At 54.4% G+C, this 51906-nt stretch carries 39 protein-coding genes, 16 tRNA genes, 1 rRNA gene and 1 riboswitch (1 of these 57 cut by a window edge); of the genes, 11 read left to right on the plus strand and 45 right to left on the minus strand.

Annotation, left to right across the window (positions count from 1 at the left end):
• Nucleotides 1–126, minus strand: the 5' portion of a protein-coding gene (locus ET33_RS00600; RefSeq protein WP_036675159.1) for an ABC transporter permease. The gene continues 684 nt to the left of window position 1, outside the view; 126 of the gene's 810 nt are visible here — the first part of the coding sequence; the start codon lies at nt 124–126; the stop codon falls past the left edge of the window.
• Nucleotides 127–361: 235 nt separating this feature from the next.
• Here ET33_RS00600 and ET33_RS00605 point away from each other — a divergent pair, with 235 nt between their 5' ends.
• Nucleotides 362–2845, plus strand: a complete 2484-nt coding sequence (locus tag ET33_RS00605) for an O-antigen ligase family protein (protein WP_051774994.1) — start codon at nt 362–364, stop codon at nt 2843–2845.
• A 152-nt stretch (nt 2846–2997) separates the two neighbouring features.
• On the plus strand, nt 2998–4659 hold the full coding sequence (locus tag ET33_RS00610; RefSeq protein WP_051774995.1) for an S-layer homology domain-containing protein: 1662 nt from the start codon (nt 2998–3000) through the stop codon (nt 4657–4659).
• Between the two features lie 214 nt (nt 4660–4873).
• Here the strand turns inward: ET33_RS00610 and groL are convergent, their stop codons facing one another.
• From groL to ET33_RS00655, 9 genes are all read right to left on the minus strand, one after another.
• Nucleotides 4874–6508: a chaperonin GroEL gene (groL, locus tag ET33_RS00615; protein WP_036675160.1), complete on the minus strand. Its 1635-nt coding sequence runs from the start codon at nt 6506–6508 to the stop codon at nt 4874–4876.
• A 99-nt stretch (nt 6509–6607) separates the two neighbouring features.
• Complete coding sequence (gene groES / locus ET33_RS00620; RefSeq protein WP_036675162.1) at nt 6608–6889, minus strand: co-chaperone GroES; 282 nt, start codon at nt 6887–6889, stop codon at nt 6608–6610.
• A 198-nt stretch (nt 6890–7087) separates the two neighbouring features.
• Nucleotides 7088–7855, minus strand: a complete 768-nt coding sequence (gene tatC, locus ET33_RS00625) for a twin-arginine translocase subunit TatC (RefSeq protein WP_036675163.1) — start codon at nt 7853–7855, stop codon at nt 7088–7090.
• 46 nt (nt 7856–7901) lie between these two features.
• The gene (gene tatA, locus ET33_RS00630; protein ID WP_036675164.1) at nt 7902–8165 is read right to left on the minus strand and encodes a twin-arginine translocase TatA/TatE family subunit; all 264 of its coding nucleotides are present in this window, start codon (nt 8163–8165) and stop codon (nt 7902–7904) included.
• 42 nt (nt 8166–8207) lie between these two features.
• Complete coding sequence (locus ET33_RS00635) at nt 8208–9212, minus strand: molybdopterin-binding protein (protein ID WP_036675165.1); 1005 nt, start codon at nt 9210–9212, stop codon at nt 8208–8210.
• The gene (mog, locus tag ET33_RS00640; RefSeq protein ID WP_036675168.1) at nt 9202–9702 is read right to left on the minus strand and encodes a molybdopterin adenylyltransferase; all 501 of its coding nucleotides are present in this window, start codon (nt 9700–9702) and stop codon (nt 9202–9204) included. Before mog ends, ET33_RS00635 begins: the two co-directional genes overlap by 11 nt.
• 33 nt (nt 9703–9735) lie before the next feature.
• Nucleotides 9736–10224, minus strand: coding sequence for a cyclic pyranopterin monophosphate synthase MoaC (gene moaC / locus ET33_RS00645; protein WP_010494502.1), 489 nt, complete (start codon nt 10222–10224; stop codon nt 9736–9738).
• Nucleotides 10217–10852, minus strand: coding sequence for a 5-formyltetrahydrofolate cyclo-ligase (locus tag ET33_RS00650; RefSeq protein WP_036675169.1), 636 nt, complete (start codon nt 10850–10852; stop codon nt 10217–10219). Before ET33_RS00650 ends, moaC begins: the two co-directional genes overlap by 8 nt.
• A 268-nt stretch (nt 10853–11120) precedes the next feature.
• Nucleotides 11121–11696: a biotin transporter BioY gene (locus tag ET33_RS00655; RefSeq protein WP_036675171.1), complete on the minus strand. Its 576-nt coding sequence runs from the start codon at nt 11694–11696 to the stop codon at nt 11121–11123.
• Nucleotides 11697–11821: 125 nt separating this feature from the next.
• Between ET33_RS00655 and ET33_RS00660 the strand changes: the two genes are divergently transcribed.
• Together ET33_RS00660 and ET33_RS00665 are read left to right on the plus strand one after the other, a co-directional pair.
• Nucleotides 11822–12652 carry an ATP-binding cassette domain-containing protein gene (locus ET33_RS00660; RefSeq protein WP_036675173.1) on the plus strand — a complete coding sequence of 277 codons (831 nt, stop codon included), beginning with the start codon at nt 11822–11824 and terminating at the stop codon, nt 12650–12652.
• Complete coding sequence (locus ET33_RS00665) at nt 12643–14400, plus strand: ATP-binding cassette domain-containing protein (RefSeq protein ID WP_036675175.1); 1758 nt, start codon at nt 12643–12645, stop codon at nt 14398–14400. Before ET33_RS00660 ends, ET33_RS00665 begins: the two co-directional genes overlap by 10 nt.
• A 41-nt stretch (nt 14401–14441) precedes the next feature.
• On the opposite strand, the gene ET33_RS36105 is transcribed toward ET33_RS00665, so the two are convergent.
• A complete protein-coding gene (locus ET33_RS36105) occupies nt 14442–15344 on the minus strand; it encodes an endonuclease/exonuclease/phosphatase family protein (RefSeq protein WP_051774996.1) in 903 nt (300 codons plus the stop codon).
• A 185-nt stretch (nt 15345–15529) separates the two neighbouring features.
• Here ET33_RS36105 and ET33_RS00675 point away from each other — a divergent pair, with 185 nt between their 5' ends.
• Nucleotides 15530–17503 (plus strand): ABC-F family ATP-binding cassette domain-containing protein, encoded by a 1974-nt coding sequence (locus ET33_RS00675; RefSeq protein WP_036675177.1) that lies wholly within the window; start codon nt 15530–15532, stop codon nt 17501–17503.
• Nucleotides 17504–17527: 24 nt separating this feature from the next.
• Here ET33_RS00675 and ET33_RS00680 read toward each other — a convergent pair whose 3' ends face one another.
• The 7 genes from ET33_RS00680 to ET33_RS00715 all read right to left on the minus strand — a co-directional run bounded on the left by ET33_RS00680 (nt 17528) and on the right by ET33_RS00715 (nt 30751).
• On the minus strand, nt 17528–20122 hold the full coding sequence (locus ET33_RS00680) for a hypothetical protein (protein ID WP_036675179.1): 2595 nt from the start codon (nt 20120–20122) through the stop codon (nt 17528–17530).
• A 545-nt stretch (nt 20123–20667) separates the two neighbouring features.
• Nucleotides 20668–22080, minus strand: a complete 1413-nt coding sequence (locus ET33_RS00685) for an NCS2 family permease (protein WP_036675180.1) — start codon at nt 22078–22080, stop codon at nt 20668–20670.
• Between the two features lie 100 nt (nt 22081–22180).
• Nucleotides 22181–22281, minus strand: a riboswitch (purine riboswitch).
• Between the two features lie 171 nt (nt 22282–22452).
• Complete coding sequence (guaA, locus tag ET33_RS00690) at nt 22453–23991, minus strand: glutamine-hydrolyzing GMP synthase (RefSeq protein WP_036675182.1); 1539 nt, start codon at nt 23989–23991, stop codon at nt 22453–22455.
• Nucleotides 23992–24411: 420 nt separating this feature from the next.
• Nucleotides 24412–26955, minus strand: coding sequence for a transglutaminase family protein (locus tag ET33_RS00695; RefSeq protein ID WP_051774997.1), 2544 nt, complete (start codon nt 26953–26955; stop codon nt 24412–24414).
• The gene (locus ET33_RS00700; protein WP_051774998.1) at nt 26936–28231 is read right to left on the minus strand and encodes a DUF58 domain-containing protein; all 1296 of its coding nucleotides are present in this window, start codon (nt 28229–28231) and stop codon (nt 26936–26938) included. The genes ET33_RS00695 and ET33_RS00700 overlap by 20 nt, the downstream gene beginning before the upstream one ends.
• 15 nt (nt 28232–28246) lie before the next feature.
• Nucleotides 28247–29221, minus strand: coding sequence for an AAA family ATPase (locus ET33_RS00710; protein ID WP_036675187.1), 975 nt, complete (start codon nt 29219–29221; stop codon nt 28247–28249).
• A gap of 87 nt (nt 29222–29308) precedes the next feature.
• On the minus strand, nt 29309–30751 hold the full coding sequence (locus tag ET33_RS00715; protein WP_051774999.1) for a polysaccharide deacetylase: 1443 nt from the start codon (nt 30749–30751) through the stop codon (nt 29309–29311).
• A 179-nt stretch (nt 30752–30930) separates the two neighbouring features.
• Between ET33_RS00715 and ET33_RS00720 the strand changes: the two genes are divergently transcribed.
• Nucleotides 30931–31941, plus strand: a complete 1011-nt coding sequence (locus ET33_RS00720; protein WP_051775000.1) for an ABC transporter substrate-binding protein — start codon at nt 30931–30933, stop codon at nt 31939–31941.
• Between the two features lie 12 nt (nt 31942–31953).
• On the opposite strand, the gene ET33_RS00725 is transcribed toward ET33_RS00720, so the two are convergent.
• The 3 genes from ET33_RS00725 to ET33_RS00735 form a co-directional block, all read right to left on the minus strand.
• Nucleotides 31954–33039: a lactonase family protein gene (locus ET33_RS00725; RefSeq protein ID WP_036675188.1), complete on the minus strand. Its 1086-nt coding sequence runs from the start codon at nt 33037–33039 to the stop codon at nt 31954–31956.
• Between the two features lie 145 nt (nt 33040–33184).
• Nucleotides 33185–33673 (minus strand): thioredoxin-dependent thiol peroxidase, encoded by a 489-nt coding sequence (bcp, locus tag ET33_RS00730; protein WP_036675190.1) that lies wholly within the window; start codon nt 33671–33673, stop codon nt 33185–33187.
• A gap of 156 nt (nt 33674–33829) precedes the next feature.
• Nucleotides 33830–34498, minus strand: coding sequence for a hypothetical protein (locus tag ET33_RS00735; protein WP_036675191.1), 669 nt, complete (start codon nt 34496–34498; stop codon nt 33830–33832).
• Nucleotides 34499–34881: 383 nt separating this feature from the next.
• On the opposite strand from ET33_RS00735, the gene ET33_RS00740 reads away from it, so the two are divergent.
• Nucleotides 34882–35094 carry a hypothetical protein gene (locus tag ET33_RS00740; RefSeq protein ID WP_036675193.1) on the plus strand — a complete coding sequence of 71 codons (213 nt, stop codon included), beginning with the start codon at nt 34882–34884 and terminating at the stop codon, nt 35092–35094.
• Nucleotides 35095–35201: 107 nt separating this feature from the next.
• Here the strand turns inward: ET33_RS00740 and ET33_RS00745 are convergent, their stop codons facing one another.
• The 3 genes from ET33_RS00745 to ET33_RS00755 are packed head-to-tail and all read right to left on the minus strand — an operon-like array spanning nt 35202 to nt 37833.
• Nucleotides 35202–35987 carry an ABC transporter permease gene (locus tag ET33_RS00745; RefSeq protein ID WP_036675195.1) on the minus strand — a complete coding sequence of 262 codons (786 nt, stop codon included), beginning with the start codon at nt 35985–35987 and terminating at the stop codon, nt 35202–35204.
• 6 nt (nt 35988–35993) lie between these two features.
• Nucleotides 35994–36788, minus strand: a complete 795-nt coding sequence (locus tag ET33_RS00750) for an ABC transporter permease (RefSeq protein ID WP_036675196.1) — start codon at nt 36786–36788, stop codon at nt 35994–35996.
• A complete protein-coding gene (locus ET33_RS00755; RefSeq protein ID WP_036675198.1) occupies nt 36781–37833 on the minus strand; it encodes an ABC transporter ATP-binding protein in 1053 nt (350 codons plus the stop codon). The genes ET33_RS00750 and ET33_RS00755 overlap by 8 nt, the downstream gene beginning before the upstream one ends.
• 188 nt (nt 37834–38021) lie before the next feature.
• Between ET33_RS00755 and ET33_RS00760 the strand changes: the two genes are divergently transcribed.
• The 4 genes from ET33_RS00760 (at nt 38022) to ET33_RS00775 (ending at nt 46436) form a co-directional block, all read left to right on the plus strand.
• Nucleotides 38022–39059 (plus strand): LCP family protein, encoded by a 1038-nt coding sequence (locus ET33_RS00760; protein ID WP_036675199.1) that lies wholly within the window; start codon nt 38022–38024, stop codon nt 39057–39059.
• 69 nt (nt 39060–39128) lie between these two features.
• On the plus strand, nt 39129–40049 hold the full coding sequence (locus ET33_RS00765; RefSeq protein WP_235206607.1) for a PhzF family phenazine biosynthesis protein: 921 nt from the start codon (nt 39129–39131) through the stop codon (nt 40047–40049).
• A complete protein-coding gene (locus tag ET33_RS00770) occupies nt 40027–41382 on the plus strand; it encodes a glutamate-1-semialdehyde 2,1-aminomutase (protein WP_036675201.1) in 1356 nt (451 codons plus the stop codon). The genes ET33_RS00765 and ET33_RS00770 overlap by 23 nt, the downstream gene beginning before the upstream one ends.
• A gap of 515 nt (nt 41383–41897) precedes the next feature.
• Complete coding sequence (locus tag ET33_RS00775; RefSeq protein WP_051775007.1) at nt 41898–46436, plus strand: glutamate synthase-related protein; 4539 nt, start codon at nt 41898–41900, stop codon at nt 46434–46436.
• A 109-nt stretch (nt 46437–46545) separates the two neighbouring features.
• Here the strand turns inward: ET33_RS00775 and ET33_RS00780 are convergent, their stop codons facing one another.
• From ET33_RS00780 to rrf, 21 genes are all read right to left on the minus strand, one after another.
• Entirely contained in the window at nt 46546–47208 is a 663-nt protein-coding gene (locus ET33_RS00780; protein WP_036675205.1) for a bifunctional 2-keto-4-hydroxyglutarate aldolase/2-keto-3-deoxy-6-phosphogluconate aldolase, read from the minus strand.
• Nucleotides 47209–47266: 58 nt separating this feature from the next.
• Nucleotides 47267–48265: a sugar kinase gene (locus ET33_RS00785; protein WP_407668065.1), complete on the minus strand. Its 999-nt coding sequence runs from the start codon at nt 48263–48265 to the stop codon at nt 47267–47269.
• A complete protein-coding gene (gene kduD / locus ET33_RS00790; RefSeq protein WP_036675209.1) occupies nt 48250–49005 on the minus strand; it encodes a 2-dehydro-3-deoxy-D-gluconate 5-dehydrogenase KduD in 756 nt (251 codons plus the stop codon). Before kduD ends, ET33_RS00785 begins: the two co-directional genes overlap by 16 nt.
• 242 nt (nt 49006–49247) lie before the next feature.
• A complete protein-coding gene (locus tag ET33_RS00795; protein WP_036675210.1) occupies nt 49248–49709 on the minus strand; it encodes a GreA/GreB family elongation factor in 462 nt (153 codons plus the stop codon).
• A 299-nt stretch (nt 49710–50008) separates the two neighbouring features.
• Nucleotides 50009–50082: transfer RNA gene (locus ET33_RS00800), tRNA-Arg, on the minus strand.
• Nucleotides 50083–50089: 7 nt separating this feature from the next.
• Nucleotides 50090–50163 (minus strand) — tRNA-Gly (locus tag ET33_RS00805).
• Between the two features lie 14 nt (nt 50164–50177).
• Nucleotides 50178–50254 (minus strand) — tRNA-Pro (locus tag ET33_RS00810).
• Between the two features lie 7 nt (nt 50255–50261).
• Nucleotides 50262–50341: transfer RNA gene (locus ET33_RS00815), tRNA-Leu, on the minus strand.
• Between the two features lie 10 nt (nt 50342–50351).
• Nucleotides 50352–50426 (minus strand) — tRNA-Gly (locus ET33_RS00820).
• A gap of 62 nt (nt 50427–50488) precedes the next feature.
• Nucleotides 50489–50563: transfer RNA gene (locus tag ET33_RS00825), tRNA-Gly, on the minus strand.
• Nucleotides 50564–50584: 21 nt separating this feature from the next.
• Nucleotides 50585–50657 (minus strand) — tRNA-Lys (locus tag ET33_RS00830).
• 12 nt (nt 50658–50669) lie between these two features.
• Nucleotides 50670–50741: transfer RNA gene (locus ET33_RS00835), tRNA-Gln, on the minus strand.
• A 6-nt stretch (nt 50742–50747) separates the two neighbouring features.
• Nucleotides 50748–50823: transfer RNA gene (locus ET33_RS00840), tRNA-His, on the minus strand.
• A 25-nt stretch (nt 50824–50848) separates the two neighbouring features.
• Nucleotides 50849–50923 (minus strand) — tRNA-Thr (locus tag ET33_RS00845).
• Between the two features lie 72 nt (nt 50924–50995).
• A tRNA-Asp gene (locus ET33_RS00850) sits at nt 50996–51072 on the minus strand.
• A gap of 13 nt (nt 51073–51085) precedes the next feature.
• Nucleotides 51086–51162: transfer RNA gene (locus ET33_RS00855), tRNA-Met, on the minus strand.
• A gap of 16 nt (nt 51163–51178) precedes the next feature.
• A tRNA-Val gene (locus ET33_RS00860) sits at nt 51179–51254 on the minus strand.
• Nucleotides 51255–51263: 9 nt separating this feature from the next.
• Nucleotides 51264–51338 (minus strand) — tRNA-Glu (locus ET33_RS00865).
• 34 nt (nt 51339–51372) lie between these two features.
• A tRNA-Ser gene (locus ET33_RS00870) sits at nt 51373–51461 on the minus strand.
• Nucleotides 51462–51466: 5 nt separating this feature from the next.
• A tRNA-Asn gene (locus tag ET33_RS00875) sits at nt 51467–51542 on the minus strand.
• A 40-nt stretch (nt 51543–51582) separates the two neighbouring features.
• Nucleotides 51583–51699: ribosomal RNA gene (rrf, locus tag ET33_RS00880) — 5S ribosomal RNA — on the minus strand.
• Nucleotides 51700–51906: the final 207 nt, after the last annotated feature.

Raw genomic sequence — 51906 nt, forward strand, 5'->3', positions numbered from 1 at the left:
CCAGAGTATGCCTAAATAGGAACCTAGAAACTTCGTCTTAAAGTCTTTTTTCGCAAGTTCAAAAATTAGCTTTTGATTACGCAGCACGTCTATTATAAACCTATAAAGCGCAACAATCTGATGCAAAACTAACAATCCCTTCTCAATTTTAGAAGCCTGTTATAAAAATTGACGAAATTTGTAGTTAAATTGTTTCGTCAGTAATTTTATCAAATAAGCCATCTAAATACTAGCGAAAGATACTTTAAACCCAAATATTGTAGTATAAATCGTACATATTCATGTTACAATTGTCGTCTCCCCCCAAACTATGATAAGATTTTGTCGTAATTCCAAGAATTCAAAAGGAGAATTCCCAATCATGAGTATGAAAAAAAGCCAGCATGTGTATGCTGCTCATCTAAAGAAGTCATCTGAATCCAGTGACAAAAGTTCGATCCTATTCTGGATGCTATCAGGAATTGCTTTGATCTTCCTGCTTTGGGCGCCGTTTCAACGGGGGTTATTTAATGGTAATAACTTTGACTTTGAAAGACCGCTCTATTCCTCCTTCGTTTGGGCCTCGGTCGTTTTGATCCTGCTTTCTATCTATTTGTACTTCCACTGGAGGTTAAAAGAAAAATCGGATCTTTCAATAATTATAGCCTGGCTGTTGCCTATTACCTATTTCATTTCTACATTCGTAGCAGCTTCAACTAATTATGCTGCAAACTCGGTATATATTCAAATTATTTATGTTGCATTCTTTTCGTTAGCATATTATCTAACAAAAGAGGATCTAGGCCTCACGATACTCAAGTATGGCTTCATTAGCACTTCCTATTTTGTCGTCATTTTCGGGATCATGAACTGGTTTGGCAATAAAGAAGCCGCTTTTGCGCTGGTAAAATGGTTCGCTGCCAACATGGAGCCTAATACCTCTTATCTTCACGCGGTGATGTCGGATTCCAACGGTCCTCGTTTGACATCGGTTTTTCAGTATGCCAACTCTTATGCAGCTTTTCTTATTGCAGTCTTGCTTGTCGCCATATTCTTAGTTATCACCTCTTCAAAATGGTATTCGATAGGCATCCATGCTTTTATGGTCATTCCTATTATCATTTCTTTTTTCGTTACACTATCGCGCGGCGCTTTGGTCATTTTGCCAATCGTTTTGTTATTGGTTCTGCCGTTTCTTAAACCGCGTAAGCAAGTTGCCTACCTAATTCATTTTGTCTTATCTTTTGGACTATCCGTTGTCATTCTAAATAAAGTAACGACAATCGGCGTTACTTTGTTTCAAGGATTTAAATCGGACTTATCTATTTCGGGTTGGACCAATCTATTGGTGATTTCTCTAATTTATGCGGTATTAGCAGTGCTTATCCAAAGGTTTGCTTCTCCATGGATCGAAAAGTTAACAAGTCGTTTCGAAGAAAAACGTTTCGCTTTCCTAGCTATACCCGTTGTTGCCGTCATCGTTGGTGGAATAGGGGCCGTATTGTTATTTACTGATACCGGAGTAACAAAGTTGCTTCCGGAAAATATCCGTACTCGTATTGAAAACATCAACTTCCAACAGCATAGTGTCTTGGAACGTGGCACGTTTTACAAAGATGCTATGAAATTATTTGAAGATTACCCCGTTTTCGGGGCGGGTGGGGGAGCTTGGCCGGCACTTTATGAAAAATACCAGAACAACCCATATATCAGTCGACAAGCTCACAACTTTTTTCTTCAGTATTTAACAGACGTAGGTATCGTTGGAATTGTTGTATTCCTAACTTTCCTTATTTTCATTTATTATATTTACATCCGCAATTTCATCTATCAAGATGAACAAACGCGAAACAAACGTTTCATTTTCTATATTGTGTCGATTTCTCTTCTTGTTCACAGCATTATAGATTTTGACATGAGTTTTGTTTACTTGGGAATGCTTTTATTCTTGAGCTTTGGAATCATGATCTCAAACGATACTATGGAGCTAGGCGGTCAGTGGAAAGAAGTATTGAATTCAAAAAAATGGGCTTATCCTTCAGTAGTACTTCTTGTTTCTATGCTTCTTTTCTTCACTTCCGTTAAGCTGCTGAGCGCTGACAGCCAATTCAACCAATCTAAAGCTATCGCCGCCAGTGGTAACAATAACTTGAACGACATTTTAGCGCCGTTAGACAATGCCTTATCGCAGCATCCGAATCATCCGGATTATGTATACCAAAAAGTCTCTATTCTTTTTCAAGTTTATAACCAGACCAAGGATGAAAAATATTTTACGGAAGCTACGAATTTGCTGGATCAAGCATTGCAAAAAGAGCCCTTTAACTTTCCTTTGGTAGATAGAAAGATTTATAGCTTGATTCTAAAAGATAAAACAGAAGAAACTCTGCAATTTACAAACGAGAAGCTTCACAGTTTTCCATGGAAAGTGTACCTCTACGAAGTTGCGATATCTTTAAACACAGATCTAGGCCATAAAGCGCGTGAGTCGAAGAATACTCAAAAGCAAGATGAGTATTGGAATCAAGCTTTTGAACTTTACAATCAATTCGAAGCTCGCAAAAAGGAACTCGCTTTGCTACCCAAAGAACAAGGCCAAGGTCAAGCTTTTGATGAGACCGGCAAAATGGGTTTAGCCTTAGGTCAGATTCAGTTCGTACGTGGTAAATATGATGCCGCGGAAGCGATGTTCCGGATTGGCATTGGCGGCCCTCTAGAGAATCAAACAACGAAGCAAAACATTCGCTGGTACTTAGCTTCCTTGCAAAAACAAGGAAAGGCTGATCAGGCACTTTATGATAAGCTGATAGCACAAGATCCGAACGAGCGCCAAGAAATTCAAAACCTAATAAACGCAAAGTTTTAAAAAAATCTTCATAAAAAATGGTAGCTAAATTTACACTACAATTTGCTACCATTTTTTTGTCTATGATGCTAAAATAGATTCTAGGCCTTAAAGACGATTTTTTAATCGAGAAGGTATTTTTATTCTGCTCAGGGAGGGAGGTGAAATGCGAAATGAGTCAAATAGAGAAAAAAAATGTTTACAATCGTGAAAGGAGCAAGACCCAAGTGAAATCATCTGTATTGAAAAAAACATCCCAAGCGTTGGCCGGAATCATGATCGCTTCGACGCTGGTGCCTGTGCTTGCATTTGCTGGTATTGATTTTGGTAGTTTGAAGTATGATAAGTACACCAAAACTGTTTCTGGTTCCGTATATACTGATACCTATAACAAAGATAATAGTGTATCTTTAAGCGTATATTCGGATGCCTACCACAAAGATCTGCTTATCACGACTTCCAACGTAACCTACAGAACGGTTGATAAGGTTACATACTTCGATTTTAACTTTAGCTGGACAAATCCTACCGTTCCGGATAGCGTCTATGTGGTAACCTACTACGGTAACGACCGTAATCAAACTTACGCACTAAACAGCGGCCAAACTCCGATTAACTCCTCCGGTTCTGGCGGATGGGGCGGCGGCGGCGGCGGCGGTTCTATCTCCAACGACGGCGTGATTGAAGTATTCGGAGATTCTGTAGATGCCTTCACTCTGCAAAGAGCTTTTGAAAACTCCAAAGAAGTGAAACTCAAAATCAAAGGTGAGAAGCTGGCTATCCCGGCTGACACACTGGCAGAAGCGCTGAAAAAAGGCGGAGTTTCTGTAACGATCATCAACGACAACGGCACTTATACTCTTCCGCTGGCAGCTATGAAATTCGAAGCACTCGCGAAAGAATTGGGCGCTGAACTGAAAGATACGAAAATCAACGTAACAATTGCTAAAGTTGCTGACGCTACTGCTGAAGACGTAACGAAAGCCGTTTATGCTGCAGGCGGCAGCCCAATTAAGAACGCTGTTGACTTCAACGTAACAGCTTCCGGCAACAGCAAGTCTGTTAATGTTGATTTCGGCAGCACTTATGTTTCCCGTACGTTGAACGTGAACAAAAACCTGGATGCTAAAAAAGCAACTGGCGCTCTTTACAATGAAACAACAAAGAAGCTGAGCTTTGTTCCTTCTACGTTCCAATCGAAAGACGGTCAAACCGTTGCTACGTTGAAACGTAACGGCAACAGCATCTACACAGTAATCGAAGCAAACAAATCGTTTGAAGATCTCGCTTCCCACTGGTCCAAAGCAGACGTTGAAATGCTTGCTAACAAATTGGTGGTTGAAGGCGTATCCGACAAACAATTCCAACCGGACCGTAACATCACTCGTGCAGAATTTGCAGCATTGGTTGTTCGTTCCTTGGGTCTGAACTCTGTAACGGCTAATACGTATTTCACTGACATTAACTCTTCCGCTTGGTACGCTGGCGTAGTAGCATCGGCATCCAAAGCAGGTATTATCAATGGCTATGAAGACAATACGTTCCGTCCGGATGCACAAATCACTCGTGAAGAACTGGCTGCTATGATCATCCGTTCCCTGAATTATGCAGGCGTAGCTTCCGAAGTTTCCGAGTCGAACCAAGCTCAACAGCTTGCGAAATTCAAAGACTCTTCCAAAATCGTTTGGGCTAAGAAAGAAATTGCTGCTGCCGTGAACGCTGGCATCATCAATGGTCTGACTGACGACACCATCGGTTCTGCTGAGAAAGCAACTCGTTCGCAAGCAGCTACGATGCTGAAACGTTACCTCAAACTTGCTGGTTTCATTGATTAATCTTTAATGCTTCAGGAGACCTGGTACCTTGGTACCGGGTCTTTATTTTTTAACCTTAAAAAGTGTGATGCTTTACGGGCCTATTGTATTAATTAGCCTTTAAAACAGAGCATCACCTCAAAGAATCAACTCTTTATAGTACATACACCCAAACAAAACAAAAACGGCAGCCATCCCAAAGGATGCTGCCGTTTCTATCCGGGCTAAGGTCGGATTAGAATCCGCCCATGCCGCCCATTCCACCCATGCCGCCCATGTCAGGCATAGCAGGTTTGTCTTTTTCCGGTTTGTCTGCGATAACGGCTTCGGTTGTCAGGAACATAGCTGCAACGGAAGCTGCGTTTTGCAGAGCGGAGCGAGTTACTTTTGCAGGGTCAACGATACCTGCATCGATCATGTTCACCCAATCGCCGGTAGCGGCGTTGTAGCCGATGCCAACGGATTCTTTTTTCAGGCGCTCGACGATAACGGAGCCTTCTTGACCTGCGTTTGCTGCGATCGTACGAACAGGCTCTTCCAGAGCGCGCAGAACGATGCTTACGCCCGTTTTCTCGTCCCCTTCAGCTTGCACAGCTGCTACAGCTCCGAAGACGTTCACGAGGGCCGTACCGCCGCCTGCTACGATACCTTCTTCTACTGCTGCACGCGTAGCGTTCAAAGCGTCTTCGATGCGCAGTTTGCGCTCTTTCAGCTCGGTTTCGGTAGCTGCACCGACTTTTACGACAGCTACGCCGCCAGCCAATTTTGCAAGGCGCTCTTGCAGTTTTTCTTTATCGAAATCGGAAGTGGTTTCTTCCAGTTGAGCACGGATTTGCGATACGCGTGTACCGATGTCTTTTTTGTCGCCTGCGCCGTCAACGATGATCGTGTTTTCTTTCGTTACACGGATTTGACGAGCGGAACCGAGTTGGTCCGGAGTCGTGGATTTCAGCTCAAGACCGAGCTCTTCGGTGATCACTTGGCCGCCAGTCAGGGCAGCGATGTCGCCGAGCATTGCTTTGCGGCGGTCGCCAAAGCCAGGAGCTTTAACCGCTACGCAAGTGAACGTGCCGCGCAGTCTGTTCACGACGAGAGTCGCCAGAGCTTCGCCTTCTACGTCTTCTGCGATGATCAGAAGCTGCTTGCCGGATTGAACGACTTTCTCCAGTACAGGCAGGATTTCTTGAATGTTGGTGATCTTTTTGTCCGTGATCAGGATGTACGGGTTATCCAGAACAGCTTCCATTTTGTCCGTGTCTGTGATCATGTACGGGGAGATGTAACCGCGGTCGAACTGCATGCCTTCAACCACTTCCAGCTCCGTTGCGAAGCCTTTGGACTCTTCTACGGTGATTACGCCGTCTTTGCCCACTTTTTCCATAGCTTCTGCGATCAGTTGGCCTACTTCGTCGTCAGCAGCGGAGATTGCCGCTACTTGAGCGATGGATTGTTTGCCTTCGACCGTTTTGGAGATTTTCGCGAGCTCTTCTACCGCTGCACGAACGGCTTTGTCGATGCCTTTGCGGATAACCATCGGGTTAGCGCCGGCCGTTACGTTTTTCAGACCTTCGCGGATGATCGCTTGAGCCAGAACCGTAGCCGTCGTCGTACCGTCACCGGCAACGTCGTTCGTCTTGGTCGCTACTTCTTTCACGAGTTGAGCGCCCATGTTCTCGAAAGCATCTTCGAGTTCGATTTCTTTCGCGATCGTCACACCGTCATTGGTGATGAGCGGGCTGCCGAATTTTTTCTCAAGTACGACGTTGCGGCCTTTCGGTCCCAAGGTAACTTTTACGGCATTCGCAAGCGCGTCAACCCCGCGAAGCATCGCGCGGCGAGCGTCTTCACTGAACTTAATTTCTTTTGCCATGAATGAACCCTCCCGAGAATTAATCGTATATTTTTAACGTTTCGAATATTTTCGTAAGTAAATTACCAATACTTAAGTATCGAATCGAGGCGTTGGTTCTTAAGCCAGAACGGCCAGAACGTCGCTCTCACGCATAATCAGCAGCTCGCGGCCTTCGTATTTCACTTCAGTACCGGCGTACTTGGAGAAAATCACGCGGTCGCCTTCTTTCAGCTCAAGCGCAACGCGCTCGCCGTCTTTGAGTGTACCGCTGCCTACAGCTACGACTTTGCCTTCTTGCGGCTTCTCTTTCGCCGTATCAGGCAGTACGATACCGCTTGCGGTCGTTTCCTCCTTAGCGATGGCTTCAATGACTACGCGATCACCCAACGGTTTGATCATGAGAAAATAGCCTCCTTTTGAAATTAGGGTAACGATGGTTTATCTTATTAGCACTCAAACGTCTTTAGTGCTAACAACAATTCTTATGATAACTATTTCCCATCAATTTTGCAAGTGGTTTTACAACATTTTCACACCTCAATCATTGTCTCCAGCCCTTTCCAAAATATACGACAAACTGACAAACAAAAAAGCCTGTCATTCGACAGACTTTGCGGAGCTTTCCGCCTCCCAGGCTTGATCCTGCTGCAGCTGCTTCCGGTAGACGAGCGCCGATAGATAGACGCTGAACTCGTATAGAATAATCATCGGCACAGCTACGATAATGGCGGACACGGCATCCGGCGGCGTAATCATCGTGGCGATCACGACGAGCGCCAAATACGCGTAGCGGCGCAGTTTACGGAGAAGCAGCGGATTGAGCAGGCGGATTTTGGTCAAAAACATCACGACAATCGGCAGCTCGAAGACGAGCGCGATCGGGATCAATATATTGAACATAAACGAAAAATATTGCGAAATGCCGAAGTTTTCTTTAAGCTCCATGCTCTGGCTGATCGCAGTAGTAAATAACAGCGCCATTTTAAACACGATAAAATAGCCGAACGCCAGACCGAGCAAAAACATAAGAAACGCAAAGGGAATGAAGATTAAAGAAGCTTTTTGTTCTACTTCACGGAGTCCTGGCTTCAGAAAAGCCCAGATCTGGTATAAAGCGAACGGAAGCGTGACCAGAAGGCCGGTAACCAGAGAAAAGCTCATATACATTTTAATTGCATCCCATGGGGAAAACACATACCAGTCCAGGTTTGCGATCGGAGATACGCTTTTCAAATAATTAATTAACGGCTTAGCCACGAGCAGCCCGATCACCATCCCGACGATCAGGACAAGCAGCACCCAAATAATTCGTTTGCGCAGCTCCGTCAGATGCTCCACCAGCGTCATGCCTTCATCATGTTCCATAACGGTTCACCTTCCACACGGTCAAAATCGGGAGACAAGAGTCTCCCTAATCCGGCAAACGACGCGAGTCTTGTTTCGCTTCTGGCTGTACAGCATGCGGCTGTGGCTGCTGCGCAGGCGCCGGCGGCGTAACGTCTTGACGCGGCGGCTGAGGCGCATCCGTCTCCATCAGATCGCGGGCGCCCTGCTTGAACTCGCGCAGCGTCTTGCCTAGCGCCCGGCCAAGCTCCGGCAGCTTGTTCGGACCGAACAATAATAGAGCAATGAGTCCGATAAGCAAAATTTCGCTGAATCCTATATTTCCGAGCATATCGATTACCCTCCTTCAGTGGAGATGTTGCCTGTTCATCAGCTAGCAGCCGTAAAGCCCGCCATAACCGAGCTCGGTAATGTCCGCCCGGGTAATCGTTTCTCCCGCGCAAATGCGCGGCAGCAGAACGTCAAACGACGTGTACGGGTCGTGCATGACGCAGCCGGGCAGCCCCATAATCGGAATGTCGTCCAGATAGCCCATCAAAAGCATGGACCCGGGAAGCATCGGGGTGCCGTAGCTGATAACGGACGCTCCGGCACGTTTGATGGCGCCGGGCGTCCGATCGTCCGGGTCTACGGACATGCCGCCGGTAACGAGAATAAGATCCGCACGGTCTTCCTCCAGGAAGCGGCGGATTTCCTGTACGATCGTTTCGCTGTCGTCCGGCGCAAACCGCTGCTCGATTACTTCCGAGCCGAGCGCCGCGAGCTTGCTGCGTACGACGGGACCGAACTTGTCCTCAATCCGGCCCTTGAACACTTCGCTGCCTGTTGTGATCAGTCCTGCCCGCAGTGGGCGGAACGGCTTAACCTCGACCATAGGCTGTCCCAAGGAAGCGGCGATACGCTCGACTGCTGTAATGCGGTCTTCTTCTATAACAAGCGGAATGACGCGGGTCCCCATCAAGGAACGGCCGGGCTCCGCCACCGTATTCGTCTTTACAGTCGACATGATGACTTGATCCAGCGAATTGACCTGGTCGATCCGGTCTTTGTCGATCTTGACCAGACCGTGGATCGCGGACTTGAGCGTGACTTTGCCTTCATGCGGCTCGCTCAACGTAACGCCGGCTCCCTGCGCGGCCTTCGCCATCCGCAGAGCCGCTTCGTCTTCGTGCAGATAGTCTTGCTGCAGACGAAGCGTGTAAATATGCTCCTTGCCGATGCTGAGCAGCGCAGGGATGTCCTCCTCGCGGATCACGTGACCTTTTTTAAACAGGCGGCCCTTGAACTTGCCGGGAATAATCTGAGTCAAGTCGTGGGCAAGCACCATGCCGACGGCTTGTTCCACAGGAACCTCTTCGAGCATCGAATCATGCTTCATCGCCGTGGTCTCCCTCGCGTCCGGTCAGAATGGCAAGAGCGTGAGGCAACTGGTCGATAACAGCCGATAAATTTTCCGAAACCCCCTTGGGGCTGCCAGGCAAGTTCAGGATCAGCGTCTTGCCGCGAATCCCGGACACGGCCCGGGAGAGCATCGCGCGCGGCGTCTTTTGCACCGAATACATGCGCATCGCTTCGGCAAAGCCCGGAGCGTGACGATCGATGACGCTCAAGGTCGCTTCCGGCGTGACATCCCGCACCGCGAGGCCCGTGCCTCCGGTTGTCAAAATGAGATCGGCCCGGAAATAATCCGTCATTTCGATCAACGCCGCCATAATTTCGTCTTTCTCGTCAGGCACGACACGGTATTCGATAATTTCGCCGTTCATTTCTTCTTCAATCAATTCCCGAATGACCTGTGCACTCGTGTCTTCCCGCTCTCCGCGCGAACCGCGGTCGCTAGCGGTTAAGATAGCCACTTTCCAGCGCATACATCTGCTCCTCTCCCGGATCTCATTAAGTCTCTATGGGACTGCGTGAAAATCTCCGCTCTTGCCGCCGGTTTTGCTCAGCAGCAGCGTCGGTCCGATCTGCATCGTTTTCTCCGCAGCCTTGCACATATCGTAGACCGTCAGCGCCGCGGCGGATACGGCCGTGAGTGCCTCCATCTCCACACCGGTCTGTCCCTTCGTGCGGACGGTCGCTTCGATGTATAATTGCCCTTCCCCGTTATCGCTAAACCGGACATCGACGCCGGTCAATGCAATCGGATGGCACATCGGAATCCAATCCGACGTTTTTTTGGCAGCCATAACCGCGGCAACCTGCGCTACGGCCAGCACGTCCCCTTTGCCGATGCCTCCCTGCCGGATCAGCTCCAGCGTAGCCGGAAGCATCGTAACGGTCGTGCGGGCCGTCGCCGTACGGACGGTTTCCTGCTTGTCCGAAATGTCCACCATGCGCGCACGGCCCTGCTCGTTCAGATGGGTAAGCGGCTGCCGCTCCTCAGTCATGGACTTCCGCTCCCTTCTCCGTCACAATGCGGGTTTCCGTCACCAACTCGTCGATCCGGAAATCGAACAGTCCCATCGGGACTTCCGGGATCAACTGCTCCTCGTACGCCGCCGCCAAAATATAAGGCTTCGGCAGGCCGGTACGGACATACTGCTGCATAAAACGGTCGTAGAAGCCACCGCCGTAGCCAAGCCGGCCCATATTGGCATCGAACGCCAGTCCCGGAACCAGCGCGACATCCACCTGCCGGATATCGAATAGCTGCTGCGCTTTGGCTATCGGCTCGCGGATTCCCCACGTTCCGCGCTCCAGGTCGGCGTACGAACGCACCTCGAACAGCTTCATCTGCTTATAGGCGGGCACGACCTTCGGGACGACGACGCGCCAAGGACGGTCCCAGCAGGCCTCCATGACCGGGGTTACATCCACTTCGGTTTTGACCGGCATATAGGTAAGCAGCGTCGGACGTCTTCTCATCGACGGCTCGGGACGAAGCAGCGCTTCCAACCGTTCGATCAGCTTGTCGCTGATGATCTCGGACTTGCGCTTCCGTTCGTCCTCCGGGATGGCTGAACGAACCGCTTCGGCCTGGCGGCGAAGTTCGATTTTTTTCTCTTTAATATTCATGAAACGGCCTCATTTCATCGGGTCGATTCTGGATTAACAACATTCTAATGGGTACCATGCTCGATGGCAAACCCCTTTTGGGGCATTTTCTCCTAGTTTAACATAAATCGAAGCAAAATAACGAATTTCTACGATTTTACCCAAAAACTCGCGGCAAAATAAAAAATGTTCTTACATAATAAAAAAGCCTGCCCGAAGGCAGACGTATTATGTAAAGAGGAAGCTTCGTAGATTAATGTGAAAATGAAAAAATCCCACCGAAAAATTCCTACTCTTGGGGAATTCCTTCACCTGTTAACCGTTCCGGTGGAAACACTTGACGCACGGAAGCGATAATCAGGGTGGCCGCGGCAACCTTAATCGCATCGCCGATCAGATAAGGGTAGCAGCCGGCAACCATCGCTTTGGAGAACGACATGCCCGTCACATAGGCGAGCCATGGCACTCCGCTTACATACAGCAGCAGCGAGCCGAACAGCTCGAGCACAAGAAACGAGACAGCGTATCCCCATACGCCTCGAATACGTATCCGCGGCAGCAGCCAGCCGATCAGGAGCGCGGAGATCGGCCACATAAATACATAGCCTCCGGTCGGCCCGAGCAGAACACTCAATCCTCCTGTGCCGTGCAGCAGCGGAAATCCGATGGCCGTCAGCACCACGATAAGCGCCATGCTAAAAAAGCCGTACCGCGCGCCGAGCAGCCCGCCTGCCAGCATAACGGCCAGCGTCTGCAGGGTGATAGGCACGGGCGTAAAGCCGAGCGGAATGCTGATAAATCCAAAAAGCACGACGAGCGCAGCAAACAGAGCACTAAAAACAATGCCTCGAAGCGTAAGCTTCATATTGATGAATGCCTCCTTTTTTGGTATGGTTATGATGGACAAATCGTCAACCAATAACTATTATATATGGTTAACAATTGAGGATTATAGCACACGGTTTTTAAAAACGAAAGGATTTTTTACCTATGTCTTCTTCATTCTTCATAGCCTTGCAGGAAACATCCGTGAAGTACCCGACCGGCTCGGGCGCGCATAAAGCTTTGGCCAACGTCACGCTGCTCATCGAGCCTGGGGAGTGGGTAACCGTTGCAGGTCCGAACGGAAGCGGCAAAAGCACGCTGGCCAGCGTGCTGCTTGGTACGTGCCGGCTTACGGCGGGGCGGATGGTCCGGAAAGAGCGCATAGACATCCGCGGCGTGCTGCAGCATCCGGAATCCCAGCATACTGGCGATACGCCGGCCGAAGAGCTCGCTTTCGCCTTGAGCGACCGTCATTTGAGCAAAGAGGAGCTGGGGCAGATTCAAAAGCAAGCGCTGCTTCGGGTCGGGCTCGAATTGTCACCCGAAACGCCTCTGAACTCCTTGTCCGGAGGGCAAAAGCAGCTCGTCAACATTGCCGCGGCACTCGCAACCGCTCCCGATGTGCTGGTACTGGACGAGCCGACCGCCATGCTCGATCCCGCTGCAAGAGAATTAGTGCTGCGGGTCGTTCGGCAAGCTCATCTTCAAGGAACGACCGTCATATGGATTACGCACCGGCTGGAAGAAGCGGTCCACGCAAGCCGCATTGTCGCTTTTCAGGAAGGTGAGGTAGCGTTTGACGGGGCGCCGGAGACGTTCTTTTATGGAGACCCTGCTACGGCTTCCGATTCGGAGACGCCATGCGAGCGAATTGGACTTGACCCTCCCTTCGTCGTGCAGACGGCGCTGCATTTAAAGAAAAAGGGACTTGGCCTGACGGCCCGCCCCTTAAGCTACGACGATTTGGCGAAGGCGGTGAGCCGCTTATGCCTCTGACGCTGCATAACGTAAGCGTGGCAGCTCCGGACGAGCCAAACCGCCGCTTGCTAAGCGAAGTCAATCTTACATTCGAAGACGGAACCATCACGCTGCTCGTCGGACATACCGGCTCCGGCAAGTCCACACTGCTTCACCTGCTGGCAGGCATGCGGCCGCCCTCTTCGGGCGACATTCGTCTGGATGACGAGCCGTTATGGCGCCGCAACCGGGTCACCCGGCCGTTTCTTCTTCGGCTCGGCTTGACGTTCCAGTTTCCGGAGCAGCAATTGTTCGCACGAAGCCTTCGGCAGGAGTTCGGCTATTCACTTCGTCCTTATGGGCTGACGGTGATGGAAAAGGAACGCCGCATTCAATCCGCTTGTGAAGACCTCGGCCTCGGCGCCGCGTTCGACCCGGACCGTTCTCCATTCGCGCTAAGCGGAGGCCAGCGGCGCAGGCTTGCTTTAGCCACAACAATCGCTACCTCGCCCGATTGGCTTCTGATGGATGAGCCTACCGCGGGTCTTGAATCGGCGGCAGCCAAAGAGCTGCTCCGGTACGTGCAAGCCCGCAGAGCGGCCAAAGGCGGCATGATTATCGCGACTCATGATTTGGACTTGTTTCTTCCTCTGGCGGACCGCGTGATCGTGCTCGACCACGGTACGATCGCAGCCGATGGGACACCCGCCGCTCTATGCGGCAATCCCGAACCGTTCGTGCAAGCGGGAGTTGGGCTCCCCAGCTGCGTCCTGCTTTCGCACGCGCTGGCGCGAAACGGCATTGCCGTGATGGACGAAGGCAAGCTTTCGCCCGAGGATTTGGCCGATGCGATAGCTGAGCGGCTGAAGGAGCGACGCCGCGTTGCGGTAAAATCTGCGCTGCCTGAAGAACATCCAGACGGCATACCGCAGATTGAATCCCAGTCAGATGAATCTGCGCTGCACGTACCGCTTCCACCGCAGAGCCAAGCGGCCGGCCTGTCCCAGGAAGGCGCACATCCGCCTGCCGCTGCCAACTCGCTCTGGTATCGGCTCGATCCGCGCACGAAATGGCTGCTGTATCTTTTCATTGTCATAGGCACGATGCTGCAAAGCAGCTGGCTCGGACTTGCCTGCGCCGCATTGCCGATTGCCGCCGCCTATATCGGACTGTCCCGCTCTGCGCTGCTCGGTGCGGCCAAACTCCTAAAACCGTTAGCATGGTTCATGCTGATCTCCGTCGGCTTGGCCGGGTTGGAGTGGACGGTAAGCGGCAGCTTTCCCTTCGTCGGGTTTTCCCTGGAGCACTCGCTTGCTACCGGCTTGAATGTGTTCCGCCTGTTTCTGATCACGCTCGCAAGCTACTGGTTTGCGGCTGCAACACCTTACGGGCGTATGGTGCAGGGGCTTGCTTGGGGGCTCGGATATGCGAAGCGGTTGAGGCTTCGAACGGATTCGTTTGCTTTGGCGGTATCGCTCATGTTCAAATTTATTCCGATGATCGTGCGCGAATGGCAGCGGTTCTCAGATATCGTTCGGGCAAGAGGCAAAGCGGCCGTTCGACCTGGAGCCGTACGGGGACGCGATATGCCGGCGTTAGTCGTCCCGCTCCTGCTGGCGCTGTTCCACCGGGCGGAGGAAATAACCTCCGCTCTGGAGATGAAAAAAATCGGCCGCCGAACCGCGCTCTTGGGCCATACCGATTCTCTTCGTCTGACCCGCGCCGACGGAATCGCCATCATCTCAGGTATCCTTCTTCTTGCCGGGCTTGCCGTCTTACGCGGCTGACTTAACAAACATCCCCCTTCGTCGCACGTGAAGCCGGCAGCTTAACGTGTGTGAAGGGGGATTTCGTTTTCGTTCAACGAGGCAAATACGGGCCTATGATCGGAAGCGCGACTGTCTCTGACAAGCGCGGGCCGCTCCGTCGGCAAATTGGTAAAAATGTGGTCGATCCTGCCTCCATGGGCAACCGTCGGCAAGGAGGAAGGTTTCGGCCTGATTTCCTGCAGTCCAAGTCCGCGGACGGTCTCCTGAAGCTCGGGGCTGGAAGACGGGCTGTTAAAGTCGCCGAGCAAAATCAGAGGCGTCGGCCCGTTCCGCAGCGCGGCAAGCAGCTGCGGCCATTCGCGCGTGCGCCCTTCGGCTTCGACGCTGAGATGCGTGGTCGCAACCGTCACGGTGCGATCCGGCAAGCGCAGCTCGGCCGTCAACAGCAGCCGCGGTTCGCGTCCGCCGGTAAGCCGGTGAATCTGCGGCGCTTCGAGCGGATAGCGGCTCAGCAGAGCGACGCCGTACTGCGACACGCCGCGACGGATCGCGGGAGCATAAATACAATGCATGCCCATAGCTTGGGCAAAATAGCGGGCTTGATCCTGCAAACCGCTGCGCCACTGCAGCCGGTCCACTTCCTGCAGTGCAATGACGTCCGCATTGGCGGCTTTTAGATCCCGCAGTACCGCTTGCGGGTTGACGCGGCCGTCCATTCCTTCGGCGTGGCGAATATTGTACGTCATCACTTGAAGCGGCCGGTATTTGCCCGAATCGGGTCCCGTAAACGAGACGGCCGGTACCGGGTGGGACTTCGCACCGGAAGGCGTCGGCTGCAAGAAGCCGGTATTCGGAACGAGGAACGCCATCAGCAGCAATGCGCTCCATATGGCAAGCCACACACGGCGGGACGGCGCGCCGCGTCGGAGGTTAGCTTTTTTCGGTAAGGGCACCGGAAGCACAATAATCGCCTCCTCTCACTCTCTTGGATCACGATTCAGAAGCATGCGTATAAAAGCATAAGACAAGCAGGGCGCTTTTGTATACCGGGGAACGGATGGAAATCGAAATCGGCGGGCAAATATGCTAAACTGAGGGAGATTGTCGCCTTTTTTCAGGACTTTGATTTCAGGAGGCTTTATTCATTATGCTGCTTCAAGTTTCAGCCATCACGAAAAGCTACGGCGTCAGCACCGTACTTTCCAATATATCGCTTCAAATCGAGGCGCGGGAACGCATCGGACTCGTCGGCGTCAACGGCGCAGGCAAATCGACGCTGCTTCAGATCATCGCAGGCGAGCTGTCTTACGATTCGGGGAGCATTTTTAAGGCAAAAGAGACGAAAATCGGCTATTTAAAACAAAACAGCGGATTAACGTCGGATCGCTCCATCTGGAACGAGCTTATGAGCGTATTCGACCGTTTGCTGGAAATGGAAGAGGAGCTGCGGCGGCTGGAAGCGCGCATGTCCGATCCGGACGTGCTGGCCGATGAGAAAAAAACGGAGGAAACGATGCGCCGCTATGCCGAGCTGTCGGATGCGTTCCGCGAACGCGGCGGCTACGAGATCGAGGCGAGAATTCGCGGAATCTTGAGCGGGATGGGCTTCGGACATATGGACCCGGCTACCCCGGTGCAAACGTTGAGCGGAGGACAGAAAACGCGGCTCGCGCTGGCCAAAATGCTGCTCGAAGCGCCGGACCTGCTGCTGTTGGACGAGCCGACGAACCATTTGGACATTCCGACGCTGACGTGGCTGGAGCAATATTTGCGCTCCTATCCCGGAGCCATCCTGGTCGTCTCCCACGACCGTTATTTTCTCGATTCGCTTGTCGGCGCCATCTATGAGATCGAACGAACTTCGTCGCGCCGATACACCGGAAATTATTCGCGGTACATCGAGCTGAAAGCGGCGGATTACGATGTGCAGCTTAAGCAATACGAAAAACAGCAAGAAGAAATTTCGAAAATGGAAGACTTCATCCAGCGCAATCTGGTCCGCGCTTCCACGACCAAACGGGCGCAAAGCCGCCGCAAAGCGCTGGATAAAATGGATCGGCTCGACAAGCCGCTCGGCGAGCTGAAGCGGGCCAGCTTCTCCTTTGAGGTCGAGGCGCCTACGGGCCGGGAAGTGCTCGACGTACGGGGTCTGTCCGTATCTTACGATCGGCAGCAACCGCTGGCGCAAGGCATTACGTTCCAATTGCGCCGCGGCGACACGGCCGCCTTGATCGGTCCGAACGGGATCGGCAAATCGACCCTGCTGAAGACGCTGATCGGGCAGCATACGCAGGACCGCGGGGCTTTCGATTGGGGAACGAACGTTAAGATCGGCTACTACGATCAGGAGCAGACGGGCCTGAACCCGAACCAAACCGTGCTGGAAGAAGTATGGAACGCCTTCTCTCATCTGGAAGAAGCGCGCATCCGCACGGTGCTCGGCAACTTTTTGTTCAGCGGCGAGGATGTGTTCAAGAAGGTCGGCTCGCTCAGCGGCGGCGAGAAAGCCCGGGTCGCGCTGGCGAAGCTAATGCTGCAAAAAGCGAACGTGCTCATTCTCGACGAGCCTACGAACCATTTGGATTTGTACAGTAAGGAAGTGCTCGAATCGGCCCTGATAGAGTACGAGGGCACGCTGCTGTTCATTTCCCACGACCGTTATTTCTTGAACAAAATGGCCGAGAATATGCTCGAATTGGACAAGGACGGAGTAACCGTCTACCTGGGCAACTACGACGATTATGTGGAAAAGAAGCTGGAGCTGGCCGAGATGGAGCAGCAGCGGCTGGCGGAAGCGGCAAGCCGCGGAGGCGCGGAAGCCGCCAAAGGCCGTGGACATGCGGAAGGCAGCGCGGCGAAAACGGCTGAACCGGGAGCCGGCAGCGATTACGAGGCCGGGAAGCAGGCGAAGCGCGAAGAGCGCACCCGCCAGCGCAAGCTGGAGCAATTGGAGCAGCAGATTGCGCAGCTGGAGGAGGCTATCGGCGGCTTGGAAGCCGAGCTGACCGACCCGGACGTGTATAATAACTACGTGCTCGTGCAGGAGAAAAACGCAGCGTTGGAAGCAAAGCGCGAACAGCTTGCGGAATGCTACGAGCAGTGGGAACAGCTAGCAGAATAATATGGAGGGCGCCTGTCGTTGCGATCAGGCGCCCTCTAGTTTTAACAGCAGCAGCGGCACGCTGCTGTAGACGATCATCGCCGCGGCGGCGACAATGCCGGAATCGTTCAAGACGAGCGCGGCCAGCGCACCGATGACGTTGGCATAGCACCCGTGCATCAGGTACGGGTAGCGCTGCTCCCACAGGCGCAGCCGTCCTGAGGGCCGGAGCACCAGCACGGCCATCACGGCCAGGGCCGTAAGCAGCACTTTGCTCCAAGCGGAGACGCGGATCAGGTGAACGTTCATCGCCAGCTTGCGGGCGATGATCGCGCCGATCACGTCGTAGCGCCCGTGGCGCAGGTCATCGAAGGCACGGCCGATATGGCTGCTTGGGGCGGCCAGGGCGGAGCTGGCCGCGGGCGGTGCAGCAGCGGCGGGCGCGTTCACGGTTGCGGCGGCGCTTGGTTCCCCGGCCGGGCCGGGGAGCCAAGCGGCGTTCAGCAGCCAGAGGCCCGCCAGCGCCGCGCCGAGCGGCAGCGCGACCGCCAGCGCGAGCCGGCGCAGGCGCAGGGCGCCACCAGCGGCGAGCCGGGCCGCCAGCGCGCCGAAGGCGGCGGCCGAGGCGAGCGCGCCGCCGGCCTCGCTGCCGAGCGCAGGCGCTGCGAGGCAGCCCGCGACGGCTGCTCCGACGACGGCGGCAGGCGCAGCCTCGCGCCAGGCGCTGAGGCGGGCGACGGCGTGGGTGCGCCCCAGACCGCCGGGGCTTGCCTCCAGCGCGGCCGCGTTGCCGGGCTGGAGCGCTCCTTCCCCTGTGCCATAGCCCTTAAACACCCGCGTCCGCATCCGCCTGACCTGCAGCCACGCGCTCAACCCAAGCAGCGAGGCGCCGAGCAATACGCCCATAAACTCGTTGCCGATCCCGTAATAACGCGCGCCGACGATCGGATCGTACCCGAGCACCGAACGCTTCATCGCTTCGGCGCCGGTGTAGCCGTCAAACAAGATCAGCGCCCCGGTCCCCGCTCCGATCCATCCAAGCGTGCGCATAAGCTGCGGAATTTCCCGGGAGCCTACTGCGGCAAGCATTCCGAGCGCGAGAGGAGCGGCAAGCGCCAAGCCCGCCAATAGCAGCTTGTTCATATACGCCGCCCAGCCCAGCGCTAGCATGACGCCGGGCGCAAGCAGCACCGAAAACAGCAAACCGCGCATCCATCTCCTCAAGCGACCCGTCGGCTTCGCCCACCACAGCGTAATAAGCCCCAGCAGCATAACGGCCACTTCGTACCCGGCAAGCCCGTACAATAGCGTAGGCCGCAGCGCGTAGACGTTAGCCATCTGACGCATATCGTTTAGCAGCACAGCAAGCGGTGACCTGCTGTCGCGTCCCGATTCGGCGCTCACGATAGGCAATCCGATCATGCCCTCCGGCCGCGCCAGCCCGAATTCGCCCAGCAGCGACGGAGCCACATCGACAGCTGCAACCAGCCCGGGACGCCGCGTCGTAGCCGAAGACATCAGTATGCCTTCCGTTGTGGCCACAGACCAGCGGATGACCGGGGTGAGCTGCCATTTTTCTTTCCATGCCTCCGAATGCACCTTCGGGCTGACCAGCCACAGTACATGACGTCTGCCGGACGCTTCCATCTCGCCCGTAAGCTCCGATAACAGCCGGTCCGTCTGCTCTAGCACCGCTCTTTTCCGTTCGACAAACCGGCCGGGCTCGTACCAAGCCTTCTCTGCGTACAACCGATACCAATCGCCAAGCTCCATCACCGCGAGCGTACCGCGATCCGTCCCCTCCGCAGGCCACGCCTTACGTCCGGTAACAAACGCTCTCCATTCCTCGACCAGCCGTTCCGTATCCGTCCTGATAGCCGAAGGCATGGCGGCATCGGCGGTGAGCGTGCCCCGGCCTACATCCCCTGCCGCTACCGTTCCCTGACCGTCCATGATCATAAGCGGAGCAGGCCGCTTGAAGCGATCCGTTCCTCCTCCCGGCTCATCGAGATTGCCCCACACGCCCAAGCGGACGCCATGGCGTTTCAAAGTTTCTCCGAGCAAGCCTGGCCGGGCCAAGTAAGTCCCTTCCGCGTTCTCCCGTTTGAGCGAAGGGTAAGCCGGAACAAGCACCGAGACGCTCGAAGCGGCAGCTTCCGCTCCGTCAGCGGCAAACCTGCGCACGAGCGCTAAGGCGGACTGCCCGTCCCGCCGCTCAGCACGGTTCCACCCTTCGCCTCCTTTGCCATCCGCCGGCGTTCCCGCCCCCCAAGTCGCGTATACCGACTCGAGTCCTTTATAGGGGACACGCACATTCATTGCGGCCAGTCCCCCCGTTGTCGCAAGCTTCCGCAAGGCCGGAAGACGGTCCAACCACTCCGGCAGCAGCTCCATAAACGATAACCCGGGTATGGAAATCACCGTAACGATCGGAGAATTTTCAGAATTGGGGATAACTTCTGATTTTTCCTCTGTAATGGGGATAACCTGACCTTGAGCAATGGAATTTATCCCCAGCCCATAAGCCGGGGAGGCGCCATAGGATACACTCATCCACATACACGATACGGCTGCCATGATACAAACGATCCCTTTGGCATACAGCCTGGAGGCTTTTCGACGAATCGTTCCATTGCGCATGATGTTCCGCCTCTCCCTTGCCAATCGCTCATCAGGGAATTCGTCGTATGCAGCGTATCGCACGTGCAATAGCGTCGAAATTTTGCATGCTCCGCCGAACTCCTCGCAAAAGACCTCTTTTTCGTACTTTGCCCAATTCGTTCCGCTTTATCCAGCTTATCCCCTGTAACGGAGCTATTCACTCTATCCACAACATTATCCCCATAAAAACTTGTCACTTTCTCTAGAAAAATCAAGCTTTTTTAAGGAATCCACAAACTTATTCACATTATCCACATATTCAATGTGAAAAACTTATCCACTCCCTCTTGGGAAAACGAAGCACGTTAAACGTTCTTCTGACGCGGATTTCCCGAATTACCCACATTATGCACAAAGGCTGTGGATAACTATATCCACAGCCTCTACTCCAGCTGTTTGCCTCTCATATCCGCTCAAGGCTGGCGATTTTTTGCTTTCGGTTCGGCTCGCCGTATTCGTTTTCACCAACGAAAAAAGCCCGCCGTCTCATGTAAGAGACGACAGGCAAATTTACCATCGCAAGCTTATTCTCCGCCGACAAACATATAGCGCGCAATCACGAGCACCGCCAGCAGCCACATCAGCCAATGCACTTTATATTGGCCCTTGCCGCCCAATTTGGCGACCGTCGCCAGCAGCACGTAGCTGACGATCCCGAACGAAATTCCGTTCGCGATATTATACGTGAACGGCATAAGCGCCACGATCAGAAAAGCCGGAATGCCGTAAACCAGATCTTGAAAATCGATCTCCCGCACCGCCTGCATCATCAGCACCCCGACGATGATCAAAGCCGCCGCCGTTGCCGGCCCCGGAATAAGCGCCGCAATTGGTGCCAGGAAGAGCGCCAGCAGGAAGCATACGCCCGTTGTAACCGCCGTAAGACCTGTGCGTCCGCCTTCGGCAACCCCCGCAGAGCTTTCGACAAACGCAGTCACCGTACTCGTTCCGACCAATGCACCGGCGCTGACGCCAACGGCGTCGACCATCATCGCTTTGCCGACTTTTTTGTTGCCTTCTTCCTTGTTCTTCATGAAACCCGCCCGGTTGGCTGTGCCTACGAGCGTGCCGAACGTATCGAACATCTCGACAAACGTGAACGTCGCAATGACCGAGATGATTCCCGCATGCATAATACCGGCGAAATCGAAATGAGCGAATGCCAGCTTGCTCATGTCCGGCACCCACGTCGTTTTGGCGCTTGTCAGGTTGGCGAAATTGACCATGGGCGAGCCGTCCGGATTGTGCATGAACACGCCGACGAACGTCGTGAGCAAAATCCCGAACAAAATCGCTCCCCGCACGCGCAGCACCATCAGAACGGAGATGAGCGCCAAGCCGATAATGCAGAGCAGCACGCTCGGATCTTTCATACTGCCGATATGGAATACCGTTTCAAACGAAAGAACATCCGTGTATTTATGCGCCGGAATGTCTTTGCCCGCTTCCACCGCAACGGTCAACAGGCCGCTGTTCTTCACTCCAATGATCGCAATGAAGAGCCCGATCCCTACGGTAATCGCGTGCTTAAGGCTGTCCGGTACGGCGACCAGCAGCAGCTGCCGCACTTTGGTTACCGTCAATACGATGAAAATTAAGCCTGAAATGAAAACCGCCGTCAATCCCATTTGATATGTGAATTGACCTTGCGATGCTAAAATAACCGTTGCAAAATACGCATTGAGCCCCATCCCCGGCGCAAGCGCAACCGGAAAGTTGACGAACAAGCCCATCGCGATCGTCATCACGCCTGCGGCAATCGCCGTGGCAAGAAACACCGCCGTCCAGTCCATGCCTGTCGCCCCGGAACCGAACGCACTAAGAATGTTCGGATTCACGGCCAAAATGTAGGCCATCGTCATAAACGTCGTCAGCCCGGCCATGATCTCGGTACGTACGGTGGTACCGTTTTCCTTCAGTTTAAAAAACCGGTCCATTCTAGAAATCCTCCCACATATTTAATCGGAACAACGACGAAAAACCCGGGTAAAGACCCCGGGCTATCAAGCAAAAGAAGGCTCCACGGATATATCCGTGAACCATCCTATCCTTGTTCGTAGCCAGATCATTTACGGTGATCTCGTAGAAACTTCCAGGCCGATTCCCGGAATTATACGAAACGGTTATTCCTATTTTGTCAACAATCCTTATTCTAAAATCGGGAGCGGCGATTGTCAATTATTTTTCCGAACAATCTGCGTATCTGTTATAAATTCGTTCGGAATCGTGACAGGCAGTCCGAGTTCGGCAGACGGGCTGCACATCAAAAAAAGCCCGTCCTCTTCATTCGAAGAAAACGGGCTTGCCGATTATTCCCACTCGATGGTAGCCGGCGGCTTGGAGGTGATATCGTACACGATGCGGTTGACATTATCGACTTCGTTAACGATCCGTACCGATATTTTCTCCAGCACGTCCCACGGAATACGCGCCCAGTCGGCGGTCATGCCGTCGATCGACGTGACGGCGCGGATGCCGACGGTGTACGAATACGTACGCTCGTCCCCCATGACGCCGACGCTTTTCATGTTCGGGAGCGCGGTAAAATATTGCCAAATTTCGCGGTCAAGACCGGCTTTGGCGATTTCGTCGCGAAGAATCGCGTCGGATTCGCGCACGATGTGCAGCTTCTCCTCCGTTACTTCGCCAAGCACGCGGATCGCAAGTCCAGGACCCGGGAACGGCTGGCGCCATACGATAGCCGCCGGAAGGCCGCATTCCTCGCCGACCTTGCGGACCTCGTCCTTGAACAGCGCTTTGAGCGGCTCCACGAGCTCGAACTTCATGTCTTCCGGCAAACCGCCAACGTTATGGTGTGATTTGATCGTTTGTGCCGTTGCCGTGCCGCTTTCCACAATATCCGTGTACAGCGTACCTTGGGCAAGGAAAGCGAAATCGCCGAGCTTGGCCGATTCTTCTTCAAAGACGCGGATGAATTCCGTGCCGATGATTTTGCGTTTTTGCTCCGGATCATCCACGCCGGCGAGCTTGCCGAGGAACCGTTCGCGCGCGTCGATTTTGACGACATGCATATCGAATTTGCCGACAAACGTATCCATGACGCCTTCCGCTTCGTCTTTGCGCAGCAGACCGTGATCGATGAACATACAGGTCAATTGGTCGCCGACCGCTTTATGGATGAGCGCCGCCACGACGGACGAATCGACGCCGCCGCTGAGCGCGCAGAGCACTTTTTTGTCGCCGACCTGATTGCGGATGTCGCGGATCGTATCCTCGATGAACGTTTCCATGCTCCACTTGCCTTCGCAGCCGCAGATATGATACAGGAAGTTGCGGATGATATCGTTGCCGTAGACGGAGTGACGCACTTCCGGATGGAATTGAACGGCGAACATTTTTTTCTCCGGATGGCTCATGGCCGCTACGGGAGCGTGCTCGGTGCTTGCGTCAATGACGAACCCTTCCGGCGCCTGGACGACAAGGTCGCTGTGACTCATCCAAACCGTTTGTTTTTTGTCGAGGCCATGCACCAAACCGCACGCGTCGGTGAAATCAACCTCGGCTTTGCCGTACTCCCGCTTCGATGCCCGTTCCACCTTGCCCTGCAATTGATGCGCCATCAGCTGCATGCCGTAGCAAATTCCGAAAATCGGCACGCCAATCTCGTACACGGCCGGGTCAACCAGCGGCGATGCTTCTCCGTACACGCTAGCGGGGCCTCCCGAGAAAACGATGCCTTTCGGCTGCAGCGCTCTGATTTTTTCAATCGGGGTGTTGTAAGGGAGCAATTCGCTGTAAACGCCCAAGTCGCGGATCCGACGGGCGATGAGTTGGTTGTACTGTCCGCCAAAGTCGAGCACCACAATGATTTCGTTCGGCTTGTCCATGTTAAGTAAGTTCCTCCTGGCTTCTTCGTTCGTTTTCAATGAAACTTATTATAAACTTCTGCCCGGCAAAGGGCAATGCCTGAGCGGAAAGTCACGCCGCAGCGCCGATGTAAGCGTTATAACTCTTCCATTATGCCCCAAAAAAGGGTTTTGAGGAAAGGAAAGCCGACTCCAGGAGTATTCGGATTCGGTTTGTCCCCGGGATGTGTACAAAGCGCGGCATCGAATATGTTGCTGGGAATATGTACATAAACGAAACAATGGCGCATGCCGTTGGGGATATGTGGACGATACGACGTTCCTCTATTCGGATGTGCATTGTGGGTAAGCTGTGAACGGTTTGCATGTAGTCACCTGCACGGACCGACCGGACGTAAGAGAAAAGCCCGAAACAGGAGGCGGCTCTTCGTGGAAGAGCGCCTACGGTTCCAGGCTCCGGTTTTGACGCAGGCGCCGCCATGCGTCCGTGAGCATACGGCGGGTGACCTGCTCCTGCGGGCCATCCGGATCGGCATAGCGCACCGTTTCAAGCAGCTGCGCCAGTTGGAACAGCATGATGCGCTGCGCCTCGCTGCGGCAGCGGCGGGAATTCGCGTATTCGCGCAGCGTTTGCTGCGGCGCCGCACGGCCGTACGAGCGCTGCAGCCGCCGCCACAGCCGGTCGGCAAAGCGGTGCAGCGAGACCCGGCGCAGGCTGCCGCGGCAGTCGGAAGTCTGCGTGGGATCAAGCTGACGGACTCGACGCCTGCTGAGCAACGCCAGAAGGAAGCCGCCAGCAAGGAGCAGCGCTATCGGCCAGAGGAAAAGCGCGCTCTCTAAAAAGGGTACTGCGGCGCGCATCCACCCTTCGACCGAGGCGACAGCCGCGGATAACGTGGCTTTTGCACAATCCAATGCGGTATTTGCGAAATCTGTCATTGATGTAGTCCATTGGGATACGAGCGACCGCTTGCCCGCTTCGGTATTTGCCGCCAGAGCGGCGGTTGAAGCAGCCGCAGGAGCCGCATCGGCGGAAGCTCCTCCCGTAAGGGCATAGCCCGGAGTCGGCTCGAACGGAACCCAACCGACCGATGGAAAATAGGCTTCGACCCAAGAATGCGCATGCTTTTGGCGCACTTGGACCATGTAGCGCTCGTCTCCGTCGGCGGCCGTCCGGGATACCACCTCGCCAGGCGCGAATCCTTTGACCCAGCGGGTCGGTACTCCGGCTGAGCGGAGCAGCACGGCCATCGCGGTGGAAAAGTGATCACAATACCCGGTTTTTTGCTCAAACAGGAACCGGTCAACGAAGTCCTCGTTCTCACCCGCGGCTCGCGTCCCTTCCAAGCTGTAGGGATAATGCTCCCTTAAATAGCGCTCGATCGCCTCTGCTTTTGCATAAGGCGTATGCAATCCCGCGGTTAGCTGCTCCGCGAGGCGGCGGACCCGATCCGGCAGCGAGGCGGGAAGCTGCAAGTACCGGGTCCGCATGTCTTCGGCATAACCGTTCCCCGTATCGGCCGCCGGCACTGTACGATCAGTCAGCACCAAAGTCTCGATCTCGTAGGAAACGACCGGGTCCGTTAAGGCCGGGACCGTATACCGGTCTGTCGCGTCCTGCTTCCAGACCCACTCGGTCGGAATCGGTTTTCCTTCGGCCGACTGCATCGACGCCACTCGTTTAAGTTCGCCACCCGCGAAGAGTTGGCGGTTCAAGCTCGGAGAAGCGATGCGGATCTCCTGCCGGACAAGAGCATAAGCCGCCGATCGCGATCGGCTGTCCTCTTGCCTTGTCGCCTGATTGGGAACGAACGGGGCCGGCGGGTCATCCGCTCTCGCCCAGCCTTGGCCGGTGTAGAAGCTTTTCGCCTCGCCTCGCCAGTAGGTAAGCCTGGGGGTAACCGCCGTAAACGCAAGGCTGTCGTCCTGCTGCAAAGGCTGCCCGAGCTTGCCGTCGTCAGAGCCGTACCCCGTCCGGGCTCTCGTCTCCGACGCCCATCCGTGCCGCTGCAGCCAAGCACTGCCCAGAAAGCGGTTTTCGAGCGATCGGACATACCCGGACCAATCGGGTGTCCGCATATCCTGCGGGTGCAGCGTCGCTCCAAGCAGACCAGCGCCAAGACAGGTAGCGGTCAGCAGCAGCGCGGGAAGGATGAGCATCCGTTTCCCGGATGCGGGAGCGGCAGAGGCCGCTTCGCCCCGCCAGCGGAGCGCCCGTCCCGGCTGAAGCATCGCTTGTAGCAGCAGGCCGAAGCCCGTGCAGCGCAGCACGGCGTAAAACATATCCAAGGCCAACACCGCCTGAAAGAACGTCAAATAGCCCAGTGTCAAGCCAAGAAACCAAATCAGCTGCCGACGCTCCAAAATGAACGTTTGCACGACAGACACAAAGAATGCCCAGCCCGCCATAAAACAAAGCGTCCGTGTTGCGGGCTCCCAATTCGCCACCTTCCCCTGCAAGCCTTCGGCGGCATCGACAGCCAGCTCGCGGCCCCACTGCACCCACCAGGAGGGAGAAGGCATTGCTTGTCCGTTATGAATCCAAGCCGTTAGGATAACGATCCATAACGCTTTGGCCGACCATGCCGCCGGGCCCGGCAGACGGAACGTATCCAACAGCATGAACGCTGCAAAAGTAAACGCGAACGGAGCGATACTGTATATCTCGGTAAGCTCCGACAATCTACGCAGCGGGTACAGCCACTCGAGCAGCAGCAGAAGCAGCAGCACGCTGAGGGCGGCGTCTCCCGCCCACTTGGCGGGAGTTCGCGGCGCCTCGCGGTTCGCGGCCGCGACGCGGGAGCTTGCCGAAGCGGCTGCGGCGGAGGCGGAAGCCGCCACCTCGCGGAAGACGCTGGCGCAGGCTGCGAACGCGGCGCAGAGGTCGGAAGCGACAGCCTCGGCCTTGCCGCCGGACGCGGGAGAGGCAGGATCCTTCGCCGGCTGAGCGGCGCGAGGATCGGTGTCAGGTGCCGATAGCGGCATCGGCGGCACCTCCTTTCGGCGCAGCAGCGGACGCTTGCGGCGCCAGGATCGTGACCCGGCAGCCGAGCGCTTCGAGCTGCCGCACCCATGCGTGCGCGGGCCCAGGCCAAGCCGCCCCGGGCCCGTGCACGTAAACGACGCGCGCGACGCCCCGCGGCAGCCCGCGCAGAGCCGCGGCCAGCTGCGCATCGGCGCGGGCTGTGACGAGCGTCAGCGCCCCGCCGCCCGCAAGCCGCGCTTCGCGCAGCGCGAGCTCGGCAAACGCGTCGGCGCGCGTCTCGCCGCGCGGCACCGCCGCGAGCAGCCGCAGCAGCTCGCCGTCGCGCCCGCGCCCCTGCGCCTCCGCGGCGCCGGACTGGCCGTCACTGACGGCCAGTCGCACCCGCGCGCCCTGCTCGAGCGCGCGCAGCGCAAGCCCCGCCGCGGCCTCCACCGCTGCCGCGAGCGCAGGATCCGCCCACAGGGCGGCTCCCGCGCTCCCTCCGGCTCCGGCCGCGTCAAGCACGATGAGCTGCCGCCCGGCGGCAGGCAGCTCCGTCTCTTTCGCGCGCAGCTCGCCCGTGCGCGCGCTGCTGCGCCAATGGATCCGGCGAAGCGGATCCCCTGGCGCGTAAGGCCGCGTGCCGCTCACCTGCGGCACGGGGTCCGAACCCGGCGGCCGTCGGGAAGCCGGACGCGCCCCTTCCGGGGCCGTGCCCGGCAGCGGCGACGCCGTACCCGAACCTCCGGGCAGCACCCACAGCTGCCCGCCGCCTGCGCTTTCGCGCTTCGCCTGCACAAGCCCGAAAGCGTCCACGGCGCTCACGATCAGCGCCTCCTGACGGTACACGCCGCGGTCAAGCCCTTGCATCGTACAGCGCATGACCTCGGCGCGCAGGAACCCCGTCTCGGCCGTACCTCGCCGAATGATCCGCTCGCCGGTTCCCTCATGTACCCAGCGCTCCTCTACCCGCAGCCGCCCTCCGAACCACGGCAGCCAGGCCGCAGAAAGGCGGTAGGCCATCGTAACCGGTTCCCCGCTATAGACGAACCGGTCATCGCTCGGCCCGCACTGGATATGCTCCGGAGCGGCGGACGGTGTGGCCTCCATCCCAGCGGGCAGTCTTTCTGCCCGCAGCCCGCGTCCGGCCGCAGCGCGAAACAACCCGAGATAAACAACGAAAAAAGCCCAGACATAAACCAAAAACCAAGCCGTCCGGCCGCCCCAGCCAAACGCCCACCAGCCGAGAAGCGCCCCGCATCCCCCAATCCATCCGACTGCCAATAAGCTCCGCATGCTTGCCGCCTTTCTTCAGCCTGCGGCATGCCGGCGGACCGGCAGCGACGCGCTAGCGATGACCGAAGCGACAAGAGCTTCCGCCTGACGACCGGACAGCAGCGCAGACGGCGCTAACGTCAAGCGATGCGCCAGTACGGGAACGGCCAGCTCCTTCACGTCATCCGGGATGACATAGCTGCGACCCTTTAAGAAAGCCTGCGCCTGGGAGGCCCGCATCAATGCGATCGAAGCCCGTGGGCTGGCGCCCAGCGATACGTCCGGATGCGTGCGGGTTGCCGTCGCAAGCTGGACAATGTACTGCTTGATCGTATCGTCGACATGAACGGCGCGGGCTTCTTTTTGAAGGGAGACGAACTCCTCCTGCAGGACAACCGTACGAATTTGAGCGAGCGGGAACGGCTCCTCCATACGACCCAACATCTCCACCTCGCCAAGCGGGTCGGGATAACCGAGACGCAGTTTCACCATAAACCGGTCGAGTTGGGCTTCGGGCAGCGAGAACGTGCCTTCGAAGTCGACGGGATTTTGCGTCGCCAGAATAAAAAACGGCTCCGGCAGCGGATAGGTCGTTCCGTCGACCGTCACCCGCTTCTCTTCCATCGCCTCCAGCATGGCGGCTTGCGTCCGCGGCGATGCGCGGTTCAACTCGTCGGCCAATACGATATGGGCAAGCAGAGGCCCCGGACGGAATTCAAATTCGCCGCTGCGTTGGTTGTACACCGAAACCCCGGTCAGATCGGACGGCAGCAAATCCGGGGTGCATTGAATCCGCTTGAAGCTGCCGTCGATCGTTCTCGCCAGCGCGCGCACAAGCATCGTTTTGCCTACGCCTGGGACGTCTTCCAGCAGCACATGTCCGCCGCAAAGCAGCGCTACGAGCAGCTTTTCGATGACCTCCCGTTTGCCTACGATGACCTTCTCCACTTGATACACGATCCGTTCAAGCACCGCCTGCGGCGCATCCGTCAGATTCACCGATTTTGTCACCCTGAAAACCTCCTGACCTGAATCTTGGTATGCAAGTTTTTCCGAATCTTGCATTCTAGCATTCAGTATGTCCGGTTTTCATAGCTTTTAGACTTGATCGGGAGGCTTCCTCGTGCTCGTCAAATGTATCCATCCGGTCCGGTAGCCGCCATAGACTGCCGCCTGCACCTCCACGGCACCCCGTTCGTGCGGAAGGTCGCTGGACAGCATCCGGTCGCCCAGCAGCTCCAGCGTTTGACGGAGCGGCACATACAGCGTCCCGTTCGCTAGCTCCATTTCAGGAAACGGGTGAATGCGCTCTTTCGCTTCGGCATTCCATTCCGCTGCAGGACGCCGCACCCTCAGCTCCTGCCGGGCCAAATCGTATTCGGCCGCAGTCGCTCCATAGCGGACGACAGCCGTTCGTCGCTCGGCGTTCCACTCTACGGTTCCGCCCATCGCTGCGATCAATGGTCTCAGAGGTACACTGTAGCTTCCGTCCCGAAAACGGAACTGCTCCTTCGTTAAAGCAAGCGTGCGGTCACCCAAATACACATTCAAACGTTCCGGCCCTCCCCTTTGACCGGCTTCCGTATAAGCGATAGCCGCGGGCGAGCCAGGAAGCGCTTTCGGAGCGTTTTCCTTGCCCGGAGTATCCTCTGCAGCCCAAAGCTCCCGATGTTCGTGCACAGCAGCTAGCAGGCTGTCGAACGATTCGCGAGTTTCCGTCCTGGACCATTTCGGTTTCCCGCTGGAAAACTGTACCGGCTTCACCTCCGGGGTGAGCGAAGCGAAAGCATAGCCCTTCTCTTTAAATAACCGGATGATCCGGGGAAGCGCTTTTACAGATTCTTCATGCCCCGAACCGTCGTGCATCAGCACAATGACCTCGTTTCCGAACGGTCCTTTTTCCACCGTACGGAAAATTTGGTCCGCTGTCATCCCAGGACGCCTTGCATCTTCGCTGTCGATGGACCAATCGTAAATCTCGTAGCCGGCCTGCCCCAAATAATAGAAATAAAAAGCGTCAAAATTGCCGTACGTCCCGCCCGGTGCACGGATAAAACGCGGCCTGACGCCCGTCGTCTCCTGCAATATATTTTCCGTCTTCTGAACCTGCTCCCAAAATGCGCGAAAGTCGGAGTACAGCTCCCGGTAGACGTGATTGTAGGTATGATTGCCGAGGGCATGGCCGTCCTCCACGATACGCTTCGCGATATTCGGGCGCTCCTGCACCTGCTCGCCCAACACGAAGAAGGTGGCCCGGACGTCCTCCTCCCGCAAAATGTCCAGCACCTTCGGGGTCAGCTTGCTCGGCCCGTCGTCGAAGGTCAGGTACACCGTCGGCTTTTCCGCAGGGGTATAGTATTTTTCGGTTGCCATACGTTTGCCCGATTTCAGCTGCGTAAACAAAGCTTCCTCTCCTTCATGACCGGGTGCCGCCCCTGCCGTGTTCGTCAAGACCGTAAGCCACAGGATCGTGAGGAAAAGCATGGATGTCCAAACGGTGCTAATCATGCGGAACGAATAAGCTTGCGGTCTGCACTTCATTGAGAGATCCCTCCGTATAGTTCTATGAAATGGGTATTGATAGAATATATGGATGGTTTTTCTCTTTTATGACCGGAGGACTGCATGAGAATTCGCCGGGTGCCATGCAAGAAAACATTGACAAGGGTGGTGGAACGAGGTAGAATTTTTCACGATAATGATAATCATTTTCATTTATAATGAGAGGGGCATCATCTTTGTTTACATCCTTACGTTTGAAATGGAAATCCGCTGCTGCGCTCTTGGCCTGCGTAACCACCTTAGGTGCGATACTGAGCGGCTGCGGCGCGGCTAACCCTCCAGCCTCGACTAACGATACAGCCCAGAAACAGCCGGCTGCGGCAGCCGTATCGGAACTAACGATCAACCATGCGATGGGCTCTTCCAAAATTCCCGCTCAACCTAAACGGATCGTCGTCCTGACTAATGAAGGAACGGAGGCCGTGCTTGCTCTTGGCTTTAAGCCGGTGGGAGCGGTTAAATCCTGGTCCGGCAGCCCGTGGTACGACCATTTGAAGAAAGATCTGGATGGCGTTGAAGTCGTCGGAGACGAGAACCAGCCGAATCTTGAGGCAATCGCCAAGCTGAAGCCCGATCTGATTCTCGGCAATAAACTGCGTCAGGAAAAAGTATACACGCAGCTCGCAGCCATCGCGCCGACGGTATTTACGGAACGTCTGCAATCCGACTGGCAGAAAAACTTCCGGGTATATGCCGAAGCCGTTAACAAAAAAGCCGAGGGCGAGCAGCTTTTGCAGCAATATGACAAACGCATCGCCGACATGAAGGCTAAAGCAGGAGATAAGCTCCATACGAAAGTATCTCTTGTTCGTTTTATTCCGGGGAAAGCCCGGCTTTATATGAAAGATACGTTTGCAGGACTTGCGCTCAGCAAAATCGGCTTCGAACGTCCGGCTGCACAGGACAAGGACGAATTTATGGCCGAGATCAACAAGGAACGTCTTCCGGATATGGACGGGGACATCCTATTTTATTACGTGTGGGATAACGATAAAAAAGAAGCGAGCGCCGTCGAGAAAGACTGGACGGGCGACCCGCTTTGGAAAAACTTAAACGTCGTGAAAAACAACAAAGTGATTAAAGTGAGCGACGATATTTGGAACTCCTCCGGCGGGATCATTGCCGCCAATAAGATGCTGGACGAAGTGGATCAATACCTGCTGAAATAAACCTGCCGCCTGCTACTCGAAAAATCGGATGCACACCGGTTTCGGTATGCGGAGCTCATGACCTGTGGGCTCCAGCCGGCCGGTGTTTTCATTTACGGCTAAGGTGACAATGGAATCCGAATTTTGATTGGCGGCCAACACGAATTTCCCATCCGGCGTAACGGCAAAATTTCTCGGCCATGCTCCGCCGGTCGGCTCGTGCTGGATCAGCGTCAGCTTGCCGTTGGTCCGGTCGATGCGGTAGACGGCTATGCTGTCATGCCCGCGGTTGGAGCCGTACAAGTAGTCCCCGGATACCCCAATGTGGATATCGGCGCAGTAGCTCTCCCCGGCAAACCCATCCGGCAGCGCGGACACCGTCTGGATTTCCCGAAGCGTTCCGGCTTCTTGACTGTAAGCGAACGCCGTAATCGTAGAATCCAGCTCGTTAATGACGTACGCATACGGAAGCTCAGAATGAAATGCGATATGGCGCGGGCCTGCCCCGGCATGCACCTGCACTTCGCCATGCAAAACAAGCGCCGGTTTTTCTCCGTTCTCTTGAATGTTGTAGATCATAATTTTGTCCATTCCGAGATCTGCGACAAAAATGCGGGAATCTTTCAGTACGGTGCAATGCGCATGAGCCGCTTCCTGCCGGTCGCTGCGAACGCTGTGCCCTTCATGCTGTTTCCGATCCGCCAACGGACCGATACTGCCATCTTCCGAGATTGGGTACAGGCTCACGCTGCCGCTTGTATAATTGGCAACGACAAGCCGCTTCCCCTCACGGTCCGTTACCAAATGGCACGGCGAAGCGCCGAAAGAAGGCTGTTTGCCGATATAGCGCAAAGCCCCGGTCTCCGGTTCCACGGCGTAAGAAGCCACTTCCCCGCCTTCCTTGCCTGCCTCATCCTGCAGTTCGCTTACCGCAAACACCCTGCCGCGTTCCGTATCAACCGTCAAAAAGGAAGGCATCTCGACTTCCGCATAAGCGCCGATCGCAGACAGCTCCCCGGTTGACTTATCCATGCTTAGCACATATAAAGAATCGTTTCCGCCGCCATTATAAGTCCCTACGTAGACGATCCGATTGGACTGTTTTTCATACCGCTGCATTCACGACCGCTCCCTTACTGGAAATTTATTGCTAAGGTTTGTTTTTCGCCATCCCCAGTATGCATTCCTGCTTCTACCAACTTGATGCTAATTTAAAAGCCGGGGTTGCTTTGCGTTGCTCCCGGCCTTTAGAGATGAACGGCTGCTATGGGGTCTCTACTCCTGCTTGAGTCTCCTTGACGGCTTCCAGCACCTGCTCGACGTGGCCCTTGATCCGAACGCCGCGCCATTCGCGAACAAGCTTGCCTTGCGGATCGATGACAAACGTCGAGCGAACCACGCCCATATATTCGCGTCCGTACATCTTTTTCAGCTGCCAAACGCCGAACAACTCGCATACCTCGTGGTCGGGATCAGAGAGCAGCGGGAACGGCAGCTCGTATTTGGCGGCGAACTTCTCATGGGACTTCAGGTCGTCCGGGCTAATCCCGATCACTTCGGTGTTCAACGACTCGAATTGTCCGTTGTAATCGCGGAACTGGCAGGACTCCTCCGTACATGTCGGCGTCATATCCTTGGGGTAGAAGTACAGAACGACGTATTTGCCCCGAAACTGCGATAGCGTTACGGATTCCCCGCTTCCGGCGGTCAGATTAAAATCCGGAACAGGTTGTCCGGGTTGAAGCTGCGGCATAGTTATTCATCTCCTCGCATCCGTGTTTGTCAATTTTTTCTTTGTACAAGCATTATACGAAACTCCACCGCCGCAAAACAACCTGACCCTCCTAATCTAGGAAATGAAAAAGCCGCCCTCATAAAGGACGGCTTTGCGATAGATGTTTTGAAGCTCTTACTTCTTATTGATGAATGCTTTCAGGGAAGCGTTCAGCTCATCCTTCAAGCCTGCAATAACTTGATCTTCGTTGAGGCCTTTTTCTTTCGCGATATCGGCAATCGTTTTGCCGTTGTTGAAATAGGTGCTCAACTCATCTTCAGTAATACCAAGTACTTTTGCTACGGACTCTTCGTCAACTTGAGCTTTCAGCTTGAGCTTTTTGCCGTAAGCGCCTTGCAGTTTGTCTTTATAGCCGCCTTTGCTGACAGCCGCAGTAACCGTGTCGTTTACTTCTTGTTTCAGTTGGTTGGCTTCATCCGAAGTAATGACTTTTTGGCTTAAAGCACTATCCACTCTTTCAAGCATAGGATTGACCAATCGGTTAAACAAATCTGTATGAGTTACCCCGTGGAGGTTGGCCACTTCCGAGATCGTTTTGCCTTTTTGGAGTTCATCCTTCAAATCATCCACGCTCATATCAATAATACCGGATGCTTGAACAACAATGGCATTCAAACCAAGATTTACACGCTTGTGCAAAGGAATGGAAGCATCCGGAACGACCGTGTACGTAATTTCGTCATCCGCAAAAGCCTTAGGGGCCGTTGCTAATCCGCCGATTCCACCAAACAATACTGCTGCTGCCACCGTACCTGCCATAACTTTACCTGTCCATTTTTTCATAATTCTCTCCACCTTATCCTTTTTTTATATTTCGAACATACGCTTGAACATTTGTTTTGAACAAACGTTTTGAACATATGTTCAACTCCCTATGATTTGTATCATACCACTGGATAAACCTCCCTGTCAACTCGCTCGAAATCATCAAGTATGTACATTTTTTGAACGAACCAGTTTGTGGTAAGGGACTTATTGCTAGTATAGGATGGAAATATGAACTCAACGTTACGTCAAGCTTAAAGGGAAATGAAAGAAAGCTTAAAAAAATCTTAAAACAAAGAGACCTTGATTTTTTAAATTTTTGCCGAACTGGGGAACTGCCCAGTCCACTAGACATTTCTCACATACTATAAAGTAAATCCAACCCGAAAGGAGCCGCTTATATGCACGATTACGATTGCTACTCCCCATGCCCGACCAAGACCGTTTACGATCCGCCCGTCCGGATCTACCGGGATTTTTTCCATCCCCAGCTCGTTCAGGTCGTTCGTCCCGTCGAAATCGTCAATCGCCATCATTGCGTCCCTTGCCCGCAGCACGTTTACTCTTATTCCGAAAGAGACGAATGGGTCAAAGACGGGCACAAAGGCTACTAAATGGTAGCCTTCTCCGCGGCGCCGTCCCGGTACGCAAAAGAGGAGCTTGCCTGTCGGCAGCTCCTCGCGATCCCCATATGTTACTTTGTTACATAGTATTCCGCACTCTATGATCCTGCTCCGCGGTACCGTTTCACCCCGTAATTCCACACCGTCAGCCCGAAGGTCAGGAAGACGAGCCCCACCAGCGGGGTAAGTAAGGCGAACGTTCCCCAATTTGCCCGGTCCAGAAAATAGGCGGCCGGATAAAACCCGACGAAGCCGAACGGCAGCACCCAAGTCAGCATGATGTTCAGAAGACGGTTGTAAATCGTCATCGGGTACCGCCCGTAGTTTTGCAGGTTCCACAGCAGCGGCAAAATGCCGGTAGGCGAATCCGAGAAAAACGACAGCGATGTAAAGAAAATGTACACGCCCCCGTAAATCATGATCGAACCGAGCACCAACACAAGCAGGATGAACGGATCGTACCACATCAGCCCGAGGTCAAGCTGCGTCCAGGAATAGATCATGATGATCAGGCCAACCAGCGCGCTGAACAGCGAGGACGGGTCCATATTTTCCAGCATCAGCTGCACCAGATTATGCGCCGGCCGGGTCAAGATCCGGTCCATCTCGCCTTTGACGATGTAACGCTCGGTGAATCCCCAGAGATTAAAAAACGTAATAAACAAGCCGTAAGGCACCATAAAATAGCCGTAGATAAACAAAATCTGCTGCTCGTTCCATTCGCCGATCGCCGCGGTATGCTGGAACACGACAAGAATGAAAAATAAATTCAACCCGTTAAACAACAGATCGGACAGCACCTCGATCCAAAAATCGGAACGGTAGGTGAGCCGCGTTTTCATGTAATTTTTCAAATAATCGACAAACAAGCCCGCATAGAACATGCGCCATCACCCTCCCTGCACGAACAGCCGCGTTCGTGCGCCCCGCCAAAGTACATAGAGCGGCACAATTAACAGCACGAACCAGACGATTTGGATGGCAAATACGTTGTAAACGGCGCTGCCGGCTACTTTGCCGGTGAAGACGGAGCCAGGCAAGTACGTGATCGCCGGAAACGGCAGCAGATTCATCAGATCCTGCGCCCAGCCCGGGAAGAATGACATCGGCACGACCAGTCCGGAGAACAAATCGACGGTTACCCGCTTCATCCGCATCATGCCTTCGTTGTTTTCAAGGAAAAAGGCGAACAGGCCGGTAATGATATTAATCTGCGTATTGATCAGGAAGCTGAAAAACAGCATGGCGAGAAAAATAACCCAGGTTAGCGGATCGGACGGCAGCTGCACCGGAAACAGGAACGCGACGATCACCATGCCCGGCACGGAAAATAGAAAGAACCGGAACAAGCCTTCGCCGAGACCCTGCATCATTTTGACGACGATGTAATTGTACGGGCGGATGAACTGGATCGCGACGCTACCGTCTTTGATCTCATTGGCAATTTCCCGGTCCAGATTGTTAAAATAAAACGCCCGCGCCATCCACGACACGGCCACGTAGGTCGTCATCTGTGTGACGGTCATCCCGCCGAGCAGCTCTTTCGTACCGTAAATCGCCTTCCATAGAAAATAATACGCCCCAATATTAAGGGCATAAATAATAATCCCGCTGTAATAATTGACCCGGTAAGCGAGCATCATCAGGAAGCGGATGCGGATAATGTCCAGATAGGCGCTAACCATGCAGCGTCACTTCCTGTTCTTCGCGCAGCTCCTTTTTCGCTTCCGCCGATCCGGACTTGTAAATTTCGCGCACGATGTCGTCCGTGTTCGTTTCAAGGATTTTAATGTCCTCGATCGTCGTTATACCGACAACCCGGCTAAGCACCTCAGAGACGCTTGCCGCCTGCTGCGGAATCCATACTTTAGCCGTCAGCTCGTTGTCGAGCGACCAGTCTACTTGCAGTCCTGCGGTCAGCTCCTGCAAACGGGGCAGCGATACCGGCTCCGAGAAACGGAGAATGACTTCCTTGCCTTTGCCCCAGCGCTCTTTCAGCTCCTCAAGTCCTCCGTCGTAAATGATCCGGCCGTCGTCGAGCATAATGACCCGGGAACACAGCGCTTCAATGTCCTGAAGATCATGGGTTGTCAGCAGAATGGTCGTACCGTACCGTTTGTTCATGGATTTTAGAAACTCGCGGATTTCCGTCTTGACCATAATATCCAAACCAATCGTAGGCTCGTCCAGAAACAAAATTTCCGGATTGTGAATGAGCGACGCGGCAAGCTCGCAGCGCATCCGCTGGCCTAGACTCAGCTTGCGCACAGGCCGGTTCAACAGCTCGCCAAGCTGCAGCCGCTCCACCAGTTCGTCCATGCGGCTGCGGTATTCCGCTTCCGGGACGCGGTACACTTTCTTGAGCAGCTGGAACGATTCGATCACGCCGATGTCCCACCAAAGCTGGCTGCGCTGGCCGAATACGACGCCGATGTTCCGGACGAATTTTTCCCTCTCTTTATAAGGAACGAAGCCGCCTACGCGAATATCGCCGGAGGTCGGGACGAGAATGCCGGTCAGCATTTTGATCGTAGTCGATTTACCCGCTCCGTTCTCGCCGATGTAGCCGCAAATCTCGCCCTGCGGAATTTGGAAGCTGATGTCTTTCACCGCGGCGACTTGGTTATACTCTCTCCTGAACAGGTCGCGCACAGCGCCTTTCAAGCCTTCCCGGTTTTTTTGCACTTTGAATTCTTTTCTCAGCCGATGCACGTCGATGGCGAGATTCATAGGTGAAGGTCCTCCTGTCAAAATATGCCGAAGCTTGCAGGCGCGGATTGAAACCTTTTATAATAATGAAATAGTTTCCTGCCCTAACGCATGCATGATCCTGCGGCATTGTCAAAACCTATACCCGTTATGATACACCAACCTTACGATCAGGAAAAGCGAACGCAACCAGAGGAGGGAAAATTCCCATGGTCCGTACGATAAAATGGTTTTTCATTTCGCTGCTGCTGCTGTTGCTTGCAGGAATCGGCTATTTTACATATTCTTTCGTTCAATTTGCCAACAACATTCAAAGTCATCCCGACACGACCAAATTCGGCGGGCTAACCCCGAAGCAGCTCAGCGTGTCGGACAGCTACACCCCGCCCAAATGGGAGGGCAATTCACGGGTAAACGTGCTCATTCTCGGCGGCGATTCCCGGGGACTCAAAAAGAACGAAGTTCCCCGTTCCGATTCGATCATGATCGCCTCCATCGATCCGGTGACGAAGAAAGCGTACTTATTCTCGATTCTGCGCGATACGTACGTGAAAATTCCGGGGCATGGCGAGGAACGCATCAATACGGCACTTGCCATCGGCGGGCCGAATCTGGCTATGCGCACGGTCAGCGACCTGCTCGGTATTCCGATTCAATATTTTTTCTATACCGATTTCAAGGGCTTTATCGCGCTGACCGACGCCATCGGCGGCATCGATCTCGAAGTGGAGAAGGATATGAAGTACCGCGATTCGGAAGACGGCCACGAGTACGATATCGATCTGAAAAAGGGCATGCAGCATCTCGACGGAAAAATGGCGCTCCAGTACGTCCGGTTTCGTCACGACGCCATGAGCGACTTTTCCCGGACCGAGCGGCAGCGCAAATTTTTGCAGGCCGTCGCGCAAAAAATGCAGACGACCGGTTCCCTGATCCGGTTGCCGAAAATATTGAACAGCATCGATCCTTACCTCGAAACGAACTTGACGACGACCGACATGCTGAAGCTCGGCACGCTCGCCTTCGAGGCCAAAACCGAGGGCATGGTCAGCCAGCAAATTCCGCCTTCCGAGCTGCTGATCGAAAAACGGGTCGGCGGCGCCGAAGTCCTCAGCGTAAACCGCACCAAGCTGCAGGATTACATTAAAGCGCTGTTCGAAGGCCGGGACCCTCTGGCCCCTGCCGGCAAGTCTGCCGAGAGCGGCAATAAAAGCACGACCGGCAACGCTCCGGTCAAAAAAAAATAGCAGCTATGATCATACGCGAGCGGGAGGCCAGGGGCTTCCCGCTTTTGACCTGAAAGGAGAACAGTTCTTATGATCGAGATGCACATTATTGATGCCTTTGCGGATAAGCCGTTTCACGGCAACCCCGCGGCGGTTTGTTTGCTGGAGCGCTATCCTTCCGACCCATGGCTTCAGCAGGTTGCGATGGAGATGAACTTGTCGGAAACGGCGTTTCTCTCCCCCCAACAGGACGGAAGCTACCGGCTTCGCTGGTTTACACCGACGGTCGAGGTCGACTTGTGCGGCCATGCTACACTGGCCAGCGCACACTACTTGTGGGAAACCGGGCGGGTAGACCGTAAACAGCCTTTGACCTTTCATACGCTTAGCGGCCAGTTGACGGCCTCCGCGAGCGAGGACGGTTGGATCCGGCTTGATTTTCCCGTGGAGCGGATCACCGAGACGGACGCGCCGGAACGATTGGCCGATGTCCTGGGCGGGGCCGTGTCCCGTTTTGTCGGAACCAACGGGCTGGATTTGCTGGTCGAGCTGGACTCGGAGGAAGCCGTACGCGGGCTGAAGCCCAATTTCGCCATCATGGCGGAGCTCGGCGTTCGTGGCGTGCTGGTTACAGCCCGTTCGCAGGATGAACGGTACGACTTCGCCTCCCGCTGCTTCTTCCCGGTGCTCGGAATCGACGAAGATCCGGTAACTGGATCGGCGCATTGCGCACTGGCGCCCTATTGGCGGGGCAAGCTGGGAAAAGACCGGATGACGGCCATTCAATCGTCTGCACGAACGGGCATTCTTAGACTGACGTTAGTCGATGACCGTCTTCACATTCATGGTCAAGCGGTAACGGTGCTTAAAGGCTCGCTTCTTCACCTTCCCGTAGAATGCGATCCGATCCAGAGAAAAATTCACTGCCGGAACGCAATCCTTTATAATGTAGATATACATAGATTAGATGGAAAGGACTTGAAACCTTATGAGCAATCCATTTGCGTCTAACGCATCCGAACCCAAGCCCCATGAACGCTCTGCAGCGCTTTATGCGGAGGCACTCGAGCATATCGTTGGCGGGGTCAACAGCCCTTCCCGCTCCTTCAAAGCCGTAGGCGGGGGAGCACCCGTTTTCATGAAACGGGGACAAGGAGCGTATTTCTGGGACGAAGACGGCAACCGCTACATCGACTATTTGGCTGCCTACGGTCCGATCATTCTCGGCCACGCGCATCCTCATGTGACATCCGCCATCGTCCGTGCGGCGGAGAACGGCACATTGTACGGTACACCGACCGAACTCGAGATTCGCTTCGCCCGCATGCTGAAAGAAGCGATTCCGTCGCTTGATAAGGTCCGCTTCGTCAACTCCGGCACCGAAGCCGTGATGACGACGATCCGGGTAGCCCGCGCCTATACAGGCCGGAACAAAATCATCAAATTCGCCGGCTGCTACCACGGCCATTCGGATCTTGTGCTCGTCGCCGCCGGCTCCGGCCCGTCCACCCTCGGCATACCGGACAGCGCCGGTATTCCGGTCAGCATCGCGCACGAGGTCATCACCGTGCCGTTCAACGACCTCGCCGCGCTGGACGCTGCACTGGAGCGTTGGGGCAGCGACGTGGCCGCGGTCATGGTCGAGCCCATTGTCGGCAACTTCGGCATGGTCATGCCGAAGCCCGGCTTCCTGGAAGGACTGTGCTCCGCCGCCCGCCGGAACGGCTCCCTTGTCATCTACGACGAGGTGATCACCGCGTTCCGCTTCCATTACGGCGCTGCCTCCACCTTCACTGGTATGCCCGAAGGCACCGACTACGCAGCCATCGAGCCCGATCTTACGGCCCTTGGGAAAATCATCGGCGGCGGACTGCCGATCGGCGCTTACGGCGGCCGCGCAGAGATCATGGCGCAAGTGGCGCCGCTCGGACCGGCATACCAAGCCGGCACCATGGCCGGCAATCCGGCATCGATTTCCGCCGGGATCGCGTGCCTGGAGGCGCTGCAAGAGCCCGGCACCTACGAGCGGCTGGACCGGCTCGGCGCCATGCTGGAAGCAGGCCTTGCCGAAGGGGCTCGCAATCATGGCATTGCGCTAACCGTGAACCGCATTCGTGGCGCGTTGTCGACACACTTTTGCGACCATCCGGTTACGAACTACGACGAGGCGCAAAATACGGACGGCGAACAGTTTGCAGCCTTTTTCCGCTACATACTGGAGGACGGCATCTGCCTGGCTCCGTCCAAATATGAAGCCTGGTTCTTGACCACGGCCCATACGGACGAAGACGTCGCTTATACGATTGAAGCGGCAAATCGCGCATTCGCCCGCATGAACGCTTAACCGAGCAATCGGCAATAAATTCCATTTATCACCCAAATCACGAACTATTATCGGACAAAGGTAATAGTTCGTTCGTTTTTTATGAACCCTCATCATTCCGCTCCGAAATTGCCTTTATTCACCAGTTATGCAAAATAGACAGCGCTTACAATCAACATTTCCCTTCAATGTTCTATTGTCTCACATGAAATTTCGTGATATTCTATAAATACTTTTAAACTAAGTAAATTCGGCTAAATGTAAGGTTTTTGCCATGTTAACTATGAAGCTGTGCGTTTGGACGGTTGGGGTGAAGCCTCATTTATCACCCGCTTCCGCACAGCTTCTGCTGAATCGAGAAACTGAAAACCAAGTCAATTATGCAGAATAAATGTATTTTTATTCATTGCAATGATTCGTTGGCTCTTTCCGCTTTCTTGCTTCACATGAACAAAGCCTTCTTTTCAGGACGAACCCGCAACTAATTTTAATGGGAGGTGACGGTCAGCCTGCTGACCACGAGAATGAATCAAGTTATGCGCAATGAAGGCCGCTTTCAGAATTTATTGGCCACCGAACATGATAGCTGCGGTATCATCTGTATTATTGAAAAAGACGGATTTCCGTCCCGCGACAACATTCAAAAGACGATCGACGCTCTCGTGAAAATGGAACATCGTTCGGGTTTCATAAACGGGGAAGGCGACGGCTGCGGCATCCTGACCGACATTCCGCGCGCCCTGTGGGAGAAAAAGCTGACCGACGCCGGTCTCGACGGCAAGCTTGCTTATGACGAGCGCTTCTCCGTCGCGCACATTTTCGTGCCGCGCAAGCTGGACATCTCCGCTCCCGATATGCAAAAAGGAATCCGCGAGCTGTTCTCCCAGTTCCAGGTAAGCATCCTTCTGGAGCAGGAAAATCAAGTGGACAGCAGCGTGCTCGGTCCGAACGGACGCAACGACGAACCAACCTTCTGGCAAATCGCAGGTCTGTGCGACAAGCAGGAAGTGAAAGTCTCCGACCATCTGTTTGAGCTTCATGTGGCGATCGAAGCCAAATATAACGTACACGTCGCCACCCTCAGTAACGTCACGGCCGCTTACAAAGTGATGGGCGCCGCCAGCATTTTGCCGAAATACTTCAATGACACCCGCGACCCGCTGTTCGCAGCGCAGGTTACTATCGGACACAACCGATACTCCACGAACACTCAATCCAGCTTTTTCCGCGTGCAGCCGTTCTCGCTGCTTGGCCATAACGGCGAGATCAATACGGTAAAAAAGATGCGGATCGAAGCCGATATGGTCGGCGTGCCCCTCGTTGACGGCGGCAGCGACTCCCAGGACATGAACCGTACTATCGAAACGTTCATTCACCGTTTCGGCCTCAGCTTGTTCGAAGCGATGGAAGTCGTTTTCCCTCCGATTCTTAACGAAATGAAGCTTTTCCGTCCAGAACTGCAGGACATGTACGTCTACTTCCGCCAAGCTTGGGGGCATTACGCGCAAGGACCGGCAGGGATCGTTTCCCGTTACGGCAACGAGTGCATTTTTAGCGTCGATGCGCTAGGTCTGCGTCCGGTATGGATGGTGGAAAGCGAAACGTCCCTGTATTTCTCCTCGGAGCAAGGCGTCATTACGGTCGGCGAGATGGTCGCAGATCCGAAACCGATTGCACCGGGCGAAAAAGTTGGCGTCGTCCTGACACCGGGCGAGCATGTACAGGTGATTCCTTATCATCTGGTGCAATCCGCCGTGCTGGAGCGCGTGCAAAGCCGTCTTGGACTCGAAGGACAGCGCAAGCACTTGAACAATGTAATTCCGGCCGTCGAAGCAGCGCCTTCCGCCGACGTCACGCCGACGGATGCGCTCTACAGCGCGTTCGGATGGGACCGCGACGGCATCCAAATGATCGAAACGACCGCCGAAACCGGCGCGGAGCCGATTCGCTCGCTCGGCCACGACAGCCCGCATGCCGCGTTGAACTGGGAGCGTCAGAATATTCCGGATTTCATCAAAGAAAGCGTTGCAGTTGTTACCAACCCGGCGATCGACCGTGACCGTGAAATGGAGCATTTCTCCACACGCGTTGTCGTAGGGCCTCGCCCGGCCGTGTACAGCCAGCCGGATGACCGGCTGCGGGTAGAGCTGCTTTATCCCGTCGTGCTTGAGGGCAGCAACGGTATCGACTCTTTAGCCGAGTTGAAACAACCGAGCTACGAGCAGCTTGTCGCCATGTTCGGTGCGCAAACCGGCGATGCCGTCGCCACGTTGTCGACGACGTTCGCCCACGGCACTTCGCTGAAGGATGCCCTGGAGCAGCTTGCAGCGGACGCCGTGCAAGCCGTGCGCAAAGGCGCAATGCTGCTTGTGCTGGACGACAGCGAGGCGCATCAGAACGACCGGCTGTGGATGGACCCGCATCTGGCCGTATCCAAAGTCGATATCGCGCTTCGCGAAGTGAAGCTCGGTTACGGCGACAACCTGCGCCGTCAAACGACAATCGTGCTGCGCAGCGCGGCTATCCGCAACCTGCACGATATGGCCGTTGCTTGCGGCTTGGGCGCAGATGTACTGTCCCCTTACATCTTGTTTGCTACGGCAGCGGCGAAGGACGGCGCACCAGCGGCACGCAAAGTGTTCACCGCGTTGATGAAAGGCTTGGAGAAAGTCATCTCCACGATCGGTACGCATGAACTTCGCGGTTACACCCGCTTCTTCTCATCCATCGGCCTGAAACCGGAGCTCGCCGACGTGCTGGATATTGTAAACTACCTGGGCAGCGATAAGGCTGGAACCGGCTTTGCCGAACTTGAAACCGATGCCGAAGCCCGTTACAACGATTTTGCCAATCCGAAAGCAAAAGCAGCCCGCAACTTCCGCTTCTTCCAACGGATGTGGAAAGCGCTCGGCGATGCGGCTTCCGGAGCGGCTCCATACGAAGACTATCGCGACAAGCTGCGTGAAGAGGAAAAGAAAAACGGTATTTCCATCCGTCACGTTGCGGATTTCAATTATGAGAAAGCGCACGCCGAAGGCCGCAAGCCGCTCGACCCTTCCCAAGTCGAAATTGGAATCGGCGGCCACGATCTGCCGATGCTCATCTCTTCCATGTCCTTCGGATCGCAGAACGAGACGGCATTCCGCGCTTACGCCGAAGCCGGCGAGCGCCTGAACATGGTAACGATGAACGGCGAAGGCGGCGAGATCAAAGACATGCTCGGCCGTTATAAGCGGACCCGCGGCGCCCAAGTCGCATCCGGACGTTTCGGCGTTAACGTTGAGCTTGCTAACGCTGTTGCCTTCTTGGAAATCAAGATCGGTCAAGGCGCGAAACCGGGCGAAGGCGGTCACCTGCCGGGCTCGAAAGTAACGGCCAAGATCGCATTGGCACGGAACGCAACTATCGGCTCCGACCTGATATCGCCGTCCAACAACCATGACATTTATTCGATCGAGGACTTGGCGCAAATCATTTCCGAGTTGAAGGAAGCAAGCGGACGCAAGGCCAAAATCATCGTGAAAGTTCCGGTCGTTCCTGGGATCGGCACAATTGCAGTCGGCGTTGCCAAAGCAGGCGCGGATGTGATCACGTTGTCCGGTTTTGACGGCGGTACGGGTGCAGCCCGGATTCACTCCATTACGCACGTCGGTCTGCCGACCGAAATCGGTACGAAGCTGGCGCACATCGCGCTGATCGAAGCCGGATTGCGTCACAAAGTGGAGCTCTGGTCCGACGGCGGCATGAAATCCGGTGCCGACGTTGTGAAAATGATCATGCTCGGCGCGAACCGCATCGGCTTCGGCTCCATCGCAATGCAGTCCATCGGCTGTACAACGTGCCGTGGCTGTCATTTGGATACTTGTCACGTCGGCATCGCGACGCAAATCGACTCGATGGAAGAAGCGGAAGAAAAAGGCCTTCGCCGCTTCGTGCCTCGTGTCTACGATACGACTGTTGAATCGCTTGTTCGTTTGTTTGGCGGGATCGGCCGTGAAGTACGGGACATCGTCGCTCAGCTCGGCTTTGCAGACCTGCAGGACCTCGTCGGCCGTTCCGACCTGCTGCAGCAAGTAAGCCATCTTGAGAAAATCGATCTGTCCGACCTGCTCCGTCCGGCTCCGCTGTCCTTGGCGGCAGCACAAGAAGCTTTGGAGGAAGTCGCAGCAGCGGTATCCTCGGATATTCGCATTGCAGCAGGTGCGGAAGGCCAGCAATTTTTCCCGGATGCCGTTTCGTTCGAATCGCCGGTAGAACGCACTTGGTCCAAGGTCGATGCGGAATCCCGCATCCTTGGCAGCCGCTATGCAAGCCACCGCGTAAGAGACCGTTTCGACGGCAGCTACGATGCACTGCCTCCGGTAAGCATCACCATGACCGAAGGCTCCGTACCGGGTAACGGATTGGCTGCTTTCAATGCCCGCGGCGTAAACATCACGGTTCACGGCGGTGCGGAAGACGGCGTCGGCAAAATGTCGCTCGGCGGTAAAGTCGCCATCCTGAAAGCACCAAGCAAGCATAAGCAGTTCATCAATGGCTCCGTGGGCAAGTCGTTTGGCTACGGCGCGCAAAAAGGCTTGTTCCTGATTCAAGGCAATGCCGATACCAGAGCCTGCATCCGGTTCTCCGGCGCAGACGTCGTATTCGGCGGCGAAATTACGGCACCGATTCAAGACGAGCTCGGCGGCATTGCAGCCCGCGCGAACATGAAAGGCTTCGCCTTTGAATACATGACCAATGGCCGCGCTGTTGTACTCGGCGATCCAGGTCCTTGGATTTGCGCAGGGATGACGGGCGGCGTCATTTACCAACGCCTCGTACCAGAGATGGGTCTGGATCAAGCCGCCATCGAACGCCGGGTCGCCAAAGGCGCCAAGGTCAAAATCGAACCGGTCGGCGTACAAAGCGTGAAAGACTTGAACGAACTTCTCGGCACTTACCATGAAGAGCTTGTGAAATCCGGACAACCGGAAGCCGCAGCGAAAGTGGAGCATTTGCTGAACAACCTGCAAACGAGCTTCGTTCGGATTGCTCCGGTCGGTCTGCAAGCCGATCAATCGGTAGCTACCGAATAAACCCAATAAGAGTCAACCTTCGTAAGATCCTCATCAAAAAAAAGCAGCGTTACCCGAACGAACGTTTGGGAATACGCTGCTTTTTTATATGCTATAGATAATGGGCAACTTAGCCTTTCGCCGCCCGGTAAGCTTCGATATATTGCGCGGCTTTTTGGGCTACCAGACTGTAATTGCCCGTTTTGACGGCTTCCGTTGTCAGGTCGGAACCGATACCGACGGCCACTGCGCCCGCCTTGATCCATTCGGCAAGATTGTCCAGCGAGACGCCTCCGGTCGGCATAACGTTGGCTTGCGGAAGCGGTCCTTTGATCGCTTTGATCGTCGATGGCGAGTATAGATTGCCCGGGAACAGCTTCACGATGTCTACGCCGAGCTCCAGTGCCCGTTGAATTTCTTGAATCGTCATCACGCCCGGCATAACAGGCACGCGGTACCGGTTGCACAACGTAACCGTATCCGGATTTAACGCCGGACCAACCACGAATTCCGCTCCGCTTAGAATGCCCGCCCGCGCCGTTTCCGGGTCCAATACCGTCCCTACGCCGATAATCGCATACTTTGACGGATCCTGCGTGGAGCTTGTATATTTCTTGGCAAGCCTCTCGATGGCTTGTAACGCAAATGGCACCGTCATTGTCACTTCGATAACTTTAATGCCGCCTGCGATCGCCTGTTCGGCCATTTCGACGACTTCTTCCGGCGTTTCTCCGCGCAGAACGGCTACCACGCCTTCACTAGTCAGCTGCTGCAAAAGCTTGATTTTTTTCATATACTCTCATCCGTTCCTAATATGAAGTTAGTAGTGCATGGATTCATTGCGTCGGATACTACCTCTCAACATGCTTTACGTTGTTAAGAAACGCCTCCACTTGCTCCCAAGTCGGAATGCCCTCCCAGTCTCCCTCCATCTGTACCACCATACAGCCGATCAGGTTACCGAGGCGGACCGCTTCTTCCAAACTATAGCCCTTGAGCAAACCAACGAAAAAGCCTGCACAAAAACCATCTCCTGCCCCGACCGTATCCACCACTTGCTCCGCTTTAAAATAAGGCACCGAGCTTACACGTCCTTGCTCTACAATATACGTAACGTCTTCGCCGCCCTTGACGATCGATACCGCTTTGAGCTGGCTGAGATGGGCCACGATGTCGTCGAAGCTGTCCGTTTGATACAGCAGCTTCAGCTCGTCTAACCCAGGCAAGAAATAATCCGCTTCTTGGGCCAACTCTAACAGCACCTCTCGCGCTTCTTCCAAAGACCACAGCTTCAGCCTCAAGTTCGGATCAAAACAGACCCTCACGCCATGTTTGCGGGCCAGCTTCATCGCTTCCCTGACCGTTTCCCGGCAGGTCGGACTTAGCGCAGTCGTAATGCCCGTTACATGCAAATATTTAGCCTGCTTAATATATTGCTCGTCCAAATGCTCCGGCTTCAGCGTACTGGCCGCGGAGCCTTTGCGGTAATAGTACACCGATGTTTTCCCGGATACCACCTCGCGGAGCATTAAGCCGGTCGGCGCTTCCGTTGTTAGCTCCACACGGGAGACATCCACGCCCTCGCCGCGGATTTTTTTCATGATCATGCGGCCAAGCGGATCTTTCCCAAGGCGGCTGAACCAGCCTGCTCTGTGGCCCAGACGGGCCACCCCGATCGCTACATTACTTTCCGCACCGCCAAACAGCCCTTGGAAGCGGGACGAATATTCGATTCCTTTGCTTCCTTCCGGCATCATCAGTGCCATCGATTCCCCGAATGTAATGATTTCCGGCTGAAACATCTGCTGCTGCTCCGCTCGTCCGTTCTCCATCATTATCTCGTCATCCATCCCCCGTCCACGCAAAGCACGTGGCCGCTCATGTAGTCTGAAGCCTGTGACGCGAGGAATACGACCGGTCCTTGCATATCTTCCGTTGTTCCCCAGCGTCCGGCTGGAATACGTACCAAAATTTGCGAGCTGCGCTCTTCATCCGCACGAAGTGCCGCCGTATTGTCGGTAGCCATGTACCCCGGGGCGATAGCGTTAACTTGAATGCCTTTACTGGCCCACTCGTTCGCAAGCGCTTTAGTTACCCCGGCAATCGCATGCTTGGAAGCGGTATAGCCCGGCACATTGATCCCGCCTTGAAAGCTTAACATCGATGCAATATTTATAATTTTACCTGACCCTTGTTTAATCATTTCACGCCCAATAAGCTGTGACAGGAAAAAAACAGAGTTTAAGTTCAAATTCAGCACGTCATGCCAGTCTTGCGCCGCGTGATCGGCAGCCGGCGTACGCCGAATAATCCCGGCATTATTAACCAAAATATCAATTTTCCCAAAAACGGACAACGCCTCGTCTACCACGCTCTTCAATACGCTTTCATCCATCAGATCCGCTATGATGGTGTGTGCCTTGCGGCCCATCGCTTGGATTTGTTGCTCAACCTCACGCGAACGGTCGCTACTCGTTACGATAACGACGTCTGCGCCTGCCTTGGCCAAGCCTAAGGAAATACCCGCACCAAGACCTACGGCTCCCCCGGTTACTAAAGCCACTTTTCCGGTCAAATCAAACAAATTCATCTCTAACACCCCATTTAAACGTTTTAAGCGTATCCGAGCTTGCGTTCTAATCGGATTGCTCATTCCTTTTATTATAAGTCATACTGCTGCAAACTGCTATAGCCGGGTCCAAAATGTAACCGGAACGTTAAATTTTGTAGACAATTTGTATAGCTCAAGGCTCTCCTGATGGTTATGTAAAAGAACAGCCCCTGTATCGAAAGGAGCTGTCCTTTTGTGGAGTAAGCATTTTCGAGGGTTACTTAGCCTGTCTTCGTAAATTCTCCAGAGTAAGCGTATTTCACTTCCTCGATCGTTACGGCAAAGCTGCCGGCAGGAATTTCAATCGTTTGTTCCGCACCGGACGTAGCTAAGAGCAACTGCCGGCCCATCGGGGATAAGAATGAAACATAGTTTTTATCAGGCGCGGTTAAGGTTGGGAATACAATCGTAAACGTTTCCTCTAAACCGTCTTCCTCATACTTCACTTTTACACTGCTGCCGATCAGCACTTTGGAATATAAGGACTGCATAAACTGCACTTCATCTTGCGCCAATAGGCGTTCCAAAACTGCCGTGTATTGTTCGATGAGCTTTTCGAGATTCACTCGTTCCTTGCCTTGCTGCGGGCAAAAGTCATCAAGAAACGCACTACTTTGTTCGTCAAAATAGAGCAATTGGTTAATTAATTGGGCACGGGCACCACGTCCGAAACTAGGGTTCATAGTAGATATCCCCCCCTATATACGTTCTTATCCTTCGTGAGTTTAGCCTTTGTACTGCCATAGGACTCATATGCCTTCCTCCTTAATAAAATAAGCCCCTCGAAAGGAGCTTTAACCCATTGTATCAGAACTTTTCCATAAATGCCATGATCCCAGAAATTGAACTGCGAAAGCTTAACCTACGTGCTCTCATCCGCTATATAACGACAACTGGCCACCCTATATAAACAGGATCGGTTTAGACAATAGAATACAACAAAAAAAGGCCTGCTTCCAGACCTCTTTAATTTCGAATATGACGTCCCAGGAGGGATTCGAACCCCCGACCGACGGCTTAGAAGGCCGTTGCTCTATCCAGCTGAGCTACTGGAACTTGCATATGGAGCGGGTGATGGGAATCGAACCCACGCTACCAGCTTGGAAGGCTGGAGTTCTACCATTGAACTACACCCGCATTAAAATATTGAATGGTCGGGACGACACGATTCGAACATGCGACCCCCTGGTCCCAAACCAGGTGCTCTACCAAGCTGAGCTACGTCCCGTTATAAATGCCGGTAGAGGGACTTGAACCCCCACGGTTTCCCTCACGATTTTGAGTCGCGCGCGTCTGCCAATTCCGCCATACCGGCATATCATAAATGGAGCGGAAGACGGGATTCGAACCCGCGACCCTCGCCTTGGCAAGGCGATGCTCTACCCCTGAGCCACTTCCGCAAACTAACCTTAGATTAAAACTAAAAAGTGCAAATGTCAATCTTCATAAGCAAAAGTTGCGATGGAGCGGAAGACGGGATTCGAACCCGCGACCCTCGCCTTGGCAAGGCGATGCTCTACCCCTGAGCCACTTCCGCTCAATTTATTTTGTAAGAAGATGAGCCATGTAGGACTCGAACCTACGACACCCTGATTAAAAGTCAGGTGCTCTACCAACTGAGCTAATGGCTCGTGCTGAAAATACTGGGGATCTAGGATTCGAACCTAGGCATGACGGAGTCAAAGTCCGTTGCCTTACCGCTTGGCTAATCCCCATGACTATGGGGCGATCGAAGGGAATCGAACCCTCGAATGTCGGAGCCACAATCCGATGCGTTAACCACTTCGCCACGACCGCCATATGAATTGCCAAGTGGCATAAATGGTGCCGTCGAGAGGAATCGAACCTCCGACCTACGCATTACGAGTGCGTTGCTCTACCGCTGAGCTACGACGGCACGTTACATAAATTAAAAATTTCGGAACCCTCGGATATCGTCCGTTTCGTTCCGAAGTTAAAAGCTTCTAAATGGCGGAGCCGACGGGATTCGAACCCGCGGTCTCCTGCGTGACAGGCAGGCATGTTAGGCCTCTACACCACGGCTCCACACAAATGAAATTGGTTGCGGGGGCAGGATTTGAACCTGCGGCCTTCGGGTTATGAGCCCGACGAGCTACCGGGCTGCTCCACCCCGCGTCAGTAAATAATTCTATGGTGGAGGCTGACGGGATCGAACCGCCGACCCTCTGCTTGTAAGGCAGATGCTCTCCCAGCTGAGCTAAGCCTCCATGGGATAATGGTGACCCGTAGGGGATTCGAACCCCTGTTACCTCCGTGAAAGGGAGGTGTCTTAACCCCTTGACCAACGGGCCATGCTTTAAAATAAAGTACGATGATGAAAATCTACGGAGAGAGAGGGATTCGAACCCTCGAGACGCTTGTGACGCCTACACGATTTCCAATCGTGCTCCTTCGGCCAGCTCGGACACCTCTCCAAGAATGGCTCCCCGAACAGGACTCGAACCTGTGACAACTCGATTAACAGTCGAGTGCTCTACCAACTGAGCTATCAGGGAACGTTAACAGTTAAGGAGTATGAAGTGTCGAATCATATCCGCTTGGCGACGTCCTACTCTCCCAGGACCCTGCGGTCCAAGTACCATCGGCGCTGGAAGGCTTAACGGTCGTGTTCGGGATGGGTACGCGTGGTTCCCTTCCGCCATCATCACCAAACGGATGTCGATGTTTCTGCCACGAAACATCTCTACTTTAACTCAAGGCGACTTGCACCCTAAAAACTGGATCGAAACAAAGCATTCCGATATATCTTTTCTCGCTCCGTTGACTGCGTCAAAAGTCGCTCCTAAAAGATATATCTTCACTGATATCTAAACCTTAGTCGCTTCCGAAGCGAACTTCGGAAGACTTATTGGATAAGCC

Source organism: Paenibacillus tyrphae (assembly GCF_000722545.1).
GTDB lineage: Bacteria > Bacillota > Bacilli > Paenibacillales > NBRC-103111 > Paenibacillus_G > Paenibacillus_G tyrfis.

Coding starts and splice junctions, on each gene's coding strand:
- ET33_RS00735 (WP_036675191.1), bottom strand. CDS start 34,498: ATGAAAAAATGGACAGGTAAAGTTATGGCAGGTACGGTGGCAGCAGCA.
- ET33_RS00745 (WP_036675195.1), bottom strand. CDS start 35,987: ATGTTCTATGCGGGCTTGTTTGTCGATTATTTGAAAAATTACATGAAA.
- ET33_RS00665 (WP_036675175.1), top strand. CDS start 12,643: ATGCCTCTGACGCTGCATAACGTAAGCGTGGCAGCTCCGGACGAGCCA.
- kduD (WP_036675209.1), bottom strand. CDS start 49,005: ATGAATTTGTTTGATTTGACCGGAAAAGTGGCTTTAGTAACCGGGGGA.
- mog (WP_036675168.1), bottom strand. CDS start 9,702: ATGCGCTGGAAAGTGGCTATCTTAACCGCTAGCGACCGCGGTTCGCGC.
- ET33_RS00765 (WP_235206607.1), top strand. CDS start 39,129: ATGATCGAGATGCACATTATTGATGCCTTTGCGGATAAGCCGTTTCAC.
- ET33_RS00650 (WP_036675169.1), bottom strand. CDS start 10,852: ATGAATATTAAAGAGAAAAAAATCGAACTTCGCCGCCAGGCCGAAGCG.
- ET33_RS00785 (WP_407668065.1), bottom strand. CDS start 48,265: ATGGATGACGAGATAATGATGGAGAACGGACGAGCGGAGCAGCAGCAG.
- ET33_RS00635 (WP_036675165.1), bottom strand. CDS start 9,212: ATGAAGCATGATTCGATGCTCGAAGAGGTTCCTGTGGAACAAGCCGTC.
- ET33_RS00770 (WP_036675201.1), top strand. CDS start 40,027: ATGAGCAATCCATTTGCGTCTAACGCATCCGAACCCAAGCCCCATGAA.
- ET33_RS00695 (WP_051774997.1), bottom strand. CDS start 26,955: ATGCCGCTATCGGCACCTGACACCGATCCTCGCGCCGCTCAGCCGGCG.
- groL (WP_036675160.1), bottom strand. CDS start 6,508: ATGGCAAAAGAAATTAAGTTCAGTGAAGACGCTCGCCGCGCGATGCTT.
- tatC (WP_036675163.1), bottom strand. CDS start 7,855: ATGGAACATGATGAAGGCATGACGCTGGTGGAGCATCTGACGGAGCTG.
- ET33_RS00740 (WP_036675193.1), top strand. CDS start 34,882: ATGCACGATTACGATTGCTACTCCCCATGCCCGACCAAGACCGTTTAC.
- ET33_RS00605 (WP_051774994.1), top strand. CDS start 362: ATGAGTATGAAAAAAAGCCAGCATGTGTATGCTGCTCATCTAAAGAAG.
- tatA (WP_036675164.1), bottom strand. CDS start 8,165: ATGCTCGGAAATATAGGATTCAGCGAAATTTTGCTTATCGGACTCATT.
- ET33_RS00610 (WP_051774995.1), top strand. CDS start 2,998: ATGAGTCAAATAGAGAAAAAAAATGTTTACAATCGTGAAAGGAGCAAG.
- ET33_RS00715 (WP_051774999.1), bottom strand. CDS start 30,751: ATGAAGTGCAGACCGCAAGCTTATTCGTTCCGCATGATTAGCACCGTT.
- ET33_RS00685 (WP_036675180.1), bottom strand. CDS start 22,080: ATGGACCGGTTTTTTAAACTGAAGGAAAACGGTACCACCGTACGTACC.
- ET33_RS00720 (WP_051775000.1), top strand. CDS start 30,931: ATGAGAGGGGCATCATCTTTGTTTACATCCTTACGTTTGAAATGGAAA.
- ET33_RS00755 (WP_036675198.1), bottom strand. CDS start 37,833: ATGAATCTCGCCATCGACGTGCATCGGCTGAGAAAAGAATTCAAAGTG.
- ET33_RS00775 (WP_051775007.1), top strand. CDS start 41,898: ATGCGCAATGAAGGCCGCTTTCAGAATTTATTGGCCACCGAACATGAT.
- ET33_RS00750 (WP_036675196.1), bottom strand. CDS start 36,788: ATGGTTAGCGCCTATCTGGACATTATCCGCATCCGCTTCCTGATGATG.
- ET33_RS00660 (WP_036675173.1), top strand. CDS start 11,822: ATGTCTTCTTCATTCTTCATAGCCTTGCAGGAAACATCCGTGAAGTAC.
- ET33_RS00655 (WP_036675171.1), bottom strand. CDS start 11,696: ATGAAGCTTACGCTTCGAGGCATTGTTTTTAGTGCTCTGTTTGCTGCG.
- ET33_RS00795 (WP_036675210.1), bottom strand. CDS start 49,709: ATGAACCCTAGTTTCGGACGTGGTGCCCGTGCCCAATTAATTAACCAA.
- ET33_RS00780 (WP_036675205.1), bottom strand. CDS start 47,208: ATGAAAAAAATCAAGCTTTTGCAGCAGCTGACTAGTGAAGGCGTGGTA.
- groES (WP_036675162.1), bottom strand. CDS start 6,889: ATGATCAAACCGTTGGGTGATCGCGTAGTCATTGAAGCCATCGCTAAG.
- ET33_RS00700 (WP_051774998.1), bottom strand. CDS start 28,231: ATGCGGAGCTTATTGGCAGTCGGATGGATTGGGGGATGCGGGGCGCTT.
- bcp (WP_036675190.1), bottom strand. CDS start 33,673: ATGCCGCAGCTTCAACCCGGACAACCTGTTCCGGATTTTAATCTGACC.
- ET33_RS00680 (WP_036675179.1), bottom strand. CDS start 20,122: ATGCGCAATGGAACGATTCGTCGAAAAGCCTCCAGGCTGTATGCCAAA.
- moaC (WP_010494502.1), bottom strand. CDS start 10,224: ATGACTGAGGAGCGGCAGCCGCTTACCCATCTGAACGAGCAGGGCCGT.
- ET33_RS00675 (WP_036675177.1), top strand. CDS start 15,530: ATGCTGCTTCAAGTTTCAGCCATCACGAAAAGCTACGGCGTCAGCACC.
- ET33_RS00725 (WP_036675188.1), bottom strand. CDS start 33,039: ATGCAGCGGTATGAAAAACAGTCCAATCGGATCGTCTACGTAGGGACT.
- ET33_RS00760 (WP_036675199.1), top strand. CDS start 38,022: ATGGTCCGTACGATAAAATGGTTTTTCATTTCGCTGCTGCTGCTGTTG.
- guaA (WP_036675182.1), bottom strand. CDS start 23,991: ATGGACAAGCCGAACGAAATCATTGTGGTGCTCGACTTTGGCGGACAG.